This is a genomic window from Pseudomonas sp. I3-I5, assembly GCF_022699445.1.
Taxonomy (GTDB): domain Bacteria; phylum Pseudomonadota; class Gammaproteobacteria; order Pseudomonadales; family Pseudomonadaceae; genus Aquipseudomonas; species Aquipseudomonas fulva.
Genome location: NZ_CP093940.1, coordinates 114037 through 171707, shown reverse-complemented (window position 1 = coordinate 171707; position 57671 = coordinate 114037). Strand labels below are relative to the sequence as shown.

The 57671-nt window shown below is 60.2% G+C and carries 49 protein-coding genes, 2 tRNA genes and 1 pseudogene (1 of these 52 running past the window's edge); 34 read left to right on the top strand and 18 right to left on the bottom strand.

Annotated elements, in window-relative coordinates:
- A protein-coding gene (gene ntrC / locus MOP87_RS00745; RefSeq protein ID WP_027914074.1) for a nitrogen regulation protein NR(I) crosses the window boundary here: on the top strand, window positions 1-151 show its 3' portion. 1292 nt of this gene lie to the left of the window's left edge; 151 of the gene's 1443 nt are visible here — the last part of the coding sequence; the start codon falls outside the window, past its left edge; it ends in the stop codon at window positions 149-151.
- Between the two features lie 295 nt (window positions 152-446).
- Here the strand turns inward: ntrC and MOP87_RS00740 are convergent, their stop codons facing one another.
- Window positions 447-884 (bottom strand): hypothetical protein, encoded by a 438-nt coding sequence (locus MOP87_RS00740; RefSeq protein WP_027914075.1) that lies wholly within the window; start codon window positions 882-884, stop codon window positions 447-449.
- On the opposite strand from MOP87_RS00740, the gene trmL reads away from it, so the two are divergent.
- Complete coding sequence (trmL, locus tag MOP87_RS00735; RefSeq protein ID WP_027914076.1) at window positions 883-1344, top strand: tRNA (uridine(34)/cytosine(34)/5-carboxymethylaminomethyluridine(34)-2'-O)-methyltransferase TrmL; 462 nt, start codon at window positions 883-885, stop codon at window positions 1342-1344. The two genes, MOP87_RS00740 and trmL, sit on opposite strands and share 2 nt — an antisense overlap.
- A 106-nt stretch (window positions 1345-1450) precedes the next feature.
- Here trmL and secB read toward each other — a convergent pair whose 3' ends face one another.
- The 3 genes from secB to MOP87_RS00720 are packed head-to-tail and all read right to left on the bottom strand — an operon-like array spanning window position 1451 to window position 2647.
- Entirely contained in the window at window positions 1451-1936 is a 486-nt protein-coding gene (secB, locus tag MOP87_RS00730; RefSeq protein WP_023532907.1) for a protein-export chaperone SecB, read from the bottom strand.
- Window positions 1937-1977: 41 nt separating this feature from the next.
- Window positions 1978-2232, bottom strand: coding sequence for a glutaredoxin 3 (gene grxC, locus MOP87_RS00725; RefSeq protein ID WP_027914077.1), 255 nt, complete (start codon window positions 2230-2232; stop codon window positions 1978-1980).
- Window position 2233: 1 nt separating this feature from the next.
- On the bottom strand, window positions 2234-2647 hold the full coding sequence (locus MOP87_RS00720) for a rhodanese-like domain-containing protein (protein ID WP_181073863.1): 414 nt from the start codon (window positions 2645-2647) through the stop codon (window positions 2234-2236).
- 208 nt (window positions 2648-2855) lie between these two features.
- Here MOP87_RS00720 and gpmI point away from each other — a divergent pair, with 208 nt between their 5' ends.
- From gpmI to MOP87_RS00700, 4 genes are all read left to right on the top strand, one after another.
- Complete coding sequence (gene gpmI / locus MOP87_RS00715; protein ID WP_242810012.1) at window positions 2856-4391, top strand: 2,3-bisphosphoglycerate-independent phosphoglycerate mutase; 1536 nt, start codon at window positions 2856-2858, stop codon at window positions 4389-4391.
- Window positions 4392-4511: 120 nt separating this feature from the next.
- Window positions 4512-5813 carry a murein hydrolase activator EnvC gene (locus MOP87_RS00710; protein WP_028687277.1) on the top strand — a complete coding sequence of 434 codons (1302 nt, stop codon included), beginning with the start codon at window positions 4512-4514 and terminating at the stop codon, window positions 5811-5813.
- A gap of 76 nt (window positions 5814-5889) precedes the next feature.
- Window positions 5890-7206: a S41 family peptidase gene (locus MOP87_RS00705; protein WP_023533072.1), complete on the top strand. Its 1317-nt coding sequence runs from the start codon at window positions 5890-5892 to the stop codon at window positions 7204-7206.
- A 7-nt stretch (window positions 7207-7213) separates the two neighbouring features.
- Window positions 7214-7981 carry a divergent polysaccharide deacetylase family protein gene (locus MOP87_RS00700; protein ID WP_027914080.1) on the top strand — a complete coding sequence of 256 codons (768 nt, stop codon included), beginning with the start codon at window positions 7214-7216 and terminating at the stop codon, window positions 7979-7981.
- 129 nt (window positions 7982-8110) lie between these two features.
- Here the strand turns inward: MOP87_RS00700 and MOP87_RS00695 are convergent, their stop codons facing one another.
- On the bottom strand, window positions 8111-12541 hold the full coding sequence (locus tag MOP87_RS00695) for a DUF6543 domain-containing protein (RefSeq protein WP_242810011.1): 4431 nt from the start codon (window positions 12539-12541) through the stop codon (window positions 8111-8113).
- Window positions 12542-12848: 307 nt separating this feature from the next.
- Entirely contained in the window at window positions 12849-14795 is a 1947-nt protein-coding gene (locus MOP87_RS00690; protein WP_242810563.1) for a BCCT family transporter, read from the bottom strand.
- A 532-nt stretch (window positions 14796-15327) separates the two neighbouring features.
- Between MOP87_RS00690 and betI the strand changes: the two genes are divergently transcribed.
- From betI to betA, 3 genes are all read left to right on the top strand, one after another.
- The gene (betI, locus tag MOP87_RS00685) at window positions 15328-15981 is read left to right on the top strand and encodes a transcriptional regulator BetI (protein WP_023533018.1); all 654 of its coding nucleotides are present in this window, start codon (window positions 15328-15330) and stop codon (window positions 15979-15981) included.
- A 38-nt stretch (window positions 15982-16019) separates the two neighbouring features.
- Window positions 16020-17492, top strand: coding sequence for a betaine-aldehyde dehydrogenase (gene betB / locus MOP87_RS00680; RefSeq protein WP_023532870.1), 1473 nt, complete (start codon window positions 16020-16022; stop codon window positions 17490-17492).
- 146 nt (window positions 17493-17638) lie between these two features.
- A complete protein-coding gene (gene betA / locus MOP87_RS00675; RefSeq protein WP_023532909.1) occupies window positions 17639-19330 on the top strand; it encodes a choline dehydrogenase in 1692 nt (563 codons plus the stop codon).
- 40 nt (window positions 19331-19370) lie between these two features.
- Here the strand turns inward: betA and hisF are convergent, their stop codons facing one another.
- The 6 genes from hisF to MOP87_RS00645 all read right to left on the bottom strand — a co-directional run bounded on the left by hisF (window position 19371) and on the right by MOP87_RS00645 (window position 24418).
- Window positions 19371-20141: an imidazole glycerol phosphate synthase subunit HisF gene (hisF, locus tag MOP87_RS00670; RefSeq protein ID WP_027914085.1), complete on the bottom strand. Its 771-nt coding sequence runs from the start codon at window positions 20139-20141 to the stop codon at window positions 19371-19373.
- An 84-nt stretch (window positions 20142-20225) separates the two neighbouring features.
- On the bottom strand, window positions 20226-20975 hold the full coding sequence (gene hisA, locus MOP87_RS00665) for a 1-(5-phosphoribosyl)-5-[(5-phosphoribosylamino)methylideneamino]imidazole-4-carboxamide isomerase (protein WP_023533011.1): 750 nt from the start codon (window positions 20973-20975) through the stop codon (window positions 20226-20228).
- Between the two features lie 27 nt (window positions 20976-21002).
- Complete coding sequence (locus tag MOP87_RS00660; RefSeq protein WP_027914086.1) at window positions 21003-21263, bottom strand: DUF2164 domain-containing protein; 261 nt, start codon at window positions 21261-21263, stop codon at window positions 21003-21005.
- Window positions 21264-21902 (bottom strand): imidazole glycerol phosphate synthase subunit HisH, encoded by a 639-nt coding sequence (gene hisH / locus MOP87_RS00655; protein ID WP_023532895.1) that lies wholly within the window; start codon window positions 21900-21902, stop codon window positions 21264-21266.
- Window positions 21903-22496 carry an imidazoleglycerol-phosphate dehydratase HisB gene (hisB, locus tag MOP87_RS00650; protein WP_023532883.1) on the bottom strand — a complete coding sequence of 198 codons (594 nt, stop codon included), beginning with the start codon at window positions 22494-22496 and terminating at the stop codon, window positions 21903-21905. It lies immediately after the preceding gene.
- 260 nt (window positions 22497-22756) lie between these two features.
- On the bottom strand, window positions 22757-24418 hold the full coding sequence (locus MOP87_RS00645) for an OFA family MFS transporter (protein ID WP_128611006.1): 1662 nt from the start codon (window positions 24416-24418) through the stop codon (window positions 22757-22759).
- A 285-nt stretch (window positions 24419-24703) separates the two neighbouring features.
- Here MOP87_RS00645 and MOP87_RS00640 point away from each other — a divergent pair, with 285 nt between their 5' ends.
- The 6 genes from MOP87_RS00640 (at window position 24704) to MOP87_RS00615 (ending at window position 30195) form a co-directional block, all read left to right on the top strand.
- Complete coding sequence (locus MOP87_RS00640; RefSeq protein ID WP_242810010.1) at window positions 24704-26959, top strand: AsmA family protein; 2256 nt, start codon at window positions 24704-24706, stop codon at window positions 26957-26959.
- Window positions 26956-28020, top strand: coding sequence for an A/G-specific adenine glycosylase (gene mutY, locus MOP87_RS00635; RefSeq protein ID WP_027914089.1), 1065 nt, complete (start codon window positions 26956-26958; stop codon window positions 28018-28020). Before MOP87_RS00640 ends, mutY begins: the two co-directional genes overlap by 4 nt.
- The gene (locus tag MOP87_RS00630; protein ID WP_027914090.1) at window positions 28020-28292 is read left to right on the top strand and encodes an oxidative damage protection protein; all 273 of its coding nucleotides are present in this window, start codon (window positions 28020-28022) and stop codon (window positions 28290-28292) included. The genes mutY and MOP87_RS00630 overlap by 1 nt, the downstream gene beginning before the upstream one ends.
- 91 nt (window positions 28293-28383) lie before the next feature.
- Window positions 28384-28459: transfer RNA gene (locus MOP87_RS00625), tRNA-Phe, on the top strand.
- 224 nt (window positions 28460-28683) lie between these two features.
- A complete protein-coding gene (ppk2, locus tag MOP87_RS00620) occupies window positions 28684-29664 on the top strand; it encodes a polyphosphate kinase 2 (RefSeq protein WP_242810009.1) in 981 nt (326 codons plus the stop codon).
- Between the two features lie 87 nt (window positions 29665-29751).
- Window positions 29752-30195 carry a hypothetical protein gene (locus MOP87_RS00615; protein ID WP_027914092.1) on the top strand — a complete coding sequence of 148 codons (444 nt, stop codon included), beginning with the start codon at window positions 29752-29754 and terminating at the stop codon, window positions 30193-30195.
- A gap of 143 nt (window positions 30196-30338) precedes the next feature.
- On the opposite strand, the gene gabP is transcribed toward MOP87_RS00615, so the two are convergent.
- On the bottom strand, window positions 30339-31724 hold the full coding sequence (gene gabP, locus MOP87_RS00610; RefSeq protein WP_023535725.1) for a GABA permease: 1386 nt from the start codon (window positions 31722-31724) through the stop codon (window positions 30339-30341).
- A gap of 638 nt (window positions 31725-32362) precedes the next feature.
- On the opposite strand from gabP, the gene MOP87_RS00605 reads away from it, so the two are divergent.
- The 5 genes from MOP87_RS00605 (at window position 32363) to MOP87_RS00585 (ending at window position 36655) form a co-directional block, all read left to right on the top strand.
- A complete protein-coding gene (locus MOP87_RS00605) occupies window positions 32363-33136 on the top strand; it encodes an ABC transporter ATP-binding protein (RefSeq protein ID WP_023535748.1) in 774 nt (257 codons plus the stop codon).
- 11 nt (window positions 33137-33147) lie between these two features.
- Complete coding sequence (locus MOP87_RS00600; protein ID WP_023535762.1) at window positions 33148-33900, top strand: ABC transporter substrate-binding protein; 753 nt, start codon at window positions 33148-33150, stop codon at window positions 33898-33900.
- A 54-nt stretch (window positions 33901-33954) separates the two neighbouring features.
- The gene (locus tag MOP87_RS00595; RefSeq protein WP_023535794.1) at window positions 33955-34650 is read left to right on the top strand and encodes an ABC transporter permease; all 696 of its coding nucleotides are present in this window, start codon (window positions 33955-33957) and stop codon (window positions 34648-34650) included.
- Window positions 34647-35336, top strand: a complete 690-nt coding sequence (locus MOP87_RS00590; RefSeq protein WP_023535781.1) for an ABC transporter permease — start codon at window positions 34647-34649, stop codon at window positions 35334-35336. The genes MOP87_RS00595 and MOP87_RS00590 overlap by 4 nt, the downstream gene beginning before the upstream one ends.
- A 113-nt stretch (window positions 35337-35449) precedes the next feature.
- Window positions 35450-36655, top strand: a complete 1206-nt coding sequence (locus MOP87_RS00585) for a methyltransferase (protein WP_242810008.1) — start codon at window positions 35450-35452, stop codon at window positions 36653-36655.
- 422 nt (window positions 36656-37077) lie between these two features.
- On the opposite strand, the gene MOP87_RS00580 is transcribed toward MOP87_RS00585, so the two are convergent.
- On the bottom strand, window positions 37078-37368 hold the full coding sequence (locus MOP87_RS00580) for a DUF3077 domain-containing protein (RefSeq protein WP_023535826.1): 291 nt from the start codon (window positions 37366-37368) through the stop codon (window positions 37078-37080).
- Between the two features lie 511 nt (window positions 37369-37879).
- Between MOP87_RS00580 and MOP87_RS00575 the strand changes: the two genes are divergently transcribed.
- From MOP87_RS00575 to MOP87_RS00525, 11 genes and pseudogenes are all read left to right on the top strand, one after another.
- A protein-coding gene (locus MOP87_RS00575) for an IS3 family transposase (protein ID WP_242810007.1) occupies window positions 37880-39042 on the top strand; the annotation gives its coding sequence in 2 pieces (ribosomal slippage) (window positions 37880-38135 and window positions 38135-39042; 1164 coding nt in all).
- A gap of 225 nt (window positions 39043-39267) precedes the next feature.
- Window positions 39268-39516 carry a hypothetical protein gene (locus MOP87_RS00570; RefSeq protein ID WP_023535804.1) on the top strand — a complete coding sequence of 83 codons (249 nt, stop codon included), beginning with the start codon at window positions 39268-39270 and terminating at the stop codon, window positions 39514-39516.
- Window positions 39517-39614: 98 nt separating this feature from the next.
- Window positions 39615-39690, top strand: a tRNA-Thr gene (locus tag MOP87_RS00565).
- Window positions 39691-39853: 163 nt separating this feature from the next.
- Window positions 39854-41173 carry an integrase arm-type DNA-binding domain-containing protein gene (locus tag MOP87_RS00560; RefSeq protein ID WP_242810006.1) on the top strand — a complete coding sequence of 440 codons (1320 nt, stop codon included), beginning with the start codon at window positions 39854-39856 and terminating at the stop codon, window positions 41171-41173.
- Between the two features lie 929 nt (window positions 41174-42102).
- Window positions 42103-43083, top strand: a complete 981-nt coding sequence (locus MOP87_RS00555) for an integrase domain-containing protein (RefSeq protein WP_242810005.1) — start codon at window positions 42103-42105, stop codon at window positions 43081-43083.
- Window positions 43080-43367 carry a hypothetical protein gene (locus MOP87_RS00550; protein WP_099452641.1) on the top strand — a complete coding sequence of 96 codons (288 nt, stop codon included), beginning with the start codon at window positions 43080-43082 and terminating at the stop codon, window positions 43365-43367. Before MOP87_RS00555 ends, MOP87_RS00550 begins: the two co-directional genes overlap by 4 nt.
- A 212-nt stretch (window positions 43368-43579) precedes the next feature.
- Entirely contained in the window at window positions 43580-44452 is an 873-nt protein-coding gene (locus tag MOP87_RS00545) for a hypothetical protein (RefSeq protein WP_242810004.1), read from the top strand.
- A gap of 194 nt (window positions 44453-44646) precedes the next feature.
- The gene (locus tag MOP87_RS00540; protein ID WP_242810003.1) at window positions 44647-46677 is read left to right on the top strand and encodes a hypothetical protein; all 2031 of its coding nucleotides are present in this window, start codon (window positions 44647-44649) and stop codon (window positions 46675-46677) included.
- A 541-nt stretch (window positions 46678-47218) separates the two neighbouring features.
- Window positions 47219-47437, top strand: a pseudogene (locus MOP87_RS00535) (integrase); the annotation flags it as partial.
- Between the two features lie 586 nt (window positions 47438-48023).
- A complete protein-coding gene (locus tag MOP87_RS00530) occupies window positions 48024-48206 on the top strand; it encodes a type II toxin-antitoxin system HicA family toxin (RefSeq protein ID WP_242810002.1) in 183 nt (60 codons plus the stop codon).
- A gap of 87 nt (window positions 48207-48293) precedes the next feature.
- Window positions 48294-48740, top strand: coding sequence for a type II toxin-antitoxin system HicB family antitoxin (locus MOP87_RS00525; protein WP_242810001.1), 447 nt, complete (start codon window positions 48294-48296; stop codon window positions 48738-48740).
- Between the two features lie 296 nt (window positions 48741-49036).
- Here MOP87_RS00525 and MOP87_RS00520 read toward each other — a convergent pair whose 3' ends face one another.
- Both MOP87_RS00520 and MOP87_RS00515 read right to left on the bottom strand, forming a co-directional pair.
- Entirely contained in the window at window positions 49037-50194 is a 1158-nt protein-coding gene (locus MOP87_RS00520; protein WP_110607259.1) for a HAMP domain-containing sensor histidine kinase, read from the bottom strand.
- Window positions 50187-50999: an alpha/beta hydrolase gene (locus MOP87_RS00515; protein WP_027914097.1), complete on the bottom strand. Its 813-nt coding sequence runs from the start codon at window positions 50997-50999 to the stop codon at window positions 50187-50189. Before MOP87_RS00515 ends, MOP87_RS00520 begins: the two co-directional genes overlap by 8 nt.
- 337 nt (window positions 51000-51336) lie before the next feature.
- Here MOP87_RS00515 and MOP87_RS00510 point away from each other — a divergent pair, with 337 nt between their 5' ends.
- Window positions 51337-51543 carry a DUF3079 domain-containing protein gene (locus MOP87_RS00510; RefSeq protein ID WP_242810000.1) on the top strand — a complete coding sequence of 69 codons (207 nt, stop codon included), beginning with the start codon at window positions 51337-51339 and terminating at the stop codon, window positions 51541-51543.
- A 72-nt stretch (window positions 51544-51615) separates the two neighbouring features.
- Here the strand turns inward: MOP87_RS00510 and MOP87_RS00505 are convergent, their stop codons facing one another.
- The gene (locus tag MOP87_RS00505; RefSeq protein WP_028688169.1) at window positions 51616-53913 is read right to left on the bottom strand and encodes a TonB-dependent siderophore receptor; all 2298 of its coding nucleotides are present in this window, start codon (window positions 53911-53913) and stop codon (window positions 51616-51618) included.
- A 140-nt stretch (window positions 53914-54053) separates the two neighbouring features.
- On the opposite strand from MOP87_RS00505, the gene MOP87_RS00500 reads away from it, so the two are divergent.
- Both MOP87_RS00500 and MOP87_RS00495 read left to right on the top strand, forming a co-directional pair.
- Entirely contained in the window at window positions 54054-54776 is a 723-nt protein-coding gene (locus tag MOP87_RS00500) for a response regulator transcription factor (RefSeq protein ID WP_242809999.1), read from the top strand.
- Window position 54777: 1 nt separating this feature from the next.
- Window positions 54778-56145, top strand: a complete 1368-nt coding sequence (locus MOP87_RS00495; protein WP_242809998.1) for an ATP-binding protein — start codon at window positions 54778-54780, stop codon at window positions 56143-56145.
- Between the two features lie 69 nt (window positions 56146-56214).
- On the opposite strand, the gene MOP87_RS00490 is transcribed toward MOP87_RS00495, so the two are convergent.
- Window positions 56215-57534: an OprD family porin gene (locus MOP87_RS00490; protein WP_023535821.1), complete on the bottom strand. Its 1320-nt coding sequence runs from the start codon at window positions 57532-57534 to the stop codon at window positions 56215-56217.
- Between the last annotated feature and the right edge of the window lie 137 nt (window positions 57535-57671).

Below are 57671 nucleotides of genomic sequence, written 5' to 3'. Positions count from 1 at the left end.
CGAGACGGCCCTCAAGCACACCGCCGGGCGGCGCCGAGATGCGGCACTGTTGCTGGGATGGGGTCGCAATACCTTGACGCGCAAGATCAAGGAACTAGGCATGAACGTAGCCGGTGGTGACGAAGAGGAAGGTGAAGACCACCAGGCGTAGACGACTGCAGAACACCTGAAAAGGGCCGCTTCGCGGCCCTTTTTCATTTAGGCGCATGGTTGCACCGTTTCTGTGCCAGACGCACCGCCCGAAGGCACAAATGGCCGCAAACACTGGCCGTTTTCCCCTTTTCACCCTGTTATAGCGGGGCTCAGAAGTTGGCACGGCACCTGCAACAGGACAAATAACATCCGTTTCGGGGGCCCTGGTACAGGCAGGCCAGGTGACCCCTCTTTTATTCGCTCACGCACACGTTTCGGGGACCTTGGTACAGGCAGGCCGGGAATCCCCTCTTTTATTCGCGCAGGTCCACCTGCACCCGCCAGCGTCCAGACACTTCTTCACTGGACCAGTGGCCCTGCAGCGTACGCGCAGCCACCACCGTCAACAGCAGGCCCTCCTGGCTGTCCTGCACCCGCCAGCTGACCGGCTTGCCACGCACGGTCAACTGCCCTCGCTGGGGGCGGCCCTTGGCCTGAAACAGCAACGCCACGGTACCTTCCACATTCTCCCCATGCAGCTTGGGTTCTGCGTTGAACCACAACACCAACCCATCTTGCGCCACGCTCACCTGCTGCAGCTCGCGCTCCACGGGCGCGGTCAGACGGCCAATCATCAAACCGATCATCACGCCCACGATTGCCAATGAAAGCATCACCCTGGGGAAGGCTTTCGATCGCACGTCCGGTTCAGGGGTAGAATGCTCACCATCTTCATGCTTGGAGCCGTGCATGTTTCACGTCATCCTTTTTCAACCCGAAATTCCACCCAATACGGGCAACATCATTCGCCTGTGCGCCAACAGCGGGTGCGCGCTGCACTTGATCGAGCCCATCAGCTTCGAACTGGACGACAAGCGCTTGCGCCGCGCAGGCCTCGATTATCACGAGTATGCCACGCTCAAGCGCCACCCAAGCTTGGCGCACTGCCTGGAAAGCCTGGGCCAGCCAAGGCTCTTCGCCTTCACGACCAAGGGTTCGCACCCTTTCCATGAAGTGGCCTACCAGCCTGGCGACGCATTTCTGTTTGGCCCCGAAAGCCGCGGCCTGCCGACGGATGTGCTGGACAGCCTGCCCGCCGAACAACGACTGCGACTGCCCATGCGCCCCGGGTGCCGGAGCCTGAACCTGTCCAACACGGTAGCTGTGACGGTGTACGAAGCCTGGCGTCAGAACGGGTTTGCCGGTAGCTGACTTAGCGTCAGGCAGCCGCGCAATGCCCTACGGGGCCTGCCGGCGTGGGACTGTACGCCAGACAAACAAAAAGCGCCCCTGAGGGCGCTTTTGGTGAAGCGGGCGATCACTGCACGGTGGGTGCTTCGCCGGCTTCCTGCATACGCTGCATTTCTTGCGCATACAGCGCGTCGAAATTGACCGGCGACAGCATCAGGGCCGGGAAAGAACCACGGGTCACCAGGCTGTCCAGGGTTTCGCGAGCATACGGGAACAGGATGTTCGGGCAGAACGCACCCAGGGTGTGGCTCATCGACTCGGCATCCAGGTTCTTGATCAGGAAGATACCCGCCTGTTGCACTTCGGCGATGAAGGCGACTTCGTCACCGTTCTTGACCGTCACCGACAGGGTCAGCACCACTTCGTGGAAGTCACCTTCCAGGGCCTTCTGCTTGGTGTTCAGGTCCAGCCCGACGCTCGGCTCCCAGGTCTGACGGAAGATCTGCGGGCTTTTCGGGGCTTCGAACGACAAGTCACGCACATAGATGCGCTGCATCGAGAACTGAGGGCTGTTGTCTTCTGCAGCAGCGCCGGTGGTCTGTTGGTCAGTCATGGCAGATCCTTATCCTAATGTTTGGGAATGCAGTGCAAAAATCAGTCGGCCAGCAGCGCGTCGAGCTTACCGGCGCCCTCCAGGGCATGCAGTTCATCGCAGCCACCGACGTGGGTGCTGCCGATCCAGATCTGCGGCACGGAGGTGCGGCCGGCCTTCTGGGTCATCTCAGCGCGAACCTGCGGCTTGCCATCGACCTTGATTTCCTGGAATGCCACACCCTTGCTTTGGAGCAGGTACTTGGCACGCATGCAGTAGGGGCAGTAGTCGCTGGAATAGACGATGACAGGCTTCATATCACTTCACCAAAGGCAGGTTGTCGGCTTTCCAGCTGGAAACGCCACCGCTGAGCTTGGCAGCGTTGTAACCAGCCTTGAGCAGGTCGCGGCACACGGTGCCGGCATGTTGACCCATCGCGTCCACCACGATCAGGGTCTTGTCCTTGTGCTTTTCGAGCTCGGTCATGCGGGTGGCCAGCTTGTCCTGGGGGATGCTGAGCGCACCGACGATGTGACCGGCAGCATATTCCTTGGCCGGGCGGATATCGATCACCAGCGCTTTGTCGGCGTTGACCAGGGCGGTGAGTTGCCCATTGCTCAGGCTCTGCCCGCCACGGCGGATTTCGTTGACCAGCAAGGCCGCCAGCAGAACGACGAAGATCGCCACCAGGAGGTAGTGGTTTGTCGCGAATTGAATCAGGTTAGCAACCATCTGGGGTGTTCCACGCGATTGAAAATGCCGGCCAGTATACACACCAGCCCGGTGCCACCAAAGCCTGACCGGAGCGCCGATCAAGCGCCGTTACACATTGCCGCATGGGTGCACCGGTCGGGTTCGAGGACGATTATTCGCCCATACCCGGCGCATTTGCCCTAAAATGCGTGTCTTTATCATCTTTGAACAACCGTGAGTTTGATTGATGACGAGCACGCCCAAACCCCTGGTCCTGATCATCCTGGACGGCTTCGGTTACAGCGAAAGCCCTGAATACAATGCCATCCACGCCGCCAACACGCCGGTGTACGACCGCTTGCAGGCTACCCAGCCGCACGGCCTGATTTCCGGTTCGGGCATGGATGTCGGCCTGCCGGATGGCCAGATGGGCAACTCCGAGGTCGGCCACATGAACCTGGGCGCCGGGCGCGTCGTTTACCAGGACTTCACCCGCGTCACCAAGGCCATTCGTGACGGCGAGTTCTTCACCAACCCGGTGCTCACGGGTGCGGTCGATGCGGCGGCGGACGCTGGCAAGGCCGTGCACATTCTCGGCCTGCTGTCCGACGGTGGCGTTCACAGCCACCAGGACCACCTCGTTGCCATGGCCGAGCTGGCTGCGCAGCGTGGTGCCGAAAAAATCTACCTGCACGCCTTCCTCGATGGCCGCGACACCCCGCCGCGCAGCGCCCAATCCTCCATCGAGCTGCTTGACGCCACCTTCGCCCGGCTGGGCAAAGGCCGCATCGCCAGCCTCATCGGCCGCTACTTCGCCATGGACCGCGACAACCGCTGGGACCGGGTGAGCGCCGCTTACAACCTGATCGTCGACAGTGACGCGCAATACACTGCCGATACTGCCCTGGCCGGCCTTGAAGCAGCCTACGCCCGCGATGAGAGCGATGAGTTCGTCAAGGCCACGCGCATCGGCGAGCCCGTCAAGGTCGAAGATGGCGATGCGGTGATCTTCATGAACTTCCGCGCCGACCGCGCCCGCGAGTTGTCGCGCGTGTTCGTCGAGCCTGACTTCAACGAGTTCCCGCGCGCGCGCCTGCCGAAAGTGGCGGCGTACATCGGCCTGACCCAATACTCGGCCAAGATCCCGGCGCCGGCCGCCTTCGCGCCGGCCAGCCTGCACAACGTACTGGGCGAATACCTGGCGAACAACGGCAAGACCCAACTGCGCATCGCCGAGACCGAAAAGTACGCGCATGTCACCTTCTTCTTCTCGGGCGGGCGCGAAGAGCCATTCGAAGGCGAAGAGCGCATCCTCATCCCATCGCCCAAGGTCGCCACCTATGACCTGCAGCCGGAAATGAGCGCGCCCGAGGTCACCGACCGTATCGTCGAAGCCATCGAGCAGCAGCGTCACGACGTGATCGTGGTGAACTACGCGAACGGTGACATGGTTGGCCATACCGGTGTGTTCGATGCGGCAGTCAAGGCCGTCGAGGCCCTGGATGGTTGCATGGGCCGCATCGTCGCGGCGCTTGAAAAGGTCGGTGGCGAAGCGCTCATCACGGCCGACCATGGCAACGTCGAGCAAATGGAAGACGAATCCACCGGCCAGGCGCACACCGCGCACACCACCGAGCCAGTACCGTTCATCTATGTAGGCAAGCGCAACCTCAAGGTCCGCGAAGGCGGCGTGCTGGCAGACGTGGCACCGACCATGCTCAAGCTGCTGGGGCTGGAGAAGCCTGCCGAGATGACAGGCACTTCCATCCTGATCGACGCCTGACGGTCATGCCACACGCCACACGAAGCACGTGCCGGTTCACGGCCCCTTCCTGTGGCGTGTAGCGTGCAGCCTGCCGCTCATTCATACTAGGCCAGTCTCCATCCCCGGTATGCCAAACCCATGCTTCGCGCCCTGATCCTTCTCGCCTTGTCTTGCCTGCTCACCCCGGCGTTCGCCGATGAGCGCGCACAGACCCAGCAGCAACTGGACGCCACCCGCCAGGACATCGCCGAACTCAAGAAAACCTTGGGCAAGCTCCAGGAAGAAAAGGCAGGTGTGCAGAAAGACCTAAAGGCCACCGAAACCGACATCGGCAACCTGGAAAAGCAGGTGGAGGCCCTGCAGCAGCAACTAAAAAAGACCGAAGGCGAGCTGGAGCGCCTTGATACCGAGAAAAAAAAACTCCAGAGCGCCCGCGTTGAACAACAGCGGCTGATCGCCATTCAGGCCCGTTCGGCCTATCAGAACGGCCGTGAGGAATACCTCAAGCTGCTGCTCAACCAGCAGAACCCCGAAAAATTTGCGCGAACGCTCACCTACTACGATTACCTCAGCAAGGCACGCCTGGAGCAACTGCGCGCCTTCAATGACACCTTGCGCCAACTGGCCGGTGTGGAACGCGACATCGGCAGTCAACAAGCGCAATTGCTGGCCCAGCGCGCCGACCTCGACACCCGCCGTCAGGCGCTGGAAGTCGAGCGGGGCAAGCGCCGCGAGGTGCTGGCCAAACTCAACGGCGATGTGAAAGACCGCGACCAGAAGTTGCGCGCCCGCGAGCAGGACCAGGCCGACCTCTCCAAGGTGCTCAAGACCATCGAGGAAACCCTGGCCCGCCAGGCGCGTGAAGCCGAGCAGGCTCGTCAACGCGCACTGCTGGCCCAGCAGGAAGCGGAGAAACGCCGCCAGCAAGAGGCCCTCGCCGCCGCCGCCCGTGACAAGGCACCCGAGCCGGTCGAGCCACCTCGCAAGGCCCGCGCGACCCTCGGGCCCATGGTTTCGAGCGACGGTGCCAGTTATGGCGGTGCATTTTCTGCTTCCCGCGGAAAACTTCCATGGCCAGTCAATGGTCGATTGCTGGCACGCTTCGGGGATGCCCGCGGCGGTGATTCACGCGCCAAGTGGGACGGGGTGATGATCAGTGCCAACCCCGGTACCCAGGTGCGGGCTGTCCATGGAGGCCGTGTGGTGTTCGCCGATTGGTTGCGTGGCGCCGGTCTTCTGGTCATTCTCGACCATGGCAATGGTTACCTGAGCCTGTATGGCCATAACCAGAGCCTGCTCAAGAGCGCCGGTGACGTCGTCAAGGCAGGCGAAGCCATTTCGACAGTCGGCGACAGTGGTGGCCAGGAGGCTGCCGGTCTGTATTTCGCCATCCGCCAGCAGGGCCGGCCTTCCGACCCCTCCCAGTGGTGCCGCGGCTAGTCAAACTTATGTGGCGCAGCGTGTGCTGTGCCCATGCTCCGAAGGGAGCGTCTACAGGATCAGGAGTTCGTTCGACATGCTGCACTCGCCCCGTCTTACCCAGCTGGCCCTGTCCATCGCCCTGGCGGTCGGCGCACCCCTGGCCGTTGCCGCAGAGCCGACCAAGGCGGCAGCCGTGCCGGCCACAGAGGTAACGGCCAAGGCGCCGCTGCCGCTTGAAGAGCTGCGCACTTTCGCTGAAGTCATGGACCGCATCAAGGCGGCCTATGTCGAGCCTGTCGATGACAAGACCCTGCTGGAAAACGCCATCAAGGGCATGCTCAGCAACCTTGATCCCCACTCGGCCTACCTGGGCCCTGAAGATTTCCAGGAGCTTCAGGAAAGTACCAGTGGTGAATTTGGCGGTCTGGGCATAGAAGTCGGCCAGGAAGACGGCTTCATCAAGGTCGTCTCGCCCATCGATGACACGCCTGCGTCCAAGGCAGGTGTCCAGGCGGGGGACCTGATCGTCAAGATCAACGGCGCACCGACACGTGGCCAGACCATGACCGAAGCCGTGGACAAGATGCGCGGCAAGGTGGGCGACAAGATCACCCTGACGCTGGTGCGCGACGGGGGTACGCCGTTCGATGTGACGCTGGCCCGTGCAGTCATTCAGGTCAAGAGCGTCAAGAGCCAGCTGCTTGAGAACGACTACGGCTACATCCGCATCACCCAGTTCCAGGTCAAGACCGGCGACGAAGTGGGCAAGGCCTTGGCCAAGCTGCGCAAGGACAACGGCAAGAAGCTGCGTGGCGTGATCCTGGACCTGCGCAACAACCCGGGGGGCGTGTTGCAGTCGGCGGTGGAAGTGGCTGACCATTTCCTGACCAAGGGCTTGATCGTGTACACCAAAGGGCGGATCGCCAATTCCGAGCTGCGCTTCTCGGCTGACCCCGCCGATGCCAGCGAAGGTGTGCCACTGGTGGTGTTGATCAACGGCGGCAGTGCCTCGGCCTCGGAAATCGTCGCAGGCGCCTTGCAGGACCAGAAGCGCGGCGTGCTGATGGGCACCGACAGTTTTGGCAAGGGCTCGGTCCAGACAGTGCTGCCACTGGCCAACGACCGTGCGCTGAAACTGACCACTGCCCTGTACTTCACCCCCAACGGTCGCTCCATCCAGGCCCAGGGTATTGTGCCGGACATCGAGGTCCGCCAGGCCAAGCTTACGGCCGAAGCGGACAACGACAACTTCAAGGAAGCCGACCTGCAAGGGCACCTGGGCAACGGCAATGGTGGCGCCGACCGCCCCACAGGCAGCAGCAAGCGCAAGGAGCGGCCCCAGGACAACGACTTCCAGCTGAGCCAGGCCCTGAGTCTGCTCAAGGGCCTGAACATCACCAAAGGCAGCTGAGCCACCCATGCGTTATTTGCTGTATCTGCTGATCGGGCTGGTGGCGGGCGTGGCGCACGCAGCGCCCACCGGCCAGGCGTACATGAGCATCATCATCGATGACCTGGGTCAGAGCCCCGAACGCGACAGCCGAACCCTGGCGCTGCCGGGGCCGGTGACCATGGCCATCATGCCTGACACCCCGCATGCCACCGACTTCGCCCGCCAAGCGCACAAGGCGGGTAAAACCGTCATCCTGCACATGCCCATGGACCCGGCCACCGGGCCCTATGCCTGGCACCCCGGCGTGCCGCTGGCCGAGCTTGCCAGGCGTCTTGATGCAGCCCTGGCCAAGGTGCCTTATGCCGCTGGTGTGAACAACCACATGGGCAGCCGTATGACTGCACAACGCGACGCCATGACCTGGTTGATGGGCGAGCTACAGCGACGCGACCTGTTCTTCGTCGACAGCCGCACTAGCGCCGCGACCGTGGCCGCGGCACAAGCTCAGGCACAGGGTACGGCGAACGTGTCCAGGGATGTGTTTCTGGATGACGAGCGCACGCCAGAGGCAATCACGCGCCAACTGCACCAAGGCATCGCACTGGCGCGCAAGCAGGGGTCAGCGGTGCTGATTGGCCACCCGTATCCACAAACCCTCGAAGTGCTGGAGCGCGAGCTACCCACCCTCGCGCGACAGGGTGTGAAGCTGATCAACCTGCAACAGATGATTGCCGAACGAAGCAACCTGGCCATGCCCGCCCACGGCAAGCAAGGCCGTTACAGCAATCGTTGAGCGGGCGTCGCGTGCGGGCCTGCGAAGCGAGTCGAGCGCGTGCCTTCATGCCAGCGCAGGCACGTCGGTGACGTCTGGACCCTGCCCCCCGGGCGGCGAGCAGAGCACAGGCCATCACAGTCAACAGCGTTACCCGAATGGAATGATGCCCTCGACATCGCCTTTGCGTAGCTGGCCACGGTAGATGGAGAGCACTTCCTGTTTCTTCGCGGCCCGCAACACGGCTTGATGCCCAAGCCTGCGCTGCTCCCACAATTTCAGATGCCCTCGAGAAAATTCTCGATCCGGCGTGTCGACGGCGGGGTAGTGAAAGTGAGCCTCCCAGATAGGCTTGCCTGACGCCCGTTTGATCTCGTAGGTGTCCAAGTAATCGTTTGCCCCCAACGGCACCCTGCGATCGGCTTGACTAATGCTGATCTCACCCAGTCCGTGAAGGAACTTGAGCGCGTTCAAGGTAGGGGTCTTGCAGGTCAGGTAATACGTCTTGAGCAGCTCCTGACGATGGTCTTCGAGCTCGGTGATTGCATGCTCGATTCGCCCTCTCAACGCACTCTCGGCATCCGTTCGGGGCAAAAGCGCCAGATTGCTTTCGAGGTCTTTGACGTGCTGATCGACAATCGTGGTCAATCCCAGGGGCTCATTCTTGGCGAAAAATTTCTTTGCCATCGCAACCGTGGCATCAACGCCATCGATCAGCTTCTGCGCTTGTCGGCGCAGTTCGCTTAGCCTTATGGCAGGGCCAGGCGAATGTTCGGTCGTGCCTAAGGGCTCGACCTCTTGCCACTGGCTATTCTGCCGGCGAAAGGTTCGCAACACCTTCGCATGACTGTCCACTTGCTGCACCACGGGCAGGCCTGCGTCGTCGACGCTCTCGACACCCACAACGTTACGTCCCTGCTGGGTCCTGACCATTCGACGCACACCGCCGCGCGGCGCATAGACGGGAGCGCGTGGTGCAGAGGTCTTGGTATGCTCGACCTCACGAAGATTGGCCTGCATTTCCTCGTTGGCCAACAGCTTCAACCGGCGTAGCTCTTCCAGATACTGCTGGAGCTTATCGAGCCGGATAGCTTCAGGTTTGGCGCCGGCCAGGTATTGCGCCATGCCAATGGTCTCTTCGTACGCATCGATCACGTCATTGAGCACAGCGACTCGCTCTTCGCCAGACAGGCTACTGCCAGCCAATTCACCATGTGCACTGCCCGCACTCTTGAGTGCCTTTCCAACCAACATTTCGTTGTACTCGTTGATCTGCTTTTCAGAGGCGCCCCGGAGACGATCAACTGACAGTTCGCCAAGGTCTTCAAGCAGTCGAAACTCAAGATCAATGGCGTTCAATTGGCGCTGTTGAATGATTCTGGTCAGTTCAAGATGCTTGTTTTCGCTCTTGCCATCCTCGTCCTGGAACACAATGTCATTGTCGGCTCGGGTGCTCTCAAGTAGAGGATCAAGTTTAGCGGCCAAGGCCAGCATGTCTTTGGCCCACTGCGTCACGCGTTCGAGCGAGGCGGTCAATTGCTTGTAGCGTTGCTGCTCCTGCTCAGTGGTAGGGAGGACTGCGATTTCCTCAAGCTGAGCGTCTATGGACTCCTCATTGATCATATCCGCCAGCAAGTTGTAATACATCTCGCAGGACCTCAACAGGCCACGTCGGATAATACTGCGTTGATACGCTACCGTGGTCGAGACGAGCTGACTGGAAGGTCTTACCGATCCGCCCAACATGAGCAGAGCGTCGTGCTCGCTGTCGTGTTTGATGAGTGCGTCCAGGTCTTTGCACACATACTGGCGCTGCCTCCTTCTGACTTGGCGCAGTAGACTGATCATTTCCAGCTGCTGTGCATCGGGCGTTTCGACTCGCTCGAGTTCCTCAAGTTTTTCGGTGGTCTTATCCACTTCAGAAGCATGTCGGTCATAGGTCTCGGCCAATGTTTCGCGCGCATACGTCAAGCGCGCATCCTCTTCACGCATGCTCTCTTCGCGGCGCATGTTCTCTTCGCGCACAAGCTGAAGACGGCTCTTGGGCATACCGCCGAGCAAGCGTTGGCCCGAGTCGATACGCCACGCTCCCCCCACATACCTCAACCACGGGCCAGGCTGGCCCTGCGCATCAACGATCCGCACACCTTCGGTATCAACCGATACAGCAAAGGTGCCCATCAGCATTTTTGCGTAGCGCTGCCCATCGACCGTGTAAAGACCTGCGGCCTCCCCGCTGGAAGCGGGCGAGTGCTCTTCCAGATCGATCTGCACGCGCAACCCCAAGACCTTGCTGCGCATTTCGGCCGGCAAGGCATTGAACCCTTCCCCACCAGAGAAGGAGAAATCCATGATCGCCTGCGGCTTGGTGACCGGCCCAGGAAGGTAGACTTTGCCTTGCGTGGGCATATCGGCATCGGCCAGCACTGGGAGTGTAGACCCCGGCGCCAACGTTGAAGGGCGTATGGCATCGGGTAACTCTACCGGCTTGGCGGCAGTTTTTGGTCCGAACACATGCCCCAGTGCCATTACCAGGTTGAGCACGATATCTACAATGGCAGCCGAGCGCTCGAACGCCGTACCTTCTCGGATGGCTTTTTCGTCGGCCGCCGCGGCATTGAGCGTTTGGACCATCCAGGCTATGGCGCCGACGGGCCCTGTTACCACCATAGAAGCGACATCGAACAGCAACCAGGCACCTTGAGTGAGAATCGCCCACTGGCTTTCTGCGTTGGAAACCGAGCTGCGCTCGGCCAAATCGACCAGCAAATCGCGGTTGGCTCTGTACAGCTTGAGATCGACAGCATCCAACCAAGGCTTGGCCCAGAACTGAGCAGGCGCTACACGCCCGGGCAAGATCGAGGTATCGATGATCGAATGCCCCAGATGAGGCTCGCTGAAGCCGCCGTGGTCGTAGACCGGGCGCACTTCAGGCGTGAGCCAGTCAAGGATGCTGGTCTGCAGCTCAGCATCGTCGCGCACCTGAGCCATCAAAGCGTCCGTACTGGTGAATTCCAGCACGGCCTTCCCGCCGTAGAGGGGCCTGTACAGCACAACGGTCCCTGGGGTTTGATTGACCAGGACATACATGCCATGCACCCGATCGTATTGCTCACTGTCCGGCGCACGTCGCAATGCGAACGGCATCAGTGTGCTGGCCGGTTGCGCTGCGTCCAGCCTACCGCCGCAATAATCGGAAATAGCCTGCAGGCCGATTTCGCTCAACTGTTGCGTCAATTTCGCCAGCAAGGCGCTATTGAGCAATGCGCTTCGCCATTCTCCTGCGAAGCGTTTGACCCGCTCAGGTTGGCGCTGCGCGTCGTCGAGATGGGTGACCACATACGCTGGGTAAGTAGCACCGATGTCTACTCGCCAGACAAGCTGCTTGAGGTAATCAACGGTCAACCAATCCATGATCAGCTGATCTTCACGGTGGCCGATGGCGGTGATGGTCGCATGCCCGAGCGAACTCAGGTTACCAATGGCAAACTCCGTCAACGTGATAGTGCGCTTTTCCACAACGCCGTCGCCGGCGCCTGTACCTGCCCCGCCAGGAACCCCGTAGGCAGTGCTCAATTCCAGAAGCACATCATCGGGAAAGTAATTGGCATCAACCGGATGGTCCTGCAACAGCTGCTTTCGCAATTGCTGACTGGTGTAGCTGTGAAGATCGAGAATCCCGGACAGTGCCCCTTCCCCGTCCGAGTCGGCCTGGGCCAGGGCAATTTCGAAAAAGGCGCTCTGGCAAGCGAAGCTATCGGCTGCTGCCACCCGAAATACACCTACCGGCGCTTTCTGGAAATCGGACGGGTCGACATAACCTTCGATGAACCATTGCGCAGGATCGCTCAATGCAAAGTAGGCGTTTTCCAACTGCGTGACGTCGGTCAATGGCGCCTTGTACAGGTCGTTCACTTGCCCCAGCATGAGTTCCTGCATCATGGCCGTTTGCTGCGCAAAGGGATCCCCTTCAAGCTCATGCCGATGCCAGGCCATCTCTAGCTCGTCCACAAGGCCGGGATATTCCTGCTGCAGGGCCTGCGCGAACTCATCCAGCGTGTCGAACGCCCAGACCACGCCGGACGGTTTGCACCACAGCACTGTCTCACCCTCATCCCACTGCCCTTGCACGATAAGATCGGGCAGGAATCGGCTAACGGTGGTGTTCTGATAGGGGCGGGTCATCTCCACCATGAACACCGTCGGCCGCTCACTGGGGCTGCCCAAGAGTCCACGCAAACATGCCTGCTGCCGAGCGCTCAAGCCTTGAAGTGACAGGTTGTGCAGCAGCGCCGTCTTCAAGACCAGTTGCAGCCAGCGGTCACGGCTGACCCCCATGCTGCCGACAGCACGCCAGTACTCGACCTGCGCCGCGTTGAAGTAGCCATCCAGTAAAAGCAGCAGGTCTTCGAAGGCAGGTTGCAGAGCGAAGAGATCGATTTGATCGCCCTCTGCTGTCTCGAACGGATCTGGGATGGCGAAGAAATGTTTGCCGTCGAGCAGCAGATACTGGTTGAAATTGGCCACTGGCGCGAAGTCCAGCACCCGGTTGTGCAGCTTTGCCTTGAGGATCTCGTCCACGAGCGGAAGGGTCGATACGCTTTGCCCATCGGGGTTAGCTCTGACCAGGCTCAGCTGGTTGGCATCCTTGAGCGTGGGGCGATGGACGGCGATCAGGGGGTAGTGCTCGATCAGCAGACCCATGATCTGCCGGCTGGCTACTTGCCGTAATGTAGGCCTGCCTGAAAATTGCGCGTTGACCTGGGCTTTGAGGTCGTATGAAGCGGCTCGAGCGGTGGGCATGGTGGGCCTCCTTGAATCGGGAGACCCACCGTAGCCACGCACGTGTGGTCATCGGCCGTACATATTGCTAGGCCAGGACCAAGCGTCAGCTGTATACCCGCCCCAACACTTGCCGATGGCTCTCGAACTGGTCCAGTACATCGCGCACGATCTGTTCAGGCGCAAAGCCCATCAGGTCATACTCCTGGCTACCGTCGTGCAAATACACTTCGGCACGGTAGAAGCGTTGCCGTACCTCGGGCTCACCTTCGACCGGGGCTTCTGTCGGTGCAGCCATGTAGCCGTCGAGGCTGACTTCATAGACGAAGGGGTTACCTTCTTCCATCATCACCCGCAGGCCCATCATGTTGCGCGATTGGCCGACCCGGGTCTCGACGTCGAAGCCCTGGGTTTGCAACTGAGCCGCAGCATCCTTCAGCGCAGGGCTGACCTGCTTGTCCATGAAGCGCTGCACCACAGCCTGGGTCGGTTGCAGTTCGAGCTGGGTCAGGCGCTCACTGAAGCCTCGACGGCCACGTGCGGCCAGTTCGGCCCGCTCCTGCTCCATGGTCACGTCCTGTCGCATGGCCTTGTACAAGCCGAACATGAACAGCACCAGCACCACCGAGAACGGCAGGCCTGCCAGTACCACCATGGTCTGCATGGCTTCGAAGTTGCCGGCGAACAACAGGCCGATGGTGACCAGGGTGATGATCACCGACCAGAACACCACCATCCAGTGCGGGGCGTCCTCGTCGACCTTGCCGCCTTTGCACGACAGGTTGGCCATCATGACTGCGCCGGAATCCGCTGGGGTCAGGAACAGGACGAAGCCCACGAACACGGCCACGCCGATCACGATCTTCGCGGCCGGGAAATATTCCAGCAGCTGGTAGATCGACATGGACGGCTGCTCGAGGGCGGTCTTGCCCAGTTCGACGGCGCCATGGTTGATCACCAGGTCCAAGGCTGTGTTGCCGAAGATCGACAGCCACGCCAGGGTGAAGCCCAGCGGGATCAACAGCACACCGCTGACCAGCTGGCGCACGGTACGGCCCTTGGAGATCCGGGCAATGAACATCCCCACGAACGGTCCCCAAGAAATCCACCAGGCCCAATAGAACACTGTCCACAGGCCCAACCAGCGCTCTGACTTGCCCGACTCACCCTCATACACATAAAGGTCGAAGGTTTTCAGCACGATGCCGTTGAGGTAGTCGCCCACGTTCTGCACGAAGCCGTTGAGCAGGTGCAGGGTCTGGCCGCCCAGCAGTACGAAGATCAGCAGCCCGCTGAACAGCGCGATGTTCAGGTTGGACAGGCGGCGGATGCCGTTTTCCACACCCGAGACCGCCGCCACCGTGGCAACGCCAGCCATTACCAGGATCACTACCAGCAGGTTGGTCTTGCTGTGGTCCATGCCGAACAGGTATTCGAGCCCCGATGCGACCTGCATCGAGCCGATCCCGAGGTTGGTGACCAGGCCCAGCAGGGTCACGAACATGCCGAAGATATCCACAGCGTTGCCGGCAGCGCCCTTGACCCAGCGCTCGCCTACCAGTGGATAGAGTGCCGAGCGCAGTGCCAGCGGCTGGTTGTGACGGTAGGCGAAGTACCCCACGGCCAAGCCCACCAGGGCGTAGATCGCCCAGCCGTGCAGGCCCCAGTGCAGGAACGTCAGTTGCAGGCCCTGACGCGCCGCTTCCAGGCTGGCCGGCGTGCCTTCGGGCGGATTGAAATAGTGATCCAGTGGCTCGGATGCGCCGAAGTACAACAGCGAAATACCGATGCCCGACGAGAACAGCATGCCGGCCCAGGCGCCATAGCTGAAGTCAGGCTGATCTTCCTTGCCGCCCAGCTTGAGCTTGCCGTAGTCGGAAAACGCCAGGTAGATGACGAACAGCAAGTAGCCGCAGATCACCAGCATGTAGTACCAGCCGAAACTGCGCGTCAGCCACTGCTGGGCGACGCCCAGTACGCGGCCGGCAGTTTCAGGAACAGCGATAAGCAAGGCAGTCAGAACGAGGATCATCAGCGCCGAGGTGTAGAACACCACGCGGTTGACCCGTACCCTCTCGGCGGGGGGTTTGGTTAGTGAGGCAGAACTCATTGCAAGAAGGCTCCGGGCAGAACGGCAGTGGAGGCTAATCGGTCTTCCTGAGCATTTGGTGGAATACCCCCACTGCATCAGGTGTTATAAAAGCACCCTGGGAATCGCGGTTTCGAACCGATCCGCTGCAACACATACGCCGTTACCACCGCTTCAAACTGCTGCGCACGGTTGCACATGCGCGCATTGGTCACAGGGATATCGCCCGATCCTGAGGCATGTCGCAGGTTGTTCACGCTGCGACGGCGTCTGCGTCCTTTATCGATCGCCCCCGTACAAGCCTTGCCGGCCCTGGGTTTGCGCGATTTCCTAAGGTTTTAATCGATGCCGCTGGCGCCGCCACATGGGCTGTCAATGGCACAAATTGTCGCAGAGCTTATTCTTTATTGATTGAACGTTCAATCAAAACAAAATAGACTGGTCTTCGCCGAGTCAGACGCTTGTCGTCTGCTGGCAGACCTGAGGAGAAAGCAAGATGCCCAAGGTCGGTATGCAACCCATCCGCCGTCAGCAGTTGATCGAAGCCACGCTACAGGCGGTCGATCAGGTCGGTCTGGGGGACGCCAGCATTGCGCTCATTGCCCGTTTGGCCGGCGTGTCGAACGGCATCATCAGTCACTACTTTCGGGACAAGAACGGCCTGATCGCAGCGACGATGGGCTACATCATGAGCATGCTCAACGAAGGCGTGCGAGCGCGCCGCCAGGCGTTGACGGACGATGCGCCGCGCGCCCACCTGAAAGTGATCATCGAGGGCAACTTCGATGCCAGCCAGGTGAATGGCCCGGCGATGAAAACCTGGTTGGCTTTCTGGGCTTCCAGCATGCACCAGCCCGATCTGCACAGATTGCAACGGATCAATGACCACCGTTTGTACTCCAATCTGTGTTGCCAGTTTCGCCGCGTGCTGCCGCTTTACCATGCACGCAAGGCAGCCCGCGGGCTGGCGGCCCTGATCGACGGCCTGTGGCTGCGTGGCGCCTTGTCGGGGGATGCCTTCGACACTGACCAGGCGATACGGATCGCTTACGAATACATGGATCTACAACTGGCCAAGCAGCACACACTGGGCACCGACCCCGCTGCTGAAAAACGGCGCACGGCCTCTGCCAGCACGGCAGGAGCGTGACGCCCGGCCTACTCACACATTGCACTTGCGAGGACACTATGGCCCGTTTCGGAACGCAAAAACTCTACATCGATGGCGGTTATGTCGACGCTGGCACCGATGCCACCTTCGAAGCCATCAACCCGGCTACCGGCGAAGTGCTTGCCCACGTGCAACGCGCCACCGAAGCTGACGTCGAGAAGGCTGTCGAAAGCGCCGAGCGCGGCCAGAAAGTGTGGGCGGCCATGACCGCCATGCAGCGCTCGCGCATCCTGCGCCGCGCCGTGGACATCCTGCGCGAGCGCAACGACGAGCTGGCCATGCTGGAAACCCTGGACACCGGCAAGTCCTACTCCGAAACACGCTACGTCGACATCGTTACCGGCGCCGACGTACTGGAATACTACGCAGGCCTGGTCCCTGCCATCGAAGGCGAGCAGATTCCGCTGCGCGAATCGTCCTTCGTCTACACCCGCCGCGAACCGCTGGGCGTGACCGCAGGTATCGGTGCCTGGAACTACCCGATCCAGATCGCCCTGTGGAAATCCGCACCGGCCCTGGCTGCCGGCAACGCGATGATCTTCAAGCCGTCGGAAGTCACTTCGCTGACCACCCTCAAGCTGGCCGAGATCTACACCGAGGCCGGCCTGCCGGACGGCGTGTTCAACGTACTGACCGGCAGCGGCCGCGAAGTCGGCAGCTGGCTGACCGAGCACCCGCGCATCGAGAAGATCTCCTTCACCGGCGGCACCACCACCGGCAAGAAGGTCATGGCCAGCGCCTCAAGCTCCTCGCTCAAGGAAGTGACCATGGAGCTGGGCGGCAAGTCGCCGCTGATCATCTGCGCCGACGCCGACCTGGACAAGGCCGCCGACATCGCCATGATGGCCAACTTCTACAGCTCGGGCCAGGTGTGCACCAACGGTACCCGCGTGTTCATCCCAGCCGAGCACAAGGCCGCTTTCGAAGCCAAGATTCTCGAGCGCGTGGCGCGCATCCGTGCCGGCAACCCGGAAGATGAAAACACCAACTTCGGCCCGCTGGTCAGCTTCCAGCACATGGAAAGCGTGCTGGGCTACATCGCCAAGGGCAAGGAAGAAGGTGCCCGCGTACTGTGTGGCGGCGAGCGCCTGACCGAAGGCGACTTCGGCAAGGGTGCCTTCGTGGCCCCGACCGTGTTCACCGATTGCCGCGACGACATGACCATCGTCAAGGAAGAGATTTTCGGCCCGGTCATGAGCATCCTCAGCTACGAGACCGAGGAAGAAGTGATCCGCCGCGCCAACGACACCGAATACGGCCTGGCAGCCGGCGTGTGCACCAACGACCTGAACCGTGCCCACCGCATCATCCATCAGCTTGAAGCGGGCATTTGCTGGATCAACGCCTGGGGCGAGTCCGCAGCCGAAATGCCGGTGGGTGGCTACAAGCAATCGGGCGTTGGTCGCGAGAACGGCATCAGCTCGCTGGCCCAATACACCCGCATCAAGTCGGTACAGGTCGAGCTGGGCGACTACGCGTCGGTCTTCTGACCGCCCGTAGCACGCCAGCCCATGCTGCAGGACAGCGCCGGTCGTTGACCGACCGGCCCTTGCAGCACTCATCCATTTGCGCGTGAGGCCAGGCTGCACCCAGGTGCAGCGCCAGACGCGCAACTGCTTCCGGAGGAAGCTTCCCCATGGAATACGATTACATCATCGTTGGTGCCGGCTCTGCCGGTAACACCCTGGCTACTCGCCTTACCGAAGACGCAGGCACCACCGTACTGCTGCTCGAAGCGGGCGGCCCTGACTATCGCTTCGACTTCCGCACCCAGATGCCAGCCGCCCTGGCCTTCCCGCTGCAAGGCCGCCGCTACAACTGGGCCTACGAGACCGACCCGGAGCCGCACATGGACGGCCGCCGCATGGAATGTGGCCGTGGCAAGGGCCTGGGTGGCTCCTCGCTGATCAACGGCATGTGCTACATCCGCGGCAACGCCCTGGACTTCGATGGCTGGGCTGAGCTGCCAGGCCTGGAAGACTGGGCCTACCTGGACTGCCTGCCGTACTTCCGCAAGGCCGAAACCCGCGACATCGGCCCCAACGACTATCACGGTGGCGACGGCCCGTTGAGCGTGGCCACGCCCAAGGCGGGTAACAACCCGCTGTTCAACGCCATGGTCGAAGCTGGCGTACAGGCCGGCTACCCGCGCACCGAAGACCTCAACGGCTACCAGCAAGAAGGCTTCGGCCCGATGGACCGTTCGGTGACCAAGAATGGCCGCCGCTCCAGCACTGCCCGCGGTTACCTGGACCAGGCCAAGAAACGCCCCAACCTGACCATCGTGACTCACGCCCTGAGCGACCGCGTACTGTTCGACGGTAAGCGCGCCATTGGTGTGAGCTACCTGGTGGGCGACAGCGAAGAGCGCGTCGAAGCACGTGCGCGCAAGGAAGTGATCGTCAGCTCCGGCGCCATCGCCACGCCGCAACTGCTGCAGCGCTCCGGTGTAGGCCCGCGCGCCCTGCTCGAAAGCCTGGACATCCCGGTCGTTCACGACCTGCCAGGGGTTGGCGAAAACCTGCAGGATCACCTGGAACTGTACCTTCAGTACGCGTGCACCCAGCCCGTATCGCTGTACCCATCGCTGCTGTGGTGGAACCAGCCGGCCATCGGCGCGGAGTGGCTGTTCAACGGTACCGGCATCGGGGCCAGCAACCAGTTCGAGGCCGGCGGTTTCATTCGCTCGCGCCCTGAATTCAAATGGCCGAACATCCAGTACCACTTCCTGCCGGTTGCCATCAATTACAACGGCTCCAAGGGCGTCAAGGAACATGGCTTCCAGGCGCACATGGGCTCGATGCGCTCGCCTAGCCGCGGCCGCGTGCAGGTCAAGTCCAAGGACCCACGCCAGCATCCGAGCATCCTGTTCAACTACATGGCCACCGAGCAGGACTGGGAAGAATTCCGTGACGGTATTCGCCTGACCCGCGAAATCATGGCCCAGCCGGCGCTGGACCCGTACCGCGGTCGCGAAATCAGCCCAGGCGCGCATGTGCAGACCGATGAAGAGCTGGACAAATTCATCCGTGAGCACGCCGAAACCGCCTACCACCCATCCTGCTCGTGCAAGATGGGTACCGACGACATGGCGGTGGTCGATGGCGAAGGCCGCGTGCATGGCATGCAGGGCCTGCGTGTAGTGGATGCGTCGATCATGCCGATCATCATCACCGGCAACCTCAACGCCACCACCATCATGATTGCCGAGAAAATCTCGGACAAGATCCGTGGTCGCAAGCCGTTGCCGCGCAGCACTGCCAAGTACTACGTGGCCAACGACGCGCCGGTCAAAGGCAAGCCCATGCGCGAAGTGAAGCAGGGCTGATCAGCAAAAGGGGCTGCCTGGCAGCCCCTTTTTTTTCGGGTCAGCGAACGACGATTCCGCGCGCTGCCATATAGGCCTTGGCCTCAGGCACCGTGTACTCCCCAAAATGGAAGATGCTGGCAGCCAACACGGCACTGGCATGCCCTTGCAAGATGCCATCGGCCAGGTGCTGAAGGTTACCCACCCCGCCCGAGGCGATCACCGGGATGCTCAACGCATCGCTGATGGCACGGGTCACGCCCAGGTCGAACCCGTTCTTCATGCCATCCTGGTCCATGCTGGTCAGCAGGATCTCGCCCGCGCCCAGGCCTTCCATCTTCTTGGCCCACTCTACCGCGTCCAAACCGGTCGGCTTGCGTCCGCCGTGGGTGAAGATTTCCCAGCGCGGCGTTTCGCCAGGGCCGGATACCTGCTTGGCATCGATGGCCACGACAATGCACTGCGAGCCGAAACGATCGGCGGCCTCGCCCACGAATTCCGGGTTGAACACGGCGGCAGTATTGATCGACACCTTGTCGGCACCGGCATTGAGCAGGTTGCGGATGTCCTGCACGGTACGCACGCCACCACCGACGGTCAGCGGGATGAAGACCTGGCTGGCCATGCGCTCGACGGTGTGCAGCGTGGTATCGCGGCCGTCAACGCTGGCCGTGATATCGAGGAACGTGATTTCGTCCGCACCCTGCTCGTTGTAGCGCCGGGCGATTTCAACCGGGTCACCGGCATCGCGGATGTTCTCGAACTTGACGCCCTTGACCACACGGCCGTTGTCCACGTCCAGGCAAGGGATGATGCGTTTAGCTAAAGCCATGAGAGGGCTCCTGGGAAGCAACTGCAAGCTGCAAGCTTGGGGCGGCAAGGGATACGCACCGAACGGGCCCCTTGCCGCAGACGCTTAGCGCTGGCCAATGCTCGGGTAGGTGTCACAGAAGGCCTGGGCCTCGGCGACGTCGAGGGTGCCCTCATAGATGGCACGGCCGGTGATGGCGCCAATGATGCCAGGCGCATTGGCCTGTAGCAGTGCCTTGATGTCGCCCAGGTTGTGAATGCCGCCCGAGGCGATTACCGGTATCGACGTGGCTTCTGCCAGGGCCTTGGTGAAGGGCACGTTGCAGCCCTGCATCATGCCGTCCTTGGCGATGTCGGTGTAGACGATCGCCGAGACGCCATCGGCCTCGAAGCGCTTGGCCAGGTCAATGACCTGCACCGTGCTCACCTCAGCCCAGCCGTCGGTGGCGACGAAACCGTCCTTGGCGTCCAGGCCGACGATGACCTTGCCGGGGAAGGCCTTGCAGGCCTCGGCCACGAATTCAGGCTGCTTCACCGCCTTGGTGCCGATGATCACGTAGCTGACGCCAGCCTTGACGTAGTGCTCGATGGTTTCCAGCGAGCGAATGCCGCCACCGATCTGGATCGGCAGGGTCGGGTAGCGCTTGGCGATGGCGGTGACCACTTCACCGTTGACCGGCTGGCCTTCGAAGGCACCGTTGAGGTCGACCAGGTGCAGGCGACGGCAGCCGCCCTCGACCCACTTGGCGGCCATGCTCACCGGGTCATCGGAAAATACCGTGGAATCTTCCATACGGCCCTGGCGCAGACGCACGCAGGCACCGTCCTTCAGATCGATAGCGGGGATAATCAGCATCTTGGGAACCTGTCCGTTCTTGGGGTTTCAGGGCTTCTCGAGCGCCCACAGATCGCTTTCGATGCTCTCGAACCGCTCCTTGAGGTGCAGCTGAACATCGGCGATCGCCCTGTTGTAGTAATGGGGTGCAATGTGATGGGTGAACAGTTCGAGTACCTCGGCGACTTCGAACGACCCCAGCTCCAGCTCGAAACGGTCTTCGAGAAAGCGCTTGAGCGTATCGAGCGCTTCACGCTCCTGCTCGGGGGCCAACGTGAGGATCGGCGCCTTGGTCTTCGAACGGCTCATTTACCAGCGCCCGTCCCAGGCCACGAAGTTCTGCAACAGCTGCAGGCCATGGGTATGGCTCTTCTCCGGGTGGAACTGGACCGCGAAGCGCGAACCATCAGCCAGCGCCGCGGCGAAATCGACGCCGTAGTGACCGCGCCCGACCACCTGCGTGGGTTTGCCGGCGGCAATGTAGTAGCTGTGCACGAAATAGAAACGCGCCCGGTCGCTGATGTCGTGCCACAGGGGGTGGTCGACGCTCTGGCTGACTTCGTTCCAGCCCATGTGCGGCACCTTCAGGTGCTCGCCCTCTTCTTGCAGGTCTTTGCCGAAGAAGCGTACCTGGCCCGGGAACAGGCCGATGCAGTCGACGCCGTCGTTTTCTTCGCTGTGCTCAAGCAGTGCCTGCATGCCCACGCAGATGCCCAGAAACGGGCGATCCTGGCTCACTTCACGCACCAGGCTGTCAAAGCCCAGGCGGCGAATTTCGGCCATGCAGTCGCGAATGGCGCCAACGCCTGGGAACACCACCCGGTCCGCTTCGCGGATCACCGCTGCATCGCTGGTGACCAGTACCTTGCCGGCGCCGACGTGCTCGAGCGCCTTGGCGACCGAGTGCAGGTTGCCCATGCCATAGTCGATTACCGCTACCGTCTGCATTTACAGGCACCCTTTGGTGGACGGCATCTGCCCGGCCATGCGCTCGTCGAGGGTAACAGCCATGCGCAGTGCGCGGCCGAAGGCCTTGAACACGGTCTCGATCTGGTGGTGGGTGTTGTGCCCACGCAGGTTGTCGATGTGCAGGGTGACCAGGGCGTGGTTGACGAAGCCCTGGAAGAATTCCTGGAACAGGTCGACGTCGAAGCCGCCTACGCTGGCACGGGTGTAAGGCACATGCATCTGCAAGCCAGGGCGGCCGGAGAAGTCGATGACCACGCGTGACAGCGCTTCGTCTAGCGGCACGTAGGCGTGGCCATAACGGAAGATGCCTTTCTTGTCGCCGATGGCCTGGGCAAACGCCATGCCCAGGGTGATACCGACGTCCTCGACGGTATGGTGATCGTCGATATGCAGGTCACCCTTGCACTCGATATCCAGATCGATCAGCCCATGGCGAGCGATCTGGTCCAGCATGTGTTCAAGGAACGGCACGCCGATATCGAATCGGGCCTTGCCACTGCCATCGAGGTTGATCGAGCACTTGACCTGGGTTTCCAGGGTATTGCGCTCGACGGAAGCCTTACGTTCGACCATCACCAGCTCCGCAAAATCATTAGGCGAAAGGGCTGCATTATAGGCGCAGATGGCCGCTGCTTGGAACGCGCAAGATAGATGGCAAGCCCAGCAATGACGGGCTCGGATACCGCTACAGGTCTATACAACCGGGAGCGGGGGATCGCTCGTGGGGTGCCTGAAGGGCCGCCATTGAACGCGGCCCTGTTGCACGTGCTGGTAGCATCGACGCCACGAGGCCAGACGCGACGGCCCCGTGGCAAGGCTTGGATCGGCCCGGATCAGTGGAACAATACGGCGGTCTTCTGCAGGGTCACCCAGACGCCCCAGGCCAACGGCACCACCACCACGGCCCAGGCCAACAGCACCAGCGGCAGGCTGCCAGGCGCAGCCTTCCACTCGAGGGACCGCGCGCCGTCAGCGCCCTTGTCGTGGCTCAACGCACGTTCGGCGGCCAGTTGCGCATCGGTCATGAAGTGCTTGTCGGCCACCGGGCGGATCAGCATGTTGCAGATGAAGCCCAGCACCAGCAGGCCGGCGAGGATGTACAGGGTCATGTCGTACGCTGCCGCACGTTCAACGCCAGCCGCCAATTGAGATTCGCGCAGGTAGGTGATCAACACAGGCCCCAGCACCCCGGCGGCCGCCCAGGCTGTCAACAGACGCCCGTGGATGGCGCCGACCATCTGTGTGCCGAACAGGTCGGCCAGGTAGGCGGGTACCGTGGAGAAGCCACCGCCATACATCGACAGGATGATGCAGAACGCCGCCACGAACAGCGCCACGTTGCCCAGGTGACCCATGTTCGGGATCAGGCTGTACAGGCCAACGCCCAAGGCGAAGAAGGCGAAGTAGGTATTCTTGCGCCCGATGTAGTCGGAGAACGACGCCCAGAAGAACCGCCCGCCGATGTTGAACAGGCTCAACAAGCCGGTAAAGCCCGCCGCGATGGCGGCAATCTGCGCCAATTGCGCGGCATTGAGCTGGCTGAAAGTGAGTTCATTGCCCAGCAACTTGCCAGCGAACACTTCCTGCAACAGCGGCGAGGCCATGCCGAGAATGCCGATACCGGCCGACACGTTCAGGCACAGCACCAGCCAGACCAGGACGAACTGTGGGGTTTTCCAGGCTACGCTGACGTGCACATGGCGATCGGTGACCATGCCGTTGCCCGCCTTCTTGGCCGGCGCGGTCCAGCCTTCAGGCTTCCAGCCGGTGGGCGGAATGCGATAGGCCAGGGCGCCGGCCGTCATGAACACGAAGTAGATCGCGGCCATGACCACGAAGCTCTGCCACACGCCCACTTCTTGCGCGCTGCCAAAATGACCCATCAGCGCCGTGGCCAACGGTGCACCCACCATGGCACCGCCGCCGAAGCCCATGATGGCCATGCCGGTGGCCATGCCGCGCTTGTCCGGGAACCACTTGATCAGGGTGGACACGGGTGAAATGTACCCCAGGCCCAAGCCAATACCGCCAATCACGCCGGAACCCAACCACATCAGCCACAGCTGATGGGTTTTCACCCCGATGGCGGAGATCAGCATGCCGCCACACCAGCACAGCGCCGAGACCAGCCCGGCCTTGCGCGGGCCGGCGTGTTCCAGCCAGCCGCCCAGCACGGCGGCCGAACAGCCGAGGAAAACGAAGAACAGGGTATAGATCCAGCTGAGCATCGAAATGGGCCAGTCGCACTCGGCGCTGAACAATCGGGCGACGAAGCTCATGTCTGGCGCGCACGCCACTGGCGCCGTGATGCCCAGGGCTTGGGACAAAGGCAGCCAGAACACCGAAAAGCCGTAGGCCATGCCGATGCACAGGTGGATGGCCAAAGCAGCCGGAGGCACCAGCCAGCGGTTGAAGCCCGGCCGGGCGATGATGCGTTCCTTGGAGAGGAAGCCTGGCGCACTGGCCAAGGCATCCGCCGTCATGGTGCGGCTCATGGGGATGATCCTTTTTTATAAGTTGTGGAGGCAGGCAAAGCGGCGCAAGGGTAGCAGTATCCGATCACATGAAAGCAATCTGATATCGCCTATTTTAGTTCGGCTGAAACGGTAACGCGCTGTAGCCGATCTTTCTGAACTGCCAAGATCACCGCTGTCGAAAGCCGTAGCATCTACTGAGCACGTGGGAAATGGCCGGTATATCCAGCCGAATCAGCAGGGACGGCCGCTGCGGCGCTATACTCTCGCGCTTGAATTCACATTCCGATAGTTAAGGACTCGCCCATGAAAGCGTTCGGCAAAATCCTGGGCCTAGGGCTTCTCGGGTTGTTGCTGATCATCGTGGCGCTGGGCTTTGCCCTGACCCACCTGTTCGATCCCAACGACTACAAAGACGAGATTCGCCAGCTGGCGCGCGACAAGGCTCACGTGGAGCTGACTCTCAACGGCGACATTGGCTGGAGCCTGTTCCCATGGCTGGGGCTTGAGCTGCATGACGCCAGCATCGCCACCTTGAATGCGCCCAAGGCGCCGTTTGCCGACTTGCAGATGCTGGGCCTGTCGGTGCGGGTGCTGCCGCTGCTGCGCCGCGAGGTGCAGATGAGTGATGTGCGCGTCGAAGGGCTGAACCTGATCCTGACACGTGACGAACAAGGGCATGGCAACTGGGAGGACATCGGCAAGCCTTTGCCTGCGTCGGCCGAGGGCGAAACCCCTGCACCAGGCAATGCGCAAGGCCCCGAAAACACCGATCAGCGCTCCGGCACTGCCAACGCAGACCGACCGGTCAAGCTCGATATCGACAGCCTGACCGTGAACAACGCACGCGTGCAGTACACCGACGCACGCAGTGGCGTCAGCTACAACGCCGAAAGCATTCAACTCAGCACCGGCGCGGTACACGAAGGCGCCAATATTCCACTCAAGGCCAGCGCATTCATCAGCGCCAGCCAGCCCAACATCAAGGCGCGCACCGAAGTGGCCGGCGAGCTGCGTCTGGACCGTGCGCTCAAGCGCTACAGCTTCGAAGACATGCGCCTGTCGGGCGAAACCTCTGGAGAGCCCACTGGCGGCAAGACCGTAACCTTCGCCGCCCAGGGCCAGTTGCTGCTCGACCAGGCCGCCAACGTGGCGTCATGGAACGGCCTGAAACTGTCGGCCAACCAGCTGCGCGCCCTGGGCGAACTCAACCTGCGCGAGCTGGACACGACGCCGCAGCTAAGTGGCGGCCTGTCCATTGCCCAGTTCGACCTGCGTACCTTCCTGGACGGTATCGGCCACCCGCTGCCTACCACTCAGGACCCGGCTGCATTCGGCAAGCTCGAGCTGGTCACGCGCCTGCAAGGCACGCCTGCCAGCATCGCCCTGGAAGACCTGTCGGTGAAGCTGGACAGCAGCACCTTCACCGGACGCGTGGCGGTTGAAGATTTCGCCAAGCAAGCCCTGCGCCTGCAACTGAAGGGCGACAGCTTCGATGCAGACCGGTACCTGCCGGCCAAGAGCGAAGAGGCCAAGGGCGCCACTGCTGCGCGCAAGGCCCAGGTACAGCAGCAAGAAGCCAGTGCCGTGGCCGGTGCAGGCAGCACACCCCTGCCCGACGCCCCCACCCAGGGCGCCTGGAGCACTGACAAACTGCTGCCGGTGGACCGTCTGCGCGCCCTCGACCTGCAGGCAGACCTGAGCTTCGGTTCGCTGACGCTGGACAAGCTGCCCATCGGCAACGCCCGCCTGACGGCCAATGGCCAGGGTGGGCTACTGACCCTGCAAACCTTGCGCGGTGACCTGTACAACGGCACGTTCGAGGCCAAGGGTACGGTCGACGTGCGCCCCGCCGTGCCACAGCTGGGGGTCAACACCCGCATCCAGCGAGTACCCGTCGAGCATTTCATCAAGACCGACGACAAGGACAAGACGCCGCCGGTCAAGGGTTTGCTGACCCTGTCCAGCGACCTGACCGCCACCGGCAACAGCCAGAAAGCGCTGGTGGACACGCTCAACGGCACGGCCAACTTCACCATCAATGACGGTGTGCTGGTCAACGCCAACCTCGAACAACAGCTGTGCCAGGCCATTGCCACGCTCAACCGCAAGTCGCTCAGCGGCGAGCCGCGCGGCAAGGACACCCCGTTCCAGGCGCTGCATGGCAGCGTGGTGATTCGCAATGGCGTGGCCAGCAACCCTGACCTCAAGGTGCGAATTCCAGGCCTGACCGTCAACGGCCATGGTGACGTGGACCTGCGGGTACTGGGCATGGACTACAACGTGGGTGTTATCGTCGAGGGCGATCAGCGGGCCATGCCCGACCCGGCCTGCCAGGTCAACGAGCGCTACGTGGGCGTGGAAGTGCCGCTGCGCTGCCGTGGCCCGCTGGAGCTGGGCGCCAAGGCCTGCCGTCTGGACAAGGACGGCATGGGCAAGGTCGCCGCCAAACTCGCAGGCAACCGCCTCAAAGACAAGATCGACGAAAAACTCGATGAAAAACTCGGAGACAAAGTGAGCCCGGAACTCAAAGACGCGCTCAAGGGGCTGTTCAAGCGATGACACCCGAGCAGTTTTCCAGCGCTGTGCTGGAGTGGTACGACACGCACGGCCGGCACGATCTGCCCTGGCAACAGGGCATCAACCCGTACCGGGTGTGGGTGTCTGAAATCATGCTGCAACAGACCCAGGTCAGCACCGTGCTGAACTATTTCGACCGCTTCATGCATGCGCTGCCGACCGTGCAAGCGCTGGCCGAGGCGCCCGAGGACGAGGTGCTGCACTTGTGGACGGGCCTGGGCTACTACACCCGCGCCCGCAACCTGCAGAAGGCTGCACGCATCGTGGTCGAGCAGCATGGCGGAGTGTTTCCGCGCAGCGTCGAGCAGCTCACCGAGCTGCCCGGCATCGGCCGCTCTACAGCCGGGGCCATCGCCAGCATCAGCATGGGCATCCGTGCACCGATCCTGGACGGTAACGTCAAACGAGTCCTGGCGCGCTTCACCGCCCAGGCCGGTTACCCGGGTGAGCCGAAGGTGGCCAACCAGCTGTGGGCCACTGCCGAGCGTTTCACGCCCATGGTTCGTGCCAACCACTACACCCAGGCGATGATGGACCTGGGCGCGACGCTCTGCACCCGCAGCAAGCCCACCTGCCTGCTCTGCCCGGTCCGGCGCGGCTGCGAGGCGCACTTGCACGGCGAAGAAACCCGCTACCCCGAGCCCAAGCCGCGCAAGGCGCTGCCCCAGCGGCGCACGCTGATGCCGCTGCTGGCCAACGACGACGGCGCCATCCTGCTGTACCGTCGCCCGTCCAGTGGCCTGTGGGGCGGGCTGTGGAGCTTGCCGGAGCTCGACGACATCGCCCAGCTTGACGACTTGGCCGACCAGCACGGCCTGCGCCTGGGCCGCAGCCGCGCCCTGGACAACCTGACCCACACCTTCAGCCACTTCCAGCTGGCCATCGAGCCTTGGCTGGTGCACGTCGACCCGGTTGGCGAGCACATGGTCGAGGCCGACTGGCTCTGGTATAACCTGGCCACCCCACCGCGCCTGGGCCTGGCCGCCCCGGTGAAGAAGCTGCTCAAACGCGCAGCCGACGAACTGATTGCAGGAGATGCCTGATGACCCGCACCGTGATGTGCCGCAAGTACAACGAAGAACTGCCCGGCCTGGACCGCCCACCCTATCCAGGGGCCAAGGGCCAGGACATCTTCGACCACATCTCGCAGAAGGCCTGGGCCGACTGGCAGAAGCACCAGACCATGCTGATCAACGAAAAGCGCCTGAACATGATGAATGGCGAGGACCGCAAATTCCTCCAGGCCGAGATGGACAAGTTTTTCGCTGGCGAAGAATACGCTCAGGCAGAAGGCTACGTACCGCCCTCGCAATGACCCGGGGGCACGTAAGCGACGGAATTAATTTAATATTTTTTTCAAAAAGTCGTTGACGAGCGGTCTGAAAGTCTATTTAATTCACCTCGTCGCCCAGATAGCTCAGTCGGTAGAGCAGAGGATTGAAAATCCTCGTGTCGGCGGTTCGACTCCGTCTCTGGGCACCACCTTCAGCTTCTGGTGGTTGCAAAGTTACCCGAAGCGACACAAGAAACCCGCCCAGTGCGGGTTTTTTGTTGCCTGTCGAAAAGTGCTGGTGGGTCGCCCTTCGTCGTGGGTAGCCTTCGGTCAGCAGCACTCATCCCGGCCGGGTTGATCAACATCAAAGAGCCAGCGCCCTGTCGTCCTTAGCATTCAAGGTGAAAATTCGAACCACCTTGCAAGGACCTCCATGAGCGACGACGCCCCTCTCCAGACTTCCCCACCCCCCAAGAAGGCTACCCCCACGGCCAAGCCCCGCACTCGCCGCCCCCGCCCGCGCAAACCCGAACCGGCCATCACCGCGATCAGCCAGGCACCGACCGCACTTGAAGTGGCCAGCGCTCCCAAGGGCAGCAGCGAAGACAGCACATCGGCGCGCTTGCCATCCGGCTACCCTTACCCGCAGCGCCTGCGTCGACAAGAGTACGAAAGGGCCAAGCACGCCCTGCAGATCGAGTTGCTCAAGGTGCAAAGCTGGGTGAAAGAAACCGGCCAGCGGGTGGTGATTCTGTTCGAAGGGCGTGACGCTGCAGGCAAGGGTGGGACCATCAAGCGGTTCATGGAGCACCTGAACCCCCGGGGCGCTCGCATCGTGGCGCTGGAAAAGCCGTCGGAACAAGAGAAAGGCCAGTGGTATTTCCAGCGCTATGTGCAGCACCTGCCCACGGCGGGGGAAATGGTGTTCTTCGACCGCTCCTGGTACAACCGCGCGGGCGTCGAGAAGGTGATGGATTTCTGCTCCCCCCTTCAATACCTGGAGTTCATGCGCCAGGCACCGGACCTTGAGCGGATGCTGTGCAACAGCGGCATACTGCTGTTCAAGTACTGGTTTTCGGTGAACCGCGAGGAACAACTGCGCCGCTTCATCTCGCGCCGGGACGACCCCCTCAAGCACTGGAAACTGTCGCCCATCGACATCAAGTCTCTGGACAAGTGGGACGACTACACCGCCGCCAAGGAAGCCATGTTCTTCCACACCGACACCGCCGACGCGCCGTGGACGGTGATCAAGTCCGATGACAAGAAGCGTGCGCGCATCAACTGCATCCGCCACTTCCTGCATTCGCTGGACTACCCGGACAAGGACTTGAGCGTGGCCTACGCGCCGGACCCACTGCTGGTCGGGCGGGCATCGCGCGGGTTCGATGAGGACGACGCGATCGCCAGCTGACCGCCGGCGGTGCGTGCATGGCACTTGGGTTTCGCGGGTAACTGCGCTTCAATACGCGCACTTTCAAGCCCCACCCAAGGATTGCCCATGGCCACCTCCAGCAAGCAACAAAAACGCGCCAAGCGCGCCGCCACCAAGGCCAAGCAGAACCGCATGGTGCGCAGCGGCCAGGCCGTGAAGGCCAGCGCAGGCGATAGCGCCAGCGTCGAGCAGGTGTTCGATAAGGCCATGGCGTCGGCCAGTTACGACCCTTTGTTCAAGAAGATGAAGGAAGCCCAGGAAGGCGGCCTGGTGCCGATGATCTCGGTGTTCCTGGTTGACCCGCTGCTGGCCCTGGTGCTCAAGGGCCACAAGGAAGAACACGCGACCGACTATATCGTGATGGTATTCAACGCCTACCGTGCATGGCTCGATGGCGCGGACGAAGACACGACCATGGCATGGCTGGAAAGCGATGAGTTCCAGGAGGCTTACCTGGCTGCGTCCGAGCTGGTGGCCAAGCAGCAGCAACAGCAGAAGCAGTTTGGTTGATTAGGGTGGCCGGGCTGACGGCTTGGAAACAGCCGACTTGCCCCGCTCCTAAAGACGACCGAATACCTGCGTGAGCGGCCTTGCCGGGGCGCTGGACCGGCCGCGATGGCCGGCCCTGCACGCAGGCAAATGGAGTGGCGGCCTTACTTGGCCACCGCTGCCCGTCCACCGGCTTCGCGCTTGCGGTGCACCAGCAGCCCCGCAGCCACCACGGCGATGCTCAGCAGTGCCGTCGCGATGATCTCGATGCGGTGGTCCTCACGCAGTGCCATTACCCCCAGCACCGCCACAATGAAGGCGATGGTCGCCCAGGTCAGCCCTGGGAACAGCCACATCTTGAACGCGATCTGCTCACCACTGGCCTCGCGCTTGGCACGCATGCGCAGTTGCGAAACGGCAATCACCAGGTACACCAGCAACGCGATGGCGCCGGAGCTTGCCAGCAGGAACTCGAAGACCTGGGCTGGCGCAAGGAAGTTGGCGAAGACGCACAGGAACGCCGCCGCAGTGGACAGCAGCACCGCCACGTAAGGGGTAGCCGCCTTGGTGGTGCGTTGGGCCATGGCCGGGGCATCGCCACGCTTGCTCAGCGAGAACAACATGCGCGAGGACGTGTACAGCGCCGAGTTCAGGCAGCTGGTCACGGCGATCAGTACCACGATATCGACGATCAGCTTGGCGTTGGGTACACCGATGCGGCTGAGCACGGTCTGGTAGGAACCGACTTCGGCCAACGCCGGGTCATTCCATGGCACCAGCGCCACGACCAGGAAGATCGACACTAGGTAGAACAGGCAGATACGCCAGATCACCGAGTTGGTGGCGCGGCTGATCTGCTTGCCCGGGTCCTTGGACTCGGCAGCGGCGATGGTGACGATCTCGGTGCCCATGAATGAGAACATGGTCGTCAGCATGGCAGCCAGCACGGCGCCGAGGCCGTTTGGCATGAAGCCTTGGGTATCGAACAGGTGGCTGGCACCGCTGACCTGGCTGTTGGGTACCAGGCCGAACATGGCCACACAACCGACCACGATGAACGCGATGATGGCCAGCACCTTGAGCAGGGCGAACCAGAACTCGAACTCACCGTAGTTCTTCACGCTGAACAGGTTGGTCACGGTCAGTGCCAAGGTGATCAGCAGGGAGAACGCCCACAGGTCAACGGCTGGGAACCAGGCATGCAGGATGGCTGCAGCGGCGTTGGCCTCCAGTGGAATCACCAACACCCAGAACCACCAGTACAGCCAGCCGATGGTGAAGCCGGCCCAGCGCCCGATGGCGCGGTCGGCGTAGGTGGAGAACGAACCGGTGTCGGGCGAAGCCACTGCCATTTCACCGAGCATGCGCATGACCAGCACCACCAGCGTACCGGCGGCGGCATAAGCCAGCAGTACCGCCGGGCCCGCCGCTGCAATGGCGTGTCCGGAACCGACGAACAGGCCTGCGCCGATGACGCCAGCAATGGACAGCATGGTCACATGCCGTTGTTTAAGCCCCTGAGCGAGGTCATTGGAATTGTTGCCGCTCATAAAACTACCTTTGCAAGGAGTAGATCACATCGGTTGCGCAAGCGCGGCTCGCGTCTGGAGCATGCACAGCGGCAACCATTGATTGGACACTGGCAATAACCGCGCCATGTGCTACGCGCACTCGGCCCGACCACGCCGGAAGCCAATAACGGCGGGGGCCACGGCAAAAAGGGCCATTGAATGGCCGATTAGCCATCAAAAGCGCTCATTACCGAAATACTCACTTACAAATGCACCAAAGGTGCCCCTCGGTAACACCTGCGCACCATCACAAGGCAAACAGGGCGCAACCCTTCGGTACAACCCTGGACCGCGGCGGGGTTCAGAAAGCCTGCACCGGGGCGCCTCGACAGGCTGCCCGGACAGTCAGGTTTGACGGGCACATGGTCCGAAAGCGCTTCCCTGAGACCGTCAAAACTGGCACCATCGCGCCTTTTTTCATCATGGCTCTGGTGCCGGGTAACCTCCCTTGTGGACATCTGCGCGACGTTGCGCTGCAACGATGCGACAAACTGCCCCACCAATGCCCAGAGTGCCCGGCGACCCTGTTGGCCGTCATAATGCCGCTATGCTAGCTTGGCGCACGCCAGGAAGGCCGCCAACAGCTGGGAACGCACCCGAACACATGAGGACCGCACATGGCTCAGGCCACGCCCGCGCTGGAAATCCGCAACCTGCACAAACGTTATGGCGAGCAGGAAATTCTCAAGGGCATTTCGCTGACCGCACGCGACGGTGACGTGATCTCCATTCTGGGGTCGTCCGGCTCCGGCAAGTCCACCCTGCTGCGCTGCATCAACCTGCTGGAAAACCCGCACCAGGGCGAAATCCTCGTGGCCGGTGAAGCCCTCAAGCTCAAGGCCGCAAAGAACGGCGACCTGATGGCTGCCGACAACCGCCAGATCAACCGACTGCGCAGCGAAATCGGCTTCGTCTTCCAGAACTTCAACCTGTGGCCGCACATGTCGATCCTCGACAACATCATCGAGGCCCCACGCCGCGTACTTGGCCAAAGCAAGGCCGAGGCCGTCGAGGCAGCCGAGGCGCTGCTCAACAAGGTGGGGATCTACGACAAGCGTCACAGCTACCCCGCCCAGCTGTCCGGTGGCCAGCAGCAGCGCGCCGCCATTGCCCGTACCCTGGCCATGAAGCCCAAGGTCATCCTGTTCGACGAGCCCACCTCGGCCCTCGATCCGGAAATGGTCCAGGAAGTGCTTAACGTTATCCGCGCATTGGCCGAAGAAGGCCGTACCATGCTGCTGGTGACGCACGAGATGAACTTTGCCCGCCAGGTGTCCAGTGAAGTGGTCTTCCTGCACCAGGGCCTGGTCGAAGAGCAGGGATCGCCGCAGCAGGTCTTCGAGAACCCGACCTCGGCGCGTTGCAAGCAATTCATGTCCAGCCACCGCTAACGGAGCAATACATGCACACCTACAAGAAGTTTCTCCTGGCAGCCGCTGCCACCCTGGTCATGTCGGCCAATGCCATGGCCGCGGAAAAACTGCGCATGGGTATCGAAGCCGCCTACCCACCGTTCAACAACAAGGACGCCAGCGGTAATGTCGTCGGTTTCGACAAGGACATCGGTGATGCCTTGTGCGCCAAGATGAAGGTCGAGTGCTCGGTCGTCACCTCCGACTGGGACGGCATCATTCCAGCCCTGAACGCCAAGAAGTTCGACTTCCTGGTCTCGTCGCTGTCGATCACTGACGAGCGCAAGCAGGCGGTGGACTTCACCGACCCGTACTACTCCAACAAGCTGCAGTTCATCGCACCGAAGAACGTCGACTTCAAGACTGACAAGGACTCGCTCAAGGGCAAGGTCATCGGCACCCAGCGCGCCACCCTGGCCGGCACCTACCTGGAAGACAACTACAGCGGTGTGGACATCAAGCTGTACGACACCCAGGAAAACGCCTACCTGGACCTGGTTTCCGGCCGTATCGACGGCATCCTGGCTGACAAGTACGTGCAGTACGAGTGGCTCAAGAGCAAGGACGGCATGAACTACGAGTTCAAGGGCGAGCCAGTGATGGACAGCGACAAGATCGGTATCGCCGTGCGCAAGGGTGACACCAAGCTGCGCGACGACCTGAACAAGGCCCTGGCCGAAATCAAGGCCGACGGTACGTACAAGAAGATCAACGACAAGTACTTCCCGTTCAGCATCGAATGATCCGCCCCGATTGGCGCGCCCCGGTGGCGCGCCTCTCCCTAGAATGACCTGCCCATGAATATCGACTTGCACGGATTCGGTCCGGCCATGATGGCCGGCACCCTGATGACCGTAAAACTGGCGCTGTGCGCCTTGCTGTTAGGGCTGGTGCTGGGCCTGCTCGGCGCCCTGGCCAAGACTTCCCCGCTCAAGCCCTTGCAGTGGCTTGGCGGTTTCTACTCGACCCTGGTACGGGGTATTCCCGAACTGCTGTGGGTGCTGCTGATCTACTTTGGCACCGTGGGCCTGATGAACGCCCTGGGCGAAGCCCTGCACATGCCAGGCCTTGAGCTCAGCGCCTTTGCCGCAGGCGTCATTGCCCTGGGCCTGTGTTTTGGCGCCTACGCCACCGAGGTGTTCCGGGGCGCTATCCTGGCCATCCCCAAAGGCCACCGCGAAGCCGGGCTGGCGCTGGGCATGTCCAAGGGCCGCATCCTGTCGCGGATCATCCTGCCGCAGATGTGGCGCATCGCCCTGCCGGGCCTGGGCAACCTGTTCATGATCCTGATGAAGGACACCGCGCTGGTGTCGGTGATCGGCCTTGAAGAAATCATGCGCCATGCCCAGATTGGCGTGACCGTGACCAAGGAGCCGTTCACCTTCTACATGGTGGCGGCCTGCATCTACCTCAGCCTGACCGTCATTGCCATGACCGGCATGCATTTCCTGGAACAACGCGCCGCTCGCGGCTTCGCGAGGGCCGAACAATGAACTGGGAAGTGATCATCAAGTGGCTGCCGCGCCTGGCCCAGGGCGCCACCCTGACCCTGGAGCTGGTGGCCATCGCGGTGGTGGCCGGTTTGATCCTGGCCATCCCGCTGGGTATCGCCCGCTCTTCGCGGCACTGGTACGTGCGCGCCGTGCCCTTCAGTTACATCTTCTTCTTCCGCGGCACCCCGCTGTTGGTGCAGCTGTTTCTGGTGTACTACGGCCTGGCCCAGTTCGACGCCGTGCGCGCCAGCGCGCTATGGCCGTACCTGCGCGACCCGTTCTGGTGCACCGTGCTGACCATGACCTTGCACACCGCCGCCTACATCGCCGAAATCCTGCGCGGCGCCTTGCAGTCCATTCCCAAGGGCGAGATCGAGGCTGCGCGGGCGCTGGGCATGTCCCGGGCCAAGACGCTGGTCTACATCATGCTGCCCCGGGCTGCCCGCATCGGCCTGCCGGCCTACAGCAACGAAGTGATCCTGATGCTCAAGGCCAGCGCGCTGGCCAGTACGGTCACCCTGCTGGAACTAACCGGCATGGCGCGGACCATCATTGCCCGCACGTACTTGCCGGTGGAGATCTTCTTCGCCGCTGGCCTGTTCTACCTGCTGATCTCGTTCATGCTGGTGCAGGGCTTCAAGCTGCTGGAGCGCTGGTTGCGCGTGGACGCCTGCCAAGGGCGCTGATCCGTTACCGGCTGCAGCCGGTTGGCCCTTTTTTACCCGGCATGTGGATGCCTGGGTGAAAGCGGGTTCAGCCGGCAGCAAGGCCTGACCACCCTTTATCGACAGCGCTCCCAATGCCTACCTCCCTCCACAGCCACCTTTTGCTCGAACGCTTTCAGGCGCTTGACCGGTTTTTGACCGAGCATCAGGCGCTGTGGAAACCCAGGCCGTTCACCCATCTGCACCTGGATTGGGAAAGCACCTACCCGGAACTTGCGCGGCATCTGCGCCAAAGCACCCTGGCCGAGGCCGAAGGTGACATCGACCCACACGCACTGCCCGCACCTTATCCACAGTTGGCTGATGCCGCCCAGGCGCTCAGCGCGCTGGGTGCCCTGCCCACCTGTGCGCTCCCCGCCGCCGCTCACCGGCTTGACGTCAATGTACCCGGCCGCAAATGGCAGCAGATCGAAGCCTTCGGTAGTCACCTCGCCTTCCGCGCACCCTCCCGCCACTGGCTGGACTGGTGCTCGGGCAAAGGCCACCTGGGCCGGCGTTTGCTGCACCCCGGCCAGCGCCTGACCTGCCTGGAGTACGACACCGCGCTGGTGGCTGCCGGGGAGGCGCTCAGTGCCCATCACCATTTGCCCGTGCAACACATCCATCAGGACGTGATGGCCCCTGGCAGCGCCAAGCATCTGGATGCAGACACCAGCGTGGTCGCCCTCCACGCCTGCGGCGACCTGCATGTCCGGCTGCTGCGCCTGGCCAGCCAGCAACATTGCCCACAGCTGGCCGTGGCCCCATGCTGTTACAACCGCATTGCCACCGCCCAGTACCAGGCGTTATCCACAGCTGCCCGCACCTCGGCCTTGCACCTGTCGCTGGATGACCTTGGCCTGCCCTTGAGCGAAACCGTCACCGCCGGCGCCCGCGTACGCCGCCAGCGCGACACGTCCATGGCCCGCCGCCTGGGCTTCGACTTGCTGCAACGCCAACAGCGCCAGACCGACCAGTACCTGCCCACGCCATCGCTGCCGGTGGCCTGGTTGGCCAAGCCCTTCGAGCAGTATTGCCGTGACCTGGCTGCGCTCAAGCAACTGGACCTGGATGGTGATATCGATTGGGCGGCGTTGGAATCGGCAGGATGGAATCGCCTGGCGCAGGTACGCAACCTCGAACGCCTGCGCAACCTCTTCCGCCGCCCACTCGAACTCTGGCTGGCACTGGACCGTGCCCTTTTTCTGACCGAACAGGGCTATGACGTACGTTTGGGCGTGTTTTGCGACTATGCCCTCACCCCACGCAACCTGATGATCCTCGCCGAGCGCGACAGATAGCCGCAGAAAAGCCTGTGGATAAGTCTGTGAACAAGCTTGGGGTTACCTGTTGGTGTACGGGGCCATTCGGACGGATTGGCTTATTCCAGAATGACGTTCAAGACCAGCAAAAACAGGCATTTGCGCAAATTTGGTTTATTGCGGGCGGGGTTATGCCATTGGCACAAGCATTCGATGCCGCTTGTGCATAAGCAATTTTTTAGGGGCGATTTTTTGTTGATTTCAGAGAGGTTTGGTGCGTAGGGGATCGAGCTGCCATGCCGGAAGTGGGAATGGCTCTAGGTCTGGCACATGGCCTTGAAATTTTAAGGTCTGTTTTCTTTGAGCAGTTATGAAAGCATTGGGCGGGTGCCTGAGAACGGTTTGTCTATCCGCTTGGCACCCTGGCCCCTTGTCATCCATGCCGCCAAGGTTCTGGTTGGCTAGTGGCGTTTGCCTTTGGCGATTTCGATGTCATTCAGCAAGGCGTTGGCCATGTCACAGAGGTAATCCGCCGCACCGAGCAGCTTGTGGTCATCCTCCATGTCCCCCTCACGCACCAGGTGCTTGATGTAACCCATCAGAATGGAGACATGCTCGTACGCAGCATCCACCGGGATGCCGGGCTGTACGCGAAGGAGGTTTACGGGTGGGGTGCCGGCTTGGAGGAAGGTTTCTACGCCTGCGGTGGTGATACCGCGCTCAGCGGGTGGGTCAGGAACAATCGTTTTCATATGAAACCCCTATGTTCAAAGGAGTTGCCACATTCATGCTTCTCACGGAACAAAGGCGGCAACCGTGCACAGGGTGAGAAACCGAGTGAACATAGGAAGCCCGGCCAGACCGAAGTCTGCCCGTGCACGGTCGCCATCAAGCAGCCGCTAGGTTCAAAGTCAGGTTCTCACACCCGGTCGCAAACGCGACCCCAGAACGGTATCCGTGGGCCGTTTCCCCCACAACAGCGATATTTCAGCGGCATGCGTAGGATAGGTCCGAAGCCAGGCCATACAGAACCCTTTCGCCCCTAGGTCCAGACATTTCCTACACGAAGGATATCAGCGCCCCACACCAACCCATGCCGAACACAAAACCCACAGCCTTCGCGATCCACTGTGGGAGCGGCCTCGTGCCGCGATGGGCCGCAAAGCGGCCCCAATAACTCCACCCCAAACCCCATACCCTGTAGTGGTCTACTAACCCCGGACACCCATTTAGGCGAGAATGCTCGCCACAGAGAGGTGTCCGATGACCAAGCAACGCCGTACCTTTACCCCTGAGTTCAAGCGCGAAGCTGCCTGCCTGGTGCTCGATCAAGGCTACAGCCATGCCGAAGCGGCCCGTTCGCTCGGCTTGGTCGAGTCGGCACTGCGCCGATGGGTTAATCAGCTTCAGCAGGAGCGCGGCGGCGTTACGCCGGCCAGCAAAGCGTTGACGCCAGAGCAGCAAAAAATCCAAGAGTTGGAAGCCCGGATCACGCGCCTTGAACGCGAGAAATCGATACTAAAAAAGGCTACCGCGCTCTTGATGTCGGAAGATCTCGAGCGTACGCGCTGATCCGCCAGCTCAGCGATCATGAGCCCGTTAATTGTTTGTGCGAAGTGTTTGAAGTCACTCGCTCAAGTTACTACGCACATCGTCACAGAGGGCGAACTCCGGACGTTGAACGACTGCGGTTGCGCAGTCGAGTGAATGAGTTGTTCACGCGAGGTCGAAGTGCGCCCGGCAGCCGTACCATCATGGCAATGATGCAAGAAGAAGGTGAGCAAATCGAGCGGTTCAAGGTACGCAGCCTGATGCGTGAGCTGGCGTTGATCAGCAAGCAGCCAGGATCACATGCGTACAAAAAGGCCACAGTGGAGCGGCCAGATATTCCGAATACCTTGAACCGAGCGTTTGATGTCGAAGCGCCAAATCAGGTCTGGTGTGGAGACATAACTTACGTCTGGGCTCAGGGCAAATGGCACTATCTCGCAGTTGTACTGGATCTCTACGCACGCAGAGTGGTGGGCTGGGCCTTATCAGAGAAGCCGGATGCAGACTTAGTCGTCAAAGCGCTGGACGTAGCTTACGAACAGCGTGGAAAGCCTCAAGGACTACTGTTCCATTCCGACCAGGGATCGCAATATGGCAGCCGTCAGTTCCGCCAGAGACTGTGGCGCTACCGCATACGCCAGAGCATGAGCCGCCGAGGCAACTGTTGGGATAATGCACCGATGGAGCGAGTCTTCCGCAGCTTGAAATCAGAGTGGATACCGACCACGGGCTACCTGACCGGGCAGCAAGCTCAACGAGACATTGGCCAATACCTAATGGGCCATTACAACTGGATCCGGCCTCATCAGTTCAACGATGGACTAGCTCCAGCGAAAGCAGAAGAAAAACTCAAAACCGTGTCCGGGATGAGTTGACCACTACACCCACAGCCCCACACACCACCGCCTCCCCCAAAAAACCCATCCAACTTCCCATTCCATGACCCACCGCACACTCACCACAACATCCCACCCCTAATCCCCGCCCCCACAACCGTGTATCATGCGCCCCCCAAATCATTAAAAAGTGAAGTCGCGCGCTGCCTGCCAGCCCTGCGGCCATCTGGCGTTGCGCCAGATTCGACAACGGACCTGACTCTCGTGACCCAAGCCAAGCCCCTCGCCCTGCTCGCCTTCGCCCTGGCCCTTACCGCCTGCGCCAGCGGCCCCTCGCACCCCGCCCCCGGCAACCTCGGCTGGAACCACCCCGGCATGCAGCTTGGCGGCGACCGAGGCCTACCCCTGCGCGCCGACAACACCTGCCGCAAGCGCGGTTGCGACAACGACAAGCTGTTCTTCAACCCCGGCAAGACCGAACCAAACGTCACCACCCTCCACCGCGGCTGGTAAGAAAATTTCCCTTTTGGGTCGGTGAGTTAGGTCATTTTCAAACAATCGCAAGGAAGTGGTTTACACACGCCAAACGATCGTTATAATGACGCCCCATTGCCGGTATAGCTCAGCTGGTAGAGCAACTGACTTGTAATCAGTAGGTCCCGGGTTCGATTCCTGGTGCCGGCACCATTCAAGGTTCCATAGAAAGCTTTCAAAATCTCTGGAACCCCCGAAAAACCCGCCTTCTGGCGGGTTTTTTCGTTTTGGCGTTCCGTCGGATTCCGAGGGTAGCCAGCGCTAATAAGGGTAGTTTTAAGGATAGAGGTCCGTTTCGATATCGGAGACTACCCTTATGGCCCGCACCACTGCCCCGCTTACAGATACCGCCTGTCGCACGGCAAAGCCCAGAGAGCGCGAGTACAAGCTCTTCGACGGCGACGGTCTTTACCTGCTTGTGCAACCCAACGGCCGCAAAGGCTGGCGGCTCAGGTACGTTAAACCCGATGGCCGCGAAGGCCTGACCGCTCTCGGCAGTTATCCGGTGGTCGGGCTGGGCGACGCACGCCGCAAGCGTTTCGAGATCAAGCAGCAGCTCGCCAATGGCATAGACCCCATCCAGTACAAGCAACAAACCAAGACCCAGGCCGTGATCAATGGGCGGACCTTCGAAAGCGTTGCGCTCGACTGGCATGCGAGCATGGTGCCGAAGTGGGCGCCCGGCCACGCCAAGACTGTACTTAGCCGATTGAGGACTCACGTGTTCCCTTTGATCGGTGCCAGAGCAATCGTTGAGTTGGACACCCACGACCTCATGCAGCCACTGGAAGCCGTGACGAAGCGCGGCACCATCGACGTGGCGCTCAGGGTCAAGAACTACCTGCAAAGCATCATGCGCGAAGCCAAACGGCTGCGACTGATCACGGCGAACCCAGCTCACGACCTCGATGGCTCGATCAAGACACCACGGGTAACTCACAGACCAGCACTACCCTTATCGAGGCTGCCAGAGCTACTGGCATGCATTGAGGATTACAGAGGTCGCCCGCTCACGCGGCTCACGGTGATGCTGTCGTTGCATGTATTCGTACGCTCCAGTGAACTGCGCTTCGCCCGTTGGAATGAGTTCGACCTCAAGCGCGGAATTTGGGAGATCCCCGACACCCGCCCGGCGCTGGACGGTGTGCCGTTTTCCACAAGAGGTACGAAGATGGCCGGGGACATTCACGTTGTACCCTTATCGCCACAGGCAGTGGCCTTGCTTGAGCAGATCCACACGATCACCGGCAAGTTCGAGCTGGTGTTCGCGGGGGATGCCAAACCGTGGAAACCGATGTCCGAGAACACGGTGAATGCCGCGCTCAGGACGATGGGCTACGACACCAAGGTGGATATCTGCGGCCACGGGTTCCGAGCCATGGCGTGCAGTGCGCTGGTCGAGTCCGGGTTGTGGTCGGAGACGGCTATCGAGCGGCAGATGAGCCACAAGGAGCGCAACAACGTGCGCGCCGCCTATACCCACAAGGCCGAGTTCCTCGAAGAGCGCCGGATGATCATGACCTGGTGGAGCCGGTTTCTGGAGGCGAACCGTGAGGACCATGTGACGCCGCATGAGTTTGCCAAGCAGACGGGCGAGAACGTCACGCGCCTTCGCAGTGCCAAGAGGACCGAGTAACCCGCCGCAACACCACCTCAACTCGCTGTGAAGTTACCCACAGCACCGCATGAAGCTCCTCCACGCGGGTCCTTTCAAACGGGGCTGCAAAGCCGCCCCGTTTGAAAGGACCATACCTAAGAAAAAAACTGCTGGCACAGCGTACGTCTGTGGAAAACCACAGATGTCCACCGGGGGATAGTTTTATCCACAGGCGCTAAATCCCTGAAATCTCTTTGCTTGACGAATATTGTCCACAGGCGTAGACCGGAAGTCGCAAGAGCTGTCGATGACAGCAACCCAGGTGACCCGAACCTTAAAGGTCACGCCGCTCTGGCGGTGGTTCTCCCCAAGGGCGATTCGCATCCGGCAGCTCGCCCGGTCACTACCCAGGTGATGGATGCTCTTAGACATATGGCGCTCGTGTGCCAGATACACCGTACCTCGCTGCCCTGCAGCAACCTATCCGCTTGGCCGACTATTGCGCCAACCTGTGCCCGTCTCTTTCTTCTGGAAAGAGACGGGCACTTCTACCACTGCTGCAGCCCTGATCGCACAAGGCTTTGCGGCATTCCCCCTCGTGACAATCGGCGTGACAAACGCCGATGTCACCAGCAACAGCGCTGTAGATGATGGTGCCGCAGACCAAGGAATGGACTGCACCTGACTGACAGTCAGGCATGCCCCGGTCATCGCACTGCTGCGTTCACCCGGCTCAGGATCTTCAGGCGCTGGTTTAGTCAGCCAGCACTGCCTCCACCCGCCCACCGGCAACGGTGTTCAGGAGGCCAGATCATGAGATGCCCTAGCTCCCGGACGTAAGGAGCCGCCAGTCCCGCGTAGTGGACGTTCCCCACAGGTCGCAGGGGCCTTGATCCCTGATAACACTCAGCATTCTTGGCGGGATGACGTGGGGCGAGGATCGGAGATCGGACGATGAGGTGACCGACATGGCATTGGTGGGTAGACGCGATGGCCGCAATTTCGGCTACGGCAGGCAACTGAGCTACGCAGGACCGCAGGCGCTGAAAGACATGTTTGGCGGCGGCCACTACGGCACGGTAAAGGCACACTGTGATCGGTGGCAGGCATTCGTGAAGTGGTGCCGCTCAGAACAGGGGCCCGATATCAATGATGCGTGGCAGATTGATCGCAAGGTGTTGGGCGACTATGCGGCGTATCTTCGCGACATGGTCGGGCGCGGTGACCTCGCCGTCAGCACCGCACAAAATCGGCTAACCAGCGTTAACAGGACCATGGCGGCGCTTCGCGGTGATCAGTACGTTAAGTTGCCAAGTCCGAGCAAGGCGTTGGGTATGCAGCGCACCGGGGTCCGGCATTTAGTGCCGCAGGGCCAAGACCGTGCGCAGGTGAAGCAGATCGTCGATGCGCTTTGCCGCCAACATCAGTTGCGGGCTGCAGCGATCATTCTGTTGGCGCGAGCCACCGGCATGCGCTTGCGTGAGGCCATCTTGGCTGACCTGCCACGGCTTATCCGTGAGGCTGAAGCCTACGGCAAGATCAACATCCAGGATGGCACCAAAGGTGGCCGCGCCGGTGCCTCGGCACCCCGCTGGATTGCGGTGGACGAATATGTTCAAAGCGCGCTTGGATTTGCACAGCGGGTGTCGCCCGGAAGCAGCCGCAACCTGGTTGCACCACATGAAAGCTACGTGAATGCTCTGCAAGAAATCATCCGCCCTGCGCGGGGCGTCCTGCATGCACACAACCTCAAAGGCTTCCATGAGCTACGAGCCGCGTACGCATGTGAGCGCTACGAGCAGATCACCCTACATCTTGCACCTATCAACGGTGGTGAATGTTACCAGTTGAATCGACGCCTTGATCGTGAGGCGCGGAAGCAAGTCAGCTATGAGCTGGGGCACCGTCGGATCGATGTGGTCGCCTCCTATATCGGAGGACGGACATGAGTAAGCCATTCGATATGGAGCTGTTCTTGGCTGGCGTGCTGATTGGTTCGCACGCAACGCAGCAACGCCATGTGCGCCAGGCGAAGATGATTCAGGTTGCTATCGCAGAGCGCTGGCAGCGGGAAAACCCTTGGGCTTGGCAAAAGAAGCATCTGGTGTGGTTCCTTGAGAATCGCTTGAGCGAACACAGTCAGGCAACACAGTATTACTACGTGCTGACGGCCCGACTGTTAGCTCGACGTCTAGGAACGTCATGGGTTTTCAAGCTCTTGAAGAGGACCTGATCCAGAGAATCATGATCGGCTGTAATCGGCCATTAGCGGTCATGCGGAGGGCAGTTACGCAACAGGAAGCAATCCGCTCGATTGATCCTGTGAGGCAGCGTGATCAACTCAACAATGATGATTGTCAGTAGCGAGTGTGCCGAGATAGGCTCGCCCTTCGAAGCTCATCGCCGTTGATGGGGTATCACATCGAAGAAGGGACGCGAGGATTAATGACTTCAATCATATGCTGGAATAACAAAAACGAAGATTGGTACCCAGGTCTCTGGGCTGTTGCAGACTCTAAGGTCTCAAGTGACGCAGGCACAATGACGGATAGCCTGCAAAAATTATTTGTTCTACCAGTGAATATATATCAGGGTGAAGACAAGGTAACTCGAGCGCATTCTCATAAAATCTTGAGTATTTGTTACGGGTTTGCGGGCAGCACACTCATCGGCACTAGCGTAAAAGACATCTTGGCGTTGTGCTTGGACAACCTGACCGAGATGAATTATTACGACGAGAGCGGCGACGTATCTAAGTCAATTGAAGAGCGAATCCCAAGCATTGAGGAGATTGCTAAATTAACGCAGAAAATAGCACAAAAATATCTGCTAGCTATGGGAGCTTACCATCCGAATAATGCTCGCTGTGAAATAGTAATTTTCGGCTTCTGCAAAAAACACAACGACTCTAAAATATATGTCCTAAAGAACTCTCCAGAACAGCCAGCAAAAATTAGTTTTGAAGAGAAAAATGTTTCGGGTGGAGAATACGTGATTTTGGGAGACCGGAAGGAGGATGTTCGAAAAGAGATTGAACGCAAAAATAAAATATGCGCAGAAGAGCAATATTGGAAAGGTAGAGCGCCGATTATTGCATTGCAGCAAATAATTAAAAACTCCTCATTATCAACAATTGGCGGGCACGCTCAGATTTGCATCGCAAATAGGTTCGTTTCTCGCACCATGTATATTTCGGATGTTACCGGCGAAAAGCTCCTTCTTCTTGGATTTGATATGCTTAGCGACTTCGGAAGTTTAGGTGGTTTTTCCATCTCATTTAACCCAACCATGGCAATTGAAGAGCGTTTGATTGAATAATAGTTGATTCATCTTAGATTGGCTGCCGGTACAGGTTGCTGCCTAACGCGAACGGCTGCAGAGGGCCGACTGCAGCCCTCCGTAAGCGGAGCGATCGGCCAATCAAAACTGTTTGCATAAGCAGGGTGATTTATAGTGACGTACTTTACACTAAAGCAAACAGAAACCTACAACTAAATAGTGAGATATGAAAATTGCTGAGTTTCAAAGAAAAAGTAAGAACTAAAGAAATTCTTGGCCCTACTGATCGAAAATTTACATTGGCATTGTGGCAGGCGGAATGGGAAAAGGTAAAAGCTCATAGTGCTCACGATCAGCTTTTTTTTGAGGCGGGTAAGGTTTTTCATACAATTTTCAGCGAAATTCGAGCGGTGCTCGCATCACTTTACAATGACAAGGCTCCCGCTATATCGCGAACAACACACCTAGAGTTGCTTAGCGCAATATCCAATCGAGATATCGCAGTATTAAAAGGCATACAGCGAACAGGTATCAGGGCAGGACAAAATATTCACAGTGTTTTGAGCAAAGCAAATCGATATGAGTCTGAAATATCACTAGAGGAAATTGCTCACGGTGCTGTTGATGGGGTTGAGCTCGCTATCCTGGGAAGCATTAAAGCCATCAAGCAAAGCCCTCTAATTCCGCCTGGAAAAACTCCTATTTCTATTCTGGAATTCGCTGGAATGGAGGCCGAACTTTCGCAATTGTATGGCTTATACGATCAATATTGGAAAGCTCTCTTATGGGGGGACTACGAGTTTTTCGTGCAGGATACCGATCAGAGTATTTATGAGATTCGCCAGCTCTCTACTGATAGAGAGGTGTCTTATGAGCTAACAAGCTTGCGCAAAAACAGACTTGGCATGCAGTCTATTATGCTTCATAGCAATCCAGCCATTGTCAAACTTAACGATAATGATAAATATATTTTACCAGTGGGAGCTGGAAAGAAAAAATCGCTCAAGATATCTAAATTGACTCACGCCTCAGATGAAATAAGATTCTTTAACTCAAAAATAAAAAGCGAGATACTTTTCCTAGCTGATGACTTTCCAGATAGTCTTATCGAGAACCAACTACCTGCTGGCTTCTCAATCAAGGAAGCCTTGGATGTTTTAAGACTGCTCATATTGTTATCCAAACAATTCCAAAATAAATACCCAGAAGACAACAGTGTCTACAACCACAAAAAACTCGCAGAATTTAGCTCCAAGGCCAGCAAACAGGACTTGTTACTGGCGATAATCAAGGCATCAGGAATCAAGTACGCCAAAGCCAAGCTCATACTAGATTTCATAATTTTCAACGACCAGACCAGGGATTTATGGAGCCATCCGATTCTGGAAGTATCACACGACAAATTAATATTTTTAACCAGTGCATTATCATCTCCGGTTTTAGTTCGAGTTGTCGAGCATTGGCTTGCAGAGCTTGAAGTGGAGCTCACGATAAAAGGCACACATTACGAAGAGGTATCTTTGATTGAGATAAATCAAAATTTGCTCTCTAATAAATTCTTGCCTCATCCTATTTCAGCATTTTCAAAACGATTAAAACTTAAATCAGGAGCAGAGGAGGAAATTGATTTAATCTTAAACCTTGGAAAAGTAATATTGATCGGAGAGGCTAAGTCCATTGTAACCACGGACTCATCAATCTCCTATCACCGTACATATAGCACATTAAAAGGAGCTGCCGACCAAGCAAAAAGAAAATCTCTTTTCTTCTCAAGCAATATCGAAGAAATATTTGATTCCTTTGGCTGGGCTTATGATCCTAGCATCGAATACCAGTCACTTCCAGTAGTACTAAACAGCAATAAAATTCATTCTGGCTTCCCCGTCAATTGTGTTCCAGTTGTGGATGAGCAAATTCTAGCCAGATATTTTAGCTCAAATACATTTCCATTAATATCAGTAAAACGCGAAGGTAAATTTCATCATCTGGCGTGGTTTAAGCTGTACGAGAACTACGAAGAACTACTAAATAATATCAGCTCCTACCTATTGCACCCTCCGCAACTTTCTGAAGGCCGAGAAAGCCTTATTTATAAAACCATGAGAATACCTCAGCTGAATGAATTTTCGCCAAAAATACAATACACCAGATTGGTGCCTGGCGATTTCCCTATAGAGCGCAAACTATATAAACACTACGAACTCCCCCTTCATGTAAGCGACGATGTCATGAGTGAGATTATGGAAATGGCCGCAGTCATTTAGAGTTAAAAGTCAGTAGCGATTATCCTCTTCACGGTGGCTGATCTTTATTAGCGGAAGTGCTCAGTGCTTGAGATATAAGAGTCCGAACGCCAGTAATTGGGCGCGTGGAGCCCTAAAGTGTCCGCTTTTGACCGACAGCCACCATCTGGCAACGGTAATCTTTCATCGTTGGCTGTCGCTTACCGTAGTTGGAGCACGAGCCCCCGGTTTTAGGAACGCATGAGAGGCAGCCATGCACGGAGTGTGATCGCTCCCATTCTGGCTTTCCGCCCTCTATCAATGCTTAGAAAGCCCCAGGTGCCGGGATAGTTTTAGAGATAGACGAATCATCACATCAAAATAAAAGACCTATAAATCAGATAGTTAAATACTTTTTCGACTCCTGGTGCCGCACCATATAAGGTTCCAGAGAAGGCTTTCAAAATCTCTGGAACCCCCGGAAAACCCGCCTTCTGGCGGGTTTTTTCGTTTTGGCGTGCCGTCGGATTTCGGGAGTGGCCAGCGCTAATAAGGCTAGTTTTAAGGGTAGAGGTCCGTTTCGATATCGGAGACTACCCTTGCGGCCCGCAAAACTGCCCCGCCTACCGGTACACCCTGTCGCACGGCAAAGCCCAGAAAGCGCGAGTACAAGCTCTTCGATGGGGACGGTCTCGACCTACTTGTGCAAGCCAACGGCCGCAAGGGCGGGCGGCTCAGGTACGTGAAACCCGATGGCCGAGAAGGCCTGACTGCCCTAAGCAGTTATCCAGTGATCCGTCTCTTTCAATGGGAAGAGCCGGGCGCTCTTGACAGTGCTGCAGCCCTTATCGCATTTGGTTTTGCGGCAACTTCACTCCTGACATAGGCGTGACAGACGCCAATGGCTCTAGCAGCAGCGATGTAGGGGATGGTGCCGCAGACCAAGGAATGGGGTGCACCTGACTAACAGTCGGGCATGCCCCGGTCATCGCATTGCTGCATTTCATCCAACTCAGGATCTCGCAGCACTGGTCTCGTCAGCCAATGCAGCCTCTACCCGCCCACCTTTAACGGCTTCAAGAGGCCAGATCATGAGATGCCCTCGCTCCACGACGTCAGGAGCCGCCAGCCACAGACTAGAGGACATCCCCCCACAGGTCGCAGGGGCCATCCCTGATAACGCTCAGCATTCTAGGCAGGATACGGTAGGGCGAGGATTAGCAAACGGAGGTGAAGCGTATGCAAATACGGTCGATGTGAGCTCATCCCCCTGCTCTGGGGAACAAGCGTTGGGTTGTCGGATCTTAGACATTGTGTACTAGTGTGTACAATCCTCTGAATCGTTGTGTAGCATACACACAACCGCGGCAAGCTTTGAGGAGGTACCCGTGCACAGCCGAGACATCATCAAGCGGCTGAAGGATGACGGTTGGGTCAGAGTCAAAGGGACTGATGGGAGCCACCAGCAGTTCAAGCATCCAACCAAGAAGGGGCGGGTTACGGTTCCTCATCCAAATAAGGATGTGGCAATCGGGACGCTTCGATACATTTGGAAGCAAGCCGGTCTCTGACCGGTTTTACCCTTGCGGGTAGATCGTAAGCTTGCTGTTAGCAATAGTGAAATCGAATCGCCGAAATTTTTCGGAGGGATATTTAAAATGAAATACCCAGTTGTTTTGCACAAAGATGAAGACTCCGACTACGGAGTGACAGTTCCAGACGTACCGGGCTGCTTCTCTGCTGGCGAAACGATCGATGAAGCATTGAGCGAAGTCCAACTCGCGTTAGAGATGCACTTTGAAGGTTTGGTAGAAGATGGAGAGCCTCTGCCGCAACCTCAAAATATCGAAATCCATAGGAAGGACCCGGCTTATGCCGATGGCATCTGGGGTTTCGTAGAATTCGACGTCACCCCCTACTATGGGAAGTCGGTTCGCTTTAACGCGTCTTTACCAGAAGGTCTCCTCAAACGCATAGATGATCGCGTGAAAGAAGACAGCGCTTATGCGTCCAGATCAGGATTTTTAGCCGCGGCGGCGCTGCATGAGCTGGCGAAAAACTTAAACGAAGGCATAGACGCTTTAAAAACCAGAAAGACAGTATGACTTGAAAATATTAAGGGCGCCCTAGGGCGCCCTAATAATGACCAGGTATACGGGCAAGAAACGCAACTGAAGCACTGAACCAACTTTGCGAAACTTGAGAGCTCACAGGGTATTCATCGAACTTCTGAAACGCCTTGTTGGGGCTGCTGTGCAGCCCATCGCGGCGCGAGGCCGCTCCCACACTGGGATTCGCTCGGTTCCGGATGCGGTGTTGGGGGGTTGCTCGTATGGAACGGCGCTTACGCAAGATACGGGTTAGGATTCCCGGCGAATTGAACGCACCTGCCCAAGGCCCCTCACCCCAACCAAACCTCAAACCGTGTGCCCAACACCCCATCCGAGCACATATTCACACTCCCCCCATGCGCCTCGGCGATCTTCTTCACGATGAACAACCCCAGCCCCACCGACCGGACCGTGTCTTGGCAATCGCTGCCTCGGGTCATCGGCTCGAACAACGTGGGCAGCAGCGCGTCATCGATTGCAGCACCATGGTTATGCACAGTCACCACCGCCCCGTCATCCGAGAAATCCGTGGTCACGGTAATGGGATAGCGAAGGTCGCCATAGGCGACAGCGTTGGCCACCAGGTTACCCATTAACTGCTGCAACCGATCCGGGTCGACCTGCACCACGCGCCAACCGCGGGCGTAATGCCGAATCTGTGCATCAGGGAAGGCCACCTTCAGCTCGCTCACCGAATAATCCACGGCACGCACCAGGTCCACTGGCTCGCGGCGGATGGTCATGCCGGGGCCGAGCCTGACCGAAGCGAAGTCGAGCAGGTCGACGATCATGCGCAGCGCGCGCTCGGTCGAGGTATCGATGCCCGCCAACAAGCGCCGAGCACGGTCGCTTGGTAGATCGCGCTTGAGCATGGACGCGGCCATCTGGATGGCGGTCAGGGGGTTCTTCAAGTCGTGGCTGGCAATGGCGACCATCTGTTCGGAGAAGACGGCACGGCGCTGGACTTCCTGGTAGGCGGCGGCGAGTTCGGCCTGGGCGCGCTGCAAGGCGCTTTCGGCTTCTATCTTCTGCGCCAGCATTTCTTCGGCGCGTTGCATGGCTTCCAGGGCAGCCTTGCCACTGCTGGTGCTTTCGAGCGCGCTGAACAGCGCCAGATGGTAGCGAATGCCGTCATCGCTTTCGCGGCGCACGCCGCTGAGCAGCATGGGCAGCTTGCGGCCGTCGCGGTGGCGCAGGGCGATCTTCACTTCGGAGATCGACCCCTGCATGTTCAGCAGTGGGCCCCAGTGGGTCAGCAGGAACACGCGGCCGTCGGCGGGCAGCAGTTGGTCGAAGCTCATCGCGTGCAGGGTGGCGCTGTCGTACCCCAGCCAGTCGGCCAGTGTCTGGTTGCAGCGCACCAGGGTGCCGTCGGGCGCCATCACCACCAGGGCACAGGGTGCGTGCTCGAAGAAGGCCTGGGTGGACAGCAGCGCCGTGTTATCCATGGTCGAGGCCAAGGTGGGTGAAGAATTGGTCCATCGCGGCCGCACAAGCGCCTGACGCGCTCAGCTGGGGGTAATGGCCCATGTTCTCGATGATGCTCAGCTGGCTGCTGGGCATGACGGCGTGCAGGTAGTTGCCTACCGCTAAAGGCACGACGGGGTCCCCGGTGCATTGCACGATCAGGGTGGGCAGCTGCAGGCCTGTCACGTCCTTGCGGTGGTCGGACAGGAAGATCACGCGGGCGAAGTGCCGGGCGATCTGGGCGTCGGTGCGGCTGAAACTGCTGGCCAGTTCCTGCTCCAGGGCCGGCTGGCCGGGGGTCCCCATCAGCACGGGGGCCATGGAGCTGGACCAACCCAGGTAGTTTTCGTCGAGGGTGGTCAGCAGGTCGTGCACTTCATCGGGGGTGAAGCCGCCGGTGTACGCCTCGTCGTCGACGTAACAGGGCGAGCCGCCCACCATGACCAGCCCCATCAGGCGGCCTGGCCGCTGGCGCTCGGCCAGGGCAGTGATCATGGCGCTGACCGAGTGGGCGACCACGATGACCGGGCCTTGGGCGTATTCGTCGATGATTTCGTTGAGATCGCTCGCGTAGCCCCACAGCGTGGAGTACTTGTCGTGCTTGTAGGCACTCAGGTCCGAGTGCCCCGCCCCGACCAAGTCGTAGGTCACGACCCGGAAGCGTTCGAGAAAGTGCGGGAGCAGCAGCCGCCACATGGATTGGTCGCAGCCGAAACCATGGGACAGAACGAGGGTCACGTCACCGGCTCCGGCAACCTGGACGTTGTTACGTTTTTGCAGGGTCATACCTCTCCCCAATACCATTCAACGTCATGCTGAGCTGTCACGATCCGTTCAAGTCCTTGCTGAGAATGGTTGAGGGAAGCCCTACAGAAAGGTGCCGTTGAGCGACGCGTCATCGCCCCGCTAATGACTTAGTGGGGTCTTGTGCTGTAACAGTTCACGGATCGGGACGCCCACATTACGCTATATAGGCAAGCGACGTAGAAGTTTCTGCCAATTTTCTGGGGACAGACGGTCAGGCGATGATCAGGATGCCATTGGCTGGTGTTTGACTTCGGTCAACTCGAATAGCGCTGCGAAGGTTAGGCTCAGGTCATGTACCGCCTGCCGGAGGCACCTCATGGCCAAGAAATTCCCGAAGCACCCCAGCCACCCCGAGCGCATTTGCTGGGGCTGCGATCTGTATTGCCCAGCCAAGGTGCTGGCATGCGGCAATGGTGCCGACCGGACCATGCACCCGATGGAGCTGTTCGGCGAAGACTGGGACAGCTTCGATGACAGGTTCGAGCCGCCCGCTGTGGATAACGCGAAGCCCCCCACCCTCTGACCGCGCCTTCAGCCCTGCATGAACCACCTCACCCGCCGGGCGCGGGTGAGGTGTTCGTCCTTGCAACGTGGATCAGAAGGTGGTGTTGACGGTCAGCGACAAGCTGCGCGGGTCACCGTAAACGGCCCCTGCATAGAACCCGTAGCGGGTGTAGTAGTGCTTGTCGAACAGGTTGTTGGCATTGAGGGTCACGCTGGTGTCGTCGGTCACCTGGTACTTGGCCATGGCGTTCCAGATGGCGTAGCCGGACCAGTTCACGTCGGTGGCACCACTGCTCACGCCGTTGACGGGCTGGCCCGCCGGGCTGGAAAGGGCGCGGATATTGGACTGCGCGGTAACGCCGGCGCCGACCGTCAGGCGGTCGAGTGGGCCGCTGAGGTGGTAGGTGGTGGAGGCCTTGAACAGGTGCGAAGGGTCGCTGCGCCCGTCGCTGTCAACGCGGCGGAAGTGCAGGTAGGTGTAGCCGGCGTACACGTTCCAGTCCGGGGTGAGGGCGCCGGCGATTTCCAGGTCGATACCGTCGGTTTCCTGGCCTGAGCCTGCTTTGTAGGCATCGCCACCGGTCGGGGTCGACAGGCCGCCGTCCAGCACGGCCTTGTTTTCCTGCTTGGTGCGGAAGTACGCCGCAGAGGCGTTCAGGCGACCGTCGAACCAGGCACCTTTGATACCCGTCTCGTAGCTTTGCCCACGGATCGGCTCGACCCGGCTGCCGGCACTGGTTTCCTGGGTTTGCGGGTTGAAGATGTCGGTGTAGCTGGCGTACAGCGAGTAGGTGTCGTTGAGGTCGTAGACCGCGCCCAGGTAGGGAGTCACAACGCCGTTTTCTTCCTGGCTGGTGCGCACGGCATCCACGCTGCGGGTGATGGCCGAGTAGTCGGTGGTGCGCACGCCCAGGATCACCGACAGTGGGTCGGTGATGCTCAGGCGGGTCGCGGCGTACATGCCTTGCAGGCGGGTGGTGGTCTTGCTGTGCTTGCCGGTCTGCGAAGCCAGCATCGCATAGTCCCCGTCCACGCCATTGCGCCAGTCGCTGATGGGCAGGCCATTGTTGGCGCGGAACAAGCAGCCCACCACTGGATCGGTGGCCTTGCCGCCACCGACCATGCTGCAGCGGTATTCCGGGGACCACTGCACGCTACGGCTGTCGTTGTAGCCGACCATGGCCTGGTGCGTACGGCCAAACAACTGGAACGGGCCGGACAGGTCGATCTGCGCCGACTGCTGGGTGGTGTCGCTCGAGCTGTGCAGGCCGTTGAGCACTGCGCCGCTGCCGTCCTGATTCCAGTAGCCACCGAACCGGCCGCGCCCTGCCGAGTTGACCTTGCCCAGGCCTCGGTGGTTGAGGGCATCGGTCGTGCTCTGGGATGCCTTCAGGTCCAGCGACCAGTCGTTGTCGAAGCGGTGCACCAGCGAGCCGAAGGCGGTGCGGGTGGTGTACTCGCCAAAGCTCCAGCTCGGTACCAGGTTGGAGCTGCGTGGCAGGTCGGTCTTGCTGCCGTCGCGGTACCAGATGGGGATGTTCGCGCCCCAGCCACCGCCCACCACCTTGTTGTACTCGTACTGATAGCCGGCACCTAGGGTGGTGGCGTCGTCCAGGTCGAACTCGAAGTTGGCCAGGGCCGCGCGTGAACGGTCGGACTGGTAGTCGCGGAACGAGTTGGCGTCCTGCTGGGTCACCACGAAACGCGAGCGCAGGCGGCCGTCTTCGGACAGCGGCAGGTTCAGGTCGGCGCCCAGGCGGCGTTTGTCCCAACTGCCGTAGGTGGCATAGGCGCTGCCGCCGAAGGTGCGAGTGGGCGCCTTGCGAATCAGGTCGATGGTAGCGGACGGGTCACCGGTTCCGCCGAGCAGGCCGTTGGCACCGCGCACGATGTCGATGCGCTCGTACAGGTCCATGTTCAGGGCGTTGCCGCTACCGCTGAAGTCGGACGCGCCGGGTGCCTGCAGGCCGTCGATTTTCCAGTTGGTGATGGAATAACCACGGGCGCGGTAATCGGTGCGTCCGCCCACTTCGGCTTTGCTGGCGGTTACCCCGGGGGTGGTTTCCAGCGCCTGCTCGATGCTGTGGATGGCGCGGTCATCCATCTGCTGGCGGGTGATGGTGGTGACCGACTGTGGCGTTTGCCGTGGGGTCAGCGCCAGGCCGGTGGAGCTGCGCGTGCGTTCGACGGTGTAGCCCAGCTGGCCGGCATCGTCCTGGGGCAGCAGGGCACTGTCTTCGATTTGAGTGGCATCGAGCACCAGAGGTGCGCTGTCGGCGGCCATGACGCCACCGCTGATGGCGAGGCCGACGAAGAAGGCAATTGGCTTGAGGCGGGTGCCGCCACAGGTGAACGCGGTGAAGGTGTTGGCGATGCTTGAGGGATTCATTTGGGAAGGCTTCGTATTTGCAGATGATTTTTTGTTAGGATTCTAGGGATCAGTCCTCCGGGCTCTACACCCGACATGTACGGGGATGTAATGCAACGTAACGGGCGTTGACGACGCCCGCCTCACAGGTGTTTTTTCAGATGAGCACAACCCTGCTGGTTGTTGATGACGACGACGAGATTCGCGAGCTGCTGTGCGATTACCTGACCGATGCAGGCTACGTCGTACTGGCGGCGGCCGACGGCAAGCAGATGCACGAGCACCTGGCGCGGCAAAAGGTGGACCTTGTGGTGCTGGACCTGATGCTGCCCGGTGAAGATGGCCTGAGCCTGTGCCGTCAGTTGCAGGCCCTGCCGGGGTTGGCGGTGATCATGCTGTCGGCCAAGGGCAGTGCACTGGACCGCATCATTGGCCTGGAAGTAGGGGCCGACGATTACCTGGCCAAGCCTTTCGAACCCCGGGAGCTCACTGCCAGGATCAAGGCCGTGCTGCGCAGGCCCCATCGGCTGGAGGCTGCCGTACAGGAGCCAACCCAGGTCCAAGCCCATGTCTTTGCAGGTTTTCGCCTGGAACATATCAAGCGCCTGCTGACCCGCCCCGACGGGCAGACCTTGACCTTGCCGCGCTCCGATTATCGGGTGCTGCGCGAACTGCTCGAAGCCAACAACCGTGTGGTGTCTCGCGACCAGTTGACACGTAGTGCCTTCAGCCGCGACCACCTGCCGGACGATCGCTCGGTCGACATGTGCGTCAGCCGCCTGCGCCAGCATCTGCGCCATGCGCCTGGCGATGTGGCGCAGATCCTCACCATCCGCAACGAAGGTTATCTGCTGAGCATTGCTCAGACCCAGGCCACGGCCTGACATGCGCTGGGCTCGCCGACTGTGGCCGCGCACGCTGTTCGGGCAGCTGATGCTGATCATGGTGGGCGGCACCCTGGCCATTCAGTTGATGTCCAGCAGCATCTGGTTCGATGTGCGCTTCGCCCAGGTGTTCGAAGCCCCCGTGCGCTTGATTGCGGCGCGCAGTGCACCGCTGATCCAGCAGGCCAGCTGTCATGCCGGCGTGCTCAAGGTGCCGGCCCATTACCAGTTGCGCTGCGCCGAGCAGCTGCCCGTACTGCAGCAGGATGAACGGCGCGGGCGCAAACGGGTCGAGTTGCTGCTTCACCAGGCACTGAAATACGAGCTTGGCCATGAGCCGCAGGTGCGCTTGATGAAGGTGCAGTTGACCGACGAACTGGGCCAGCCGATCGTCTGGCGCAGCCTGTTCGGGCTGCGCACAGCCCAGGCCCATCTTCAGTTTGCGGTGCCGTTGGCAGACGGGCATTGGCTGACCATCGACGGGCAGGAACTGCAGGGCTGGAGCGGCGAATCCGCCTGGCTGCTGATCAGTGACTACCTGCTGCGGGTGTACGCGTTGCGCATTGTCGCCGTGCTGGTGGTGTGCCTGATTGCCGTGCGCCTGTGCCTGCGTCCGCTACGCCGCCTGGCGGATGCGGCGCTGGCGCTGGGCAGCAACCTGCAACAACCGCCGCTGGCGCTCGATGGTCCCGATGAGGTTCGTCAGGCCGCGCAAGCCTTCAACGCCATGCAGCAGCGCCTGATCGCCATGGTCAACGACAAGGCTTACTTTCTCGCTGCTGTCTCCCATGACCTGCGCACCCCGCTGACGCGCATGCGCCTGCGCCTGGAACGCATGCTCGACGACGAACACCGGCAGCGCTTGCGGCAGAACATCGCCCAGATGGACGACATGATCGGCCAGGTGCTGGACTACCTGCGTGCGGGCGAACAGCAAAACCTGCAACCGGTCGACATGGATCGCCTGGTGATACGCCAGTGCGCCGAGCTGGCCACTGCCGACGAACCCATACCCGTGCACGGCCATGGCGGCGTGGTGAGCGTCGATGCCCTGATGGTGCAGCGTTGCCTGCAAAACCTGCTGGTCAATGCATTGCGTTATGCCAGTCAGGTGAGTGTGTCGGTGGAGCGCGTAGGGGCACGGGTGCTGGTTCACGTCGAGGATCGAGGCCCAGGCATTGCGCCGCACCTGCTGGCGACCGTCACCGAACCGTTCGTACGGGGCGAGAGCTCGCGTAACCAGGCATCCGGCGGGTATGGGCTGGGGCTGAGTATCGTCGAGCGAATCATGACCAGCCATGGGGGGGCATTGCGGGTGCGCAACCGTGAGGGGGGCGGGTTGCGCGTGACCCTTGAGCTGCCTGTCTAGAGACGGGCAGCCCGTAGGCTCAGGCCAACGGCGCACGCGGTGCGAAGGTGGCCTGCGTGGGTGCCCGGATCAGAAGATGCTGATCGGGTACTCGACGAATACGCGGACTTCGTTGCCGTCGTCGTTGTAACCGTTCTGGCGCACGGCATTGTTGGTACGCAGGAACGAGCTGCGCAGCTTGACCGACAGGTCCTTGGCCGGGCCTTCCTGTACCACGTAGCGGATCTGGTTGAAGATCTCGCGCTCCTTGCCTTCGCCGAAGCCCTGTGGGTTGGCGACATTGCGGGTGTTGATGTTGTCACCCACCACGTAGGCCAACTTGTAGGTCAGGCCAGGGATGCCGTAGGCACCGAAGTCCAGGCCATAGCCCAGCTGCCAGGAACGCTCGTCCTCGGCATTGAAGTCGGACCAGTAGGAGTTGGCCAGGAAGATGGTCGAGCCACCGTCACCCACGCCGCCCTGGTTCTGGTACCAGCCGTAGTTGTAGCCGGTGCTGCCAGTGCTGCGCTGGTGAGCGAGGGTGAACGAGTGGGCGCCGTAGGCGTAGGTGGCGGCCAGGCTCCAGATGGTGTTCGAGTCGCCGTTCAGGCCCGCTTCACGCACGTACTTGTTGTCGATGCTCGACTTGTAGCCGTTGAAGTCCAGGGTCAGGGACTGGTTCTCGGCAATGGCGTAGACGTAGTTCAAGCCCAGGTAGTGCTTCTTCATCACGTCTTCGGTGTCGGCGGTGTACAGCGACGCGGTGAAGTTGTCGTTGAACTTGTAGCTACCGCCCAACACGTTGATCGACTTCAGACCACCGCCATCGCGACGTTCGGCGCTCTTGCGCGCTTCCTGGGTGAAGCGACCGGCGTTCAGCTCCAGGCCTTCGATTTCCTTGGAGGTGATCAGGGTGCCGGTGAAGCTTTCCGGCAGCAGGCGCGCATCGTCGTACTGGAGCACTGGCAGGGCGGGCATCTGGTCACCGTACTTGAGCACGGTGTTGGAAATGCGGAACTTCACGGCGGCACCGGCACGGGCCAGGTTGTGCGGCGAACGGGCATTGCCATCGGCGTTGGTGGTGTCGTGCGGCTTGAAGAAGTCGACGCCGCCGCCACCGTTGTGGCCCTTGCCGCCGTCCAGGCGCAAGGCGTACAGGCCGAATGCATCGACGCCGACCCCGACGGTGCCCTGGGTGAAGCCGGACGAGAAGTTACCGATGAATGCCTGGCCCCACTCGATCTGGTCATCGGTGCCGTGCTTCTTGTCACGGTTGATGTAGGCGTTGCGCAGAAGGACGTTGGCGTGGCTGTCCTCGATGAAGCCGTTGCTGGCGGCCTGGTCATTGGCCTGGGCCTGGGTCGCGGCGATCATCGCCAGGGCGACCAGGCTGATCCTGGTATTCAACATGTTATTTTCCTTATTTCTTGATCGAAAACGCGCTGCGTAATGACGCCATGAACCAACGCCCCTTCGTAGGTTCGACGCTATGCAGGTTCTGCCAAAAGCCCCTTTGCCGGTAAACGCGGCCGGCCTGGCAACAGCAT

Excerpts from the sequence above, each read along its gene's own strand:
- trmL (WP_027914076.1), top strand. The coding sequence starts at position 883 with ATGTTTCACGTCATCCTTTTTCAACCCGAAATTCCACCCAATACGGGC.
- MOP87_RS00740 (WP_027914075.1), bottom strand. The coding sequence starts at position 884 with ATGCACGGCTCCAAGCATGAAGATGGTGAGCATTCTACCCCTGAACCG.
- secB (WP_023532907.1), bottom strand. The coding sequence starts at position 1,936 with ATGACTGACCAACAGACCACCGGCGCTGCTGCAGAAGACAACAGCCCT.
- grxC (WP_027914077.1), bottom strand. The coding sequence starts at position 2,232 with ATGAAGCCTGTCATCGTCTATTCCAGCGACTACTGCCCCTACTGCATG.
- MOP87_RS00720 (WP_181073863.1), bottom strand. The coding sequence starts at position 2,647 with ATGGTTGCTAACCTGATTCAATTCGCGACAAACCACTACCTCCTGGTG.
- gpmI (WP_242810012.1), top strand. The coding sequence starts at position 2,856 with ATGACGAGCACGCCCAAACCCCTGGTCCTGATCATCCTGGACGGCTTC.
- MOP87_RS00710 (WP_028687277.1), top strand. The coding sequence starts at position 4,512 with ATGCTTCGCGCCCTGATCCTTCTCGCCTTGTCTTGCCTGCTCACCCCG.
- MOP87_RS00705 (WP_023533072.1), top strand. The coding sequence starts at position 5,890 with ATGCTGCACTCGCCCCGTCTTACCCAGCTGGCCCTGTCCATCGCCCTG.
- MOP87_RS00700 (WP_027914080.1), top strand. The coding sequence starts at position 7,214 with ATGCGTTATTTGCTGTATCTGCTGATCGGGCTGGTGGCGGGCGTGGCG.
- betI (WP_023533018.1), top strand. The coding sequence starts at position 15,328 with ATGCCCAAGGTCGGTATGCAACCCATCCGCCGTCAGCAGTTGATCGAA.
- betB (WP_023532870.1), top strand. The coding sequence starts at position 16,020 with ATGGCCCGTTTCGGAACGCAAAAACTCTACATCGATGGCGGTTATGTC.
- betA (WP_023532909.1), top strand. The coding sequence starts at position 17,639 with ATGGAATACGATTACATCATCGTTGGTGCCGGCTCTGCCGGTAACACC.
- hisF (WP_027914085.1), bottom strand. The coding sequence starts at position 20,141 with ATGGCTTTAGCTAAACGCATCATCCCTTGCCTGGACGTGGACAACGGC.
- hisA (WP_023533011.1), bottom strand. The coding sequence starts at position 20,975 with ATGCTGATTATCCCCGCTATCGATCTGAAGGACGGTGCCTGCGTGCGT.
- MOP87_RS00660 (WP_027914086.1), bottom strand. The coding sequence starts at position 21,263 with ATGAGCCGTTCGAAGACCAAGGCGCCGATCCTCACGTTGGCCCCCGAG.
- hisH (WP_023532895.1), bottom strand. The coding sequence starts at position 21,902 with ATGCAGACGGTAGCGGTAATCGACTATGGCATGGGCAACCTGCACTCG.
- hisB (WP_023532883.1), bottom strand. The coding sequence starts at position 22,496 with ATGGTCGAACGTAAGGCTTCCGTCGAGCGCAATACCCTGGAAACCCAG.
- MOP87_RS00645 (WP_128611006.1), bottom strand. The coding sequence starts at position 24,418 with ATGAGCCGCACCATGACGGCGGATGCCTTGGCCAGTGCGCCAGGCTTC.
- MOP87_RS00640 (WP_242810010.1), top strand. The coding sequence starts at position 24,704 with ATGAAAGCGTTCGGCAAAATCCTGGGCCTAGGGCTTCTCGGGTTGTTG.
- mutY (WP_027914089.1), top strand. The coding sequence starts at position 26,956 with ATGACACCCGAGCAGTTTTCCAGCGCTGTGCTGGAGTGGTACGACACG.
- MOP87_RS00630 (WP_027914090.1), top strand. The coding sequence starts at position 28,020 with ATGACCCGCACCGTGATGTGCCGCAAGTACAACGAAGAACTGCCCGGC.
- ppk2 (WP_242810009.1), top strand. The coding sequence starts at position 28,684 with ATGAGCGACGACGCCCCTCTCCAGACTTCCCCACCCCCCAAGAAGGCT.
- MOP87_RS00615 (WP_027914092.1), top strand. The coding sequence starts at position 29,752 with ATGGCCACCTCCAGCAAGCAACAAAAACGCGCCAAGCGCGCCGCCACC.
- gabP (WP_023535725.1), bottom strand. The coding sequence starts at position 31,724 with ATGAGCGGCAACAATTCCAATGACCTCGCTCAGGGGCTTAAACAACGG.
- MOP87_RS00605 (WP_023535748.1), top strand. The coding sequence starts at position 32,363 with ATGGCTCAGGCCACGCCCGCGCTGGAAATCCGCAACCTGCACAAACGT.
- MOP87_RS00600 (WP_023535762.1), top strand. The coding sequence starts at position 33,148 with ATGCACACCTACAAGAAGTTTCTCCTGGCAGCCGCTGCCACCCTGGTC.
- MOP87_RS00595 (WP_023535794.1), top strand. The coding sequence starts at position 33,955 with ATGAATATCGACTTGCACGGATTCGGTCCGGCCATGATGGCCGGCACC.
- MOP87_RS00590 (WP_023535781.1), top strand. The coding sequence starts at position 34,647 with ATGAACTGGGAAGTGATCATCAAGTGGCTGCCGCGCCTGGCCCAGGGC.
- MOP87_RS00585 (WP_242810008.1), top strand. The coding sequence starts at position 35,450 with ATGCCTACCTCCCTCCACAGCCACCTTTTGCTCGAACGCTTTCAGGCG.
- MOP87_RS00580 (WP_023535826.1), bottom strand. The coding sequence starts at position 37,368 with ATGAAAACGATTGTTCCTGACCCACCCGCTGAGCGCGGTATCACCACC.
- MOP87_RS00560 (WP_242810006.1), top strand. The coding sequence starts at position 39,854 with ATGGCCCGCACCACTGCCCCGCTTACAGATACCGCCTGTCGCACGGCA.
- MOP87_RS00555 (WP_242810005.1), top strand. The coding sequence starts at position 42,103 with ATGGCATTGGTGGGTAGACGCGATGGCCGCAATTTCGGCTACGGCAGG.
- MOP87_RS00550 (WP_099452641.1), top strand. The coding sequence starts at position 43,080 with ATGAGTAAGCCATTCGATATGGAGCTGTTCTTGGCTGGCGTGCTGATT.
- MOP87_RS00545 (WP_242810004.1), top strand. The coding sequence starts at position 43,580 with ATGACTTCAATCATATGCTGGAATAACAAAAACGAAGATTGGTACCCA.
- MOP87_RS00525 (WP_242810001.1), top strand. The coding sequence starts at position 48,294 with ATGAAATACCCAGTTGTTTTGCACAAAGATGAAGACTCCGACTACGGA.
- MOP87_RS00520 (WP_110607259.1), bottom strand. The coding sequence starts at position 50,194 with ATGGATAACACGGCGCTGCTGTCCACCCAGGCCTTCTTCGAGCACGCA.
- MOP87_RS00515 (WP_027914097.1), bottom strand. The coding sequence starts at position 50,999 with ATGACCCTGCAAAAACGTAACAACGTCCAGGTTGCCGGAGCCGGTGAC.
- MOP87_RS00510 (WP_242810000.1), top strand. The coding sequence starts at position 51,337 with ATGGCCAAGAAATTCCCGAAGCACCCCAGCCACCCCGAGCGCATTTGC.
- MOP87_RS00505 (WP_028688169.1), bottom strand. The coding sequence starts at position 53,913 with ATGAATCCCTCAAGCATCGCCAACACCTTCACCGCGTTCACCTGTGGC.
- MOP87_RS00500 (WP_242809999.1), top strand. The coding sequence starts at position 54,054 with ATGAGCACAACCCTGCTGGTTGTTGATGACGACGACGAGATTCGCGAG.
- MOP87_RS00495 (WP_242809998.1), top strand. The coding sequence starts at position 54,778 with ATGCGCTGGGCTCGCCGACTGTGGCCGCGCACGCTGTTCGGGCAGCTG.
- MOP87_RS00490 (WP_023535821.1), bottom strand. The coding sequence starts at position 57,534 with ATGTTGAATACCAGGATCAGCCTGGTCGCCCTGGCGATGATCGCCGCG.